The sequence below is a fragment of the Haemophilus sp. C1 genome (genome assembly GCF_001276515.1).
Classification (GTDB): domain Bacteria; phylum Pseudomonadota; class Gammaproteobacteria; order Enterobacterales; family Pasteurellaceae; genus Haemophilus.
This window is the reverse complement of the sequence record NZ_LDVZ01000014.1, coordinates 1-50,466: the sequence shown is the minus strand read 5'-3', so window position 1 is coordinate 50,466 and position 50,466 is coordinate 1. Positions and strand designations below refer to the sequence as shown.

The window sequence follows — 50,466 nt, the reverse complement described above, 5'->3', positions numbered from 1 at the left end:
TAGAGCAGCGGACTTTTAATCCGTTGGTCGAAGGTTCGAATCCTTCACGACCCACCACTCAAAAATAAAGTAAGTGCTGAAAGGTATTTTTTATTGCCTAAACTTGGTACTACTTTTCAAATTACTGACTTATTGAAAAATAGCTATTCTCTCTATCCAATCTAAGATAATTAATATATTATCGCTACGTTATATTTTCTAAAATAAAATAGCGCCTGAAAATCAAGCGCTATCAAAATACAATAAAAATTTACCGCACTTTATTACTTCAATAAGTAAGCCCGTAGCTGTGCAAAATCATTATCCATTTCATCAGAAAGCAATGGCAGCTGATTATGTTTATCCAGTGCTTCAGGTAATGGAAGCTGAATACCAAGAATACGTTCTACGGATTCTTTAAATTTCGCAGGATGTGCAGTACACAGGAAAATTCCTGTTTCACCCGCTTTAAGTTGATCTTTCAACACATGATAAGCAATCGCACCGTGAGGTTCACATAAATAACCTTTTGCCTGCATCGCTTTTAAAGTATCTTCTGTTTCGCTATCACTTAGCATTCCCGAGCCTAAATCAGTTAAATTCCAACCATTTCGTTTAAACAATTCCTCCACTCTCGGCCAATTATTTGGGCGACTTACATCCATTGCGTTAGAAAGGGTTGCAACTGTCGTTTTAGGATCCCAATTACCCGATTTCAAATAACGTGGAACTGTATCATTTGCATTTGTTGAGGCAACAAAGCGTTTTATCGGCAAGCCTAATGTTTTTGCAATTAATCCCGCCGTTAAGTTACCAAAATTACCGCTTGGTACAGAAACCACGACATTATCACGTTTTTCTTTTGGTAATTGTGCGACAGCCTCAAAATAATAACAAACTTGAGCTAATAAACGGCTGATATTAATAGAATTTGCGGAGTTAAGTCCGATAGCTTGGCGCAATTCAGCGTCATCAAAGGCTTGCTTAACCAAAGCTTGACACGCATCGAAATCAGCGTTAATCGCAACAGTACGAATATTCCCACCTAAAGTACAGAATAGCTTTTCTTGTAATGGACTGATTTTACCTTTTGGATAAAGGATAACTACATTAATATTTTCTAATCCATAAAACGCATGTGCTACAGCAGCTCCAGTATCGCCAGACGTTGCCGTTAAAATGGTGATTTTTCCATTACCACGTACCGCCGCAAGTGCCTGTGCCATAAAACGCCCACCAAAGTCTTTAAATGCCAATGTGGGACCATGAAATAATTCAAGCGCATAAATATTATCTTCAACTTTTTCTAACGGTGCAGTGAAAGTGAATGCATTTTTCACCATCTCATCTAACGTTGCTTTCGGTAATTCTTCACCAATTAATGCACCTAGAATTTTTTGGCTACGCTCAACAAGGGGTAATTCAAGTAATTCATCAATGTTATTAAGTTGAGGAATAACTTCAGGAAAGAATAAACCTTGATCCCGACCAAGTCCTTGACGCACAGCCTGAGAAAAAGTGACTTGTTCTTCGGGGTGTTTGATATTGTATAAATTCATATTTAATCCGTTTTTAATTTAATTTTATCTATTTAAATTATGGTTATTTAATTTCTCTTGCGCCTTCGTTATCGACCTTACATACATGCACAAAACCTTCATTATTTTGTAAATAATGATTCTCTAAATAAGTTGAAAGTTTAATTGCGGTTTGTAAGTCTGGAGCAATAGAGAAAATAGTTGGCCCAGAGCCTGAAATACCTGTGGCAAGTGCGCCTAAGTCTCGCGTAGCTTGTTTTACTTCAGCAAAATTAGGTAACAGAGATTCACGATAAGGCTCGGCAATGACATCTTTCATCATAATCGCCGCAAGGTTTTCCTGATGGGTATGGCAAGCATGCACAAAACCACCTAAATGACGACCATGGGCAATCACGTCTTGTCGAGTATAGCTTTTCGGTAAAATTGCACGAGCTTCAGCAGTAGAAACTTCAATTCCTGGATACGCCAACACCCAATACCAATTATCAAAAAATGGCAGTTTTTGACAAATATTGCCGAGCGATTGAACCATAAATTGCACACCGCCAAGATAGCAAGGTGCAACATTATCATAATGGATTGAACCAGAAATACGACCTTCCAATTCGCCCATCATTTCAAGCAACTCCATTTTCGAAAAAGGTTCATCATGAAACTGATTTAATGCCACTAATGCAGCAACAATAGAACAAGCACTAGAGCCTAAACCAGAGCCAATAGGCATATTTTTTTCGAGCGTTAAACGCAAAGACTTCAGATTTCCTCCGCGTAATTTTAATTGCTCACGAAATAGCACATAAGCTTGGTAAACAATATTTTTTTGCGGTTCTTTCGGTAATTTACGAACAAAATAGCCCGCACTTTCTAACTCAAAACCAGTTGAAATAGATTCTATTTGAACCACATCGCCTAACAAAGAACCATCAATTGGAGAGATCGCAGCACCTAAAGTATCGAATCCTACACTAATATTTGCGCTAGATGCTGGAGCATAAATTCTTAACATCTGAAATCCTTAATGTTGTAATGTTCTTAAAATATCTGCAAAGATACCTGCCGCAGTAACTGCATTGCCTGCACCATAACCACGTAATAAAAGTGGGATAGGTTGGTAATAACGAGTGTAAAATGCTAAGGCATTTTCGCCATCTTTTACTTTATAAAGTGGGTTATTCTGATCGACAGCTACAATGGATACTTTGCATTTTCCTTCACAAATTTTCCCAACATAGCGCAATACTTTACCTTCAGCTTTAGCGGTGGAAACACGAGTTTTAAACTCTTCATCAAGCTGTGGCAACATTGCCATAAATTCATCTGCAGATTTTCCTTCAGAGAAGCCTTTCGGCAATACACCTTCAACTTCAACATCTGAAAGTTCAAGCTCAATTCCTGCTTCACGAGCAAGAATTAATAATTTGCGCGCTACATCTTGTCCAGAAAGGTCATCTCGAGGATCAGGCTCAGTAAAGCCTTTTTCACGCGCAAGTGCGGTGACTTCTGAAAGAGAAAGTCCTTCTTCTAATTTACCAAAAATAAAGGAAAGCGAGCCAGATAAAATACCTTCAAAATATTCAAGTTCATCGCCTGCGGCAAGTAAGTTTTGAAGATTTTCAATAACTGGTAAACCTGCGCCCACATTGGTTTCATATAAGAATTTATGTTGGCTTGCTTGAGCGTTTTGGCGTAACTCATTGTAATAAGCTAATTCTCGTGTATTCGCTTTTTTATTTGGCGTAACCACATGGAAACCTTCTTTTAACGCACGAGCATAAAGCCCTGCTACAGATTCGGCTGAGGTACAATCTACAAATACTGGATTCACCACATGATGTAATTTAATGAAAGAAAGCAATACATCAAAATCTGATGGCTGAGTCGCATTTTCTAAATCGGTTTTCCAATCGTCTAAACATAATCCATTTTCATCGAGCAACATTCGGTTAGAATTCGCAATAGCACAAACTCGGATTTCAACATTCTTCTTTGCTAGATACTCCTTTTGGCGCTTTACCTGCTCAATTAATTCTCCGCCTACTCCACCAACGCCCACTAAAAACATATCCACGACTTTTTTATTATTGAAAAGCGCTTGATGGGTAGCTTTCACGGCTTCAATAGCTTTATTTTGCGGCACAACCGCAGAAATTGAACGTTCGCTAGATCCTTGTGCAATCGCTACAATGCTAATATTTGCCTGTGCTAACGCAGAAAAGAAACGAGCAGCAATGCCTTTCGCTTGCTTCATTCCATCGCCCACCACAGAAATAATGGATAAATCTTTAATCACTTCAATTGGTTCTAATTGATGTTCATTTAATTCGTTCGCAAACTCAGTTTCTAGTACGGTTTTCGCTACTTCTGCAGATTTCACAGGCACACAGAAACTAATACTATATTCAGACGAAGACTGAGTAATTAAAATGACTGAAATACCTGCACCTGACATGGCTGAAAATACACGAGATGCCATGCCTACCATGCCTTGCATACCAGGGCCTGACACATTAAACATCGCCAAGTTATCTAAATTAGTTATACCTTTGACTTGTAAACCTTCTGATTTCACATTGCCATCAATAATCGAACCCGGCGCAGAAGGATTTCCTGTATTTTTAATGACACAAGGAATATTTTGTGGCAACAATGGGCCAATCGTACGAGGATGAATCACTTTTGCACCGAAATAAGAAAGTTCCATCGCTTCACGATAAGAAAGAGTTGGTAATAAACGTGCATCAGGCACTAAACGCGGATCACAAGTATAAACGCCATCCACATCGGTCCAAATTTCGCATACGCTTGCGCCTAAACAAGCGGCTAAACAGGCTGCAGAATAGTCTGAACCATTACGACCGAGCAAAACCAACTCACCTTTTTCATTACCCGCAGTAAAGCCTGCCATCAGTACCACTTTATCTTTTGCAATACTTCCCGCATCAACACGTTTTGTTGATTCTTCAATTTCAACAGAAGACTCAAGATAACCGCCTTTTGCTAATAATTGCTTGACCGGATCCACAATATGTACGCTATAGCCACGCGCTTCAAACCAAGCTTTCATCATTGCGATAGAAAGTTTTTCACCACGGCAATCAATCGTCGCTTTAACTGCATCTTCTACTTTTCCTGCTTGACGAATTTCTTCTAATAATCCTTTAATTTGAGCAAATTCAGCATCAATAAGCGCTTTGGTGCCATTTAAGTCGAATTGATTATTTTCGGCATGTAATCCATTGATGATGTTATAGAAAATTTCGATTGCTTCGTTGAAATGCGTATCGGTTGGTTGATTTAATGCAGCTTTTTCAGAAAGGGCGACGAGATGATTAGTTATTTTGGCTGGTGCTGATAAAACACCTGCTGCCTGCTCTTCTAAATGAGCTTGCTCGATCAATTTCGCTGCTTGGTAAAAACGTTCCGGATTTGCAAGCGAAGTGCCACCAAATTTAAGTACGCGCATGATTGGTTCTCCTAGAGATATTGTGTTTTTGAATTTATAAAAAAACCCGCTATTCAGTTGAATCGCGGGTTTTCTGTATCCTGTTTTTTGGTGCACTAACCCGCGCCATTAATCATAGTAATGGTCATCATAATAGTGGTAATCGTGCTAATGATTACGGATAAAGTGCGATTATTTTTCATTGTGTTTTATCTTGAAAAACGAATGCGTAAAGAAATACCGAAATTTCCCGAACTTGTCAAACAGAAAGTAACAAATTTTTCAGAAATTTTCTCAGTAAATAAATTTCGTGTAAACTAACCGCACTTTTATAAAGGAGAACCTATGGATATCCAGCATAATCTCAACCTAATTCATCAAAAAATTGAAACGGCTTGCGAAGAATCTAAACGCAATCAAAATACAGTAAAATTACTTGCCGTATCTAAGACCAAACCTATCTCCGCTATTCTTTCGGCTTATCAAGCGGGACAAATAGCCTTTGGGGAAAATTATGTGCAAGAAGGTGTAGAAAAGATCCAATATTTTGAATCGCAAGGTATTAACCTTGAATGGCATTTTATCGGTCCATTACAATCGAATAAAACTCGTCTCGTTGCAGAACATTTTGATTGGATGCAAACGCTTGATCGAGCAAAAATTGCAGATCGTTTAAATGAACAACGACCGACTAACAAAGCACCATTAAATGTCTTGATTCAGATTAATATCAGCGATGAAGAAAGTAAATCTGGTATTCAACCTGAGGAAATGTTAACACTGGCAAAACACATCGAAAATTTACCGCACTTATGCCTACGCGGCTTAATGGCAATACCCGCGCCGACCGATAACATCGCGGAACAAGAAAATGCATTTAGAAAGATGTTGTCTCTATTTGAACAACTTAAACAAGCCTTACCCAATCAACAAATTGATACACTTTCTATGGGAATGACGGATGATATGCCGAGCGCAATAAAATGCGGCTCTACTATGGTACGTATTGGTACTGCAATTTTCGGTGCAAGAGATTATTCAAAATAAATCTAAACAACCCTAGTGAAAAAATTATCGTAAGAAAAAGCGAACCGCACATAAAAGAGCGGTTCGTTTTTTATATTATTTTTGGCTACATACAGCAATAAAATGTAATTTATGTTCAGGATCATTAAAGGTTTTAAACATTCTTTTAAATTGCTCACGATTTTCCGCTTTCATAGCATTACGGATGATTTTTAACGTCCCAAGAATGCCCTCATCATAAATCATTCCTTTTGGTGAAAGTAAGGTCATCTCACCAGAAAAAGTATCGACATTTCTAAAGCCACTTTCTTGGAATATTTCTTTCCATCCATCTTTCGTTAATGGCGTTACCGTCACGTTAATCGCTTTGCGCATATTTTCTAGAATAGTTTGATGATCATTCCCCACCAGCATAACATCGTGAGTAAGCAATAAACCATTGGGTTTTAACACTCGAAAATATTCTGCAATGGCTTTTTTCTTAGCTTCCACGGGTAACATTGTGAGCATCGCTTCATTGATGACAATATCAAAACTTTCATCCTCAAAAGGCAACTTCATCGCATTCGCTCGCTGCACATGAATTTTTTCTTGCAAGCCATTTGCTTCGATATTTGCTTGTGCTTTTTCTAACGCATGTTCGTCTAAATCAACACCTTCAATATGGCAACCAAATTGCTTCGCCAATCCAATGGCTGTCGTTCCCATATTACAGGCAACCTCTAACACTTTTTTATCTTGGCTAAAATCACCATTGGCAATTAACCAATCTGTTGCTTTTTTACCGCCTGGACGCAAACGAGTTTTACCTAAACGTGCAAGAAAATTATGCCCTACTTCATCTTTTGCCATACCTATCTCCTAGTAATTAACTTGGTTTTTATATTATAGATGAAAATTATTCTTATTAAAGTAGTTAAAGAAAAAAATAACCCAACCGATTGGTTGGGCTATAAAAGATCAGGAAAATTTACCGCACTTTAAATCAATTAGGTTTCCATTCACCATTGAGCACGGTTGCTGTCACTTTATAATCTGACGTAAACACGGCTAAATTTGCGATTTTTCCTTTTTCTACCGAACCTAAACGATCATCCACACCAATTGCTCGTGCAGGATAAAGGTTACTCATTCGAATTGCTTCAGCAAGCGGAATTTCTACAAACTCCACTGCATTTTTAATAGATTCTATCATGGTAATTGATGCACCAGCGATCGTACCGTTCGCATCAAAACAGCGGCCATCTCGGATATAAATAGTTTTTCCTACGAAGGTGAAGGTTTCCAATTCAGGTGGGGCACCTGCTGCAGCGAGAGAGTCAGTCACAATACAAAGTTTGTCACCTTTGATTTTTTTATCAATGCGAACATTGCCGTAATTGATATGCACACCATCCACGATAATCCCCGTATAAACATCTGAATCGAGTACCGCACCCACTACGCCCATTGCACGTCCAGAACTAATTGGTGACATTGCATTATGCAAGTGAGTCGCAAAAGTTGCGCCTTTGTGGAATGCGGCTTTAGCGACTTCATAAGTCGCATTAGAATGGCCTACAGAGACAATAATGCCCGCTTTCACAAAATCAGGAGTATAGTTAATGGTTGGGTTTTCTGCGGCAATGGTAATTTTTGTAATGACATCACCATTTTCACAGAGGAAATCCTTCATTTCAGGCGTAATTTCACGAATATATTCGGGACGGTGTACACCTTTTTTCTCAACACTAATAAACGGCCCTTCAATATGTAAACCTAGTGCTTGGTTTTTATGCTTGTTTAAATATTCACGCATAATTTTCACCGCACTTTTTATGTTTTCATCTGGTGCCGTGATAAAAGTTGGAAGGAAACTTGTACAACCTGATTTCAAGTTAGTTTCCTGCATAATTTCCAAGGTTTCAACGCTAGTTTGGTCATTAAACATCACGCCACCACAGCCATTTAATTGCAGATCAATAAAACCAGCGGTTAAATTATTATCTTGTAAATCAATGGTTTTGATACCTGTTTCTAATTCAGCTTGTGGAACTACCGCTTCAATAATTTCACCATTAATAATTACAGCAAAATCACGTAAAACATCATATTTTGTGTAAATCACACAATTCGTTAATGCATATCTCATTTTTTGTCCTTAAATAAAATAATCAGAAAAATTACCGCTCTTTTAAGCGGTATGATCTTATAACACGCTATGAATGGCGCGTTGTTCTAATTCAGTAAAATATTTAACAGTTTTTACTTTCAATTCTTGTTGTGCCGGTTCATCACAAACTAACACAAAATGGCGATGTAGTTGAAGTGCACTCACTGTCCACATATGGTTCACACCACCTTCTACGGCAGCTTGAACTGCAAGCGCCTTATGATGGCCAGTTGCAAGGATCATCACTTCTTCTGCGTCTAATAATGTGCCTACGCCAATAGTCAAAGCATATTTCGGCACTTTATTCACATCATTATCAAAGAAGCGTGAATTTGCGATTAATGTGTCTTGAGTTAAGGTTTTAATACGAGTACGGGAACTTAATGATGAGGCTGGTTCATTAAAGGCAATATGACCATCATTGCCTACTCCGCCCATAAATAAATTAATTTTTCCATAAGATTTAATTTTTTCTTCATAACGGCGACATTCCGCATCATGATCATCCGTGTTGCCATTAAGAATATTGATATTTTCTGGCTGAATATCGATATGATTGAAAAAATTGTTATACATAAAACTATGATAACTTTCAGGATGTTCCTCTGGTAAACCCACATATTCATCCATATTGAATGTTACCACATGCTTAAAGCTCACCTCTCCCGCTTTACAAAGTGCGATTAATTCTTGGTAAGTTTTTAATGGTGTGCCACCAGTTGGTAAACCTAGAACGAATGGACGTTCAGCCGTAGGATTAAAATGATTGATACGATCAACAATATGGCGTGCAGCCCAACGACTCACCTGTTGTTCGTTGTGTAGAGGGATAAGACGCATACTATACTTCCTTTATTTTCAATACCGTGGATAAACAAACCAACGGTTAAACATAATGGTTCCCCACTACGAAATAGAAAAACTGAGAAGCAGGAAACGAGAATTGCTACCCCAAGAGGGATAAATTATGAGTAACCTAGGGAAATCACTCCCCTAGGTTCTCACGATATTCCATTAATTATAAAAATTTCGCTTTCAACTCTTTTGCTTTAGTAAGCTGAGCATCTGTTGCTTTTGCTGTCATTGGCTCACGGCAATAACCCGCATCCACACCTTCTAATTTAAGCAATTCTTTGATGGTTAAATATAAACCGTTCGCTAAAATGCCTTCGATTAAATCGTTGGTTACATGTTGAATTGCTAACGCTTCGGCTAATTTACCCGCTTTAGTTAATTCAAAAATTTGACGAGCACGAACGCCGTTTACGTTGAAAGTTGAACCAATTGCGCCATCCACACCAAGTGCGGCTGCAGGTAACATCATTTCATCGAAACCAGCCCAAATTAAGTGGTTTGGATAAGCTTTTTTCAAACGTTCTAATAAGTAGAAATCACCTGCTGTGAATTTTACCCCTAATACTTTCGGGTTTTTGTAAAGTTCACCAAATTGTTCAATTCCCATATTCACGCCAGTTAAGAACGGGATAGAATACACGATCATATTATTGCCCGTTTCTGCAATAATGGTGTCGTAATAATGTTTGATTTCAGGGAAACTAAATTTGTAGTAGAACGGAGTAACTGCAGATAAGCTATCGTAGCCTAATTCTGTTGCATATTTACCTAATTCAACTGCTTCTTTTAAGTTTACGCTACCCACTTGAGCAATTAGTGCGATTTGATCTTTTGCTTCATCTTTTGCAATACGGAAGATTTCTTTTTTCTCTTCAGTTGAAAGCATAAAGTTTTCGCCTGTTGAACCACCTACATATAAACCATCAACTTTCATCTTGTCGATATTGTGGCGGATAATTTGACGTAAACCTTTTTCATTAATTGTGCCATCTTCATTAAATGACACTAATAATGCACTGAAAATACCTTTTAAATCACGCATAAGTTTTCTCCTATTTTATACGTTGTTCAAGAATCACATTGAGGGTTTTTTGCTTGGTTTGAGCTGCAAGTTCTTCTTCTCCCTGCACTAACAAAGCATAAATTAAATCTAATACAAAAAGCTGTGCAATTTTGGTACCAATGGAGTCACCTTGTAGCTTCCCTTGTTTATTACCATTTACCAAAACATAATCAGCATATTCTGTAACGGGTGAACGCAAACTGTGAGTTAATGCCACTGTCGTTGCGCCATTTTGTTTAGCAATTTTGAGTGTGTGGGCTGTTTCGGCGGAATATCCTGAATGACTTAAACCAATTGCCACATCAGAAGACGTAAGTAATGCCGCCTGCATATACATAAAATGATTATTACCTGTTGCATCCACTTGGAAACCGATACGCATCAACTTATTTTTTGCATCTTCAGCTGTCACGCCAGATGATCCCACACCAAATAAAAAGATACGACGTGCTTTTTTAATGGCTTTAACCACTTGTTCAAGCTGTTTTAAATCTAATAAATTAACCGTTTCTTCCATTACATTAGAAACTGCCGCTTGCAACTTTTGCGCAATCGTTAAAGAATCATCACTCGGCATAATTTCTGTTTCGAGCACAGTTTCATCATTGTTATCCTTCGTGGCAAGCTCAATGGAAAGTTCTAATTTAAAATCGCTGAAACCTTTAAAACCAATGGTTCGACAAAAACGGACGAGCGTAGCTTCTCCAACTTCCAAATGCTTAGCGATTTCTGAAAGGGGGCACTGAGACACCAAATCAGGCGAACGCAAAATCGTATCAGCAATTTTTTTCTCTGACTTAGTTAGACTATGGTAAAGCAAACTAATGGTGTTTAACACATTTCCGGATTTAGCCATAAATTGTTCCTTTTGGTTTATCAAGCAGAACATCTTTCACCCAATAAGCTGCGCCGATTAATCCTGCATCTTGACCAAATTTAGCAGATTCAATGTCACAGCTATATACAGCAGGCATAGCCTGTAAGAAACGTTTGACTAATGGTAAATAACCTTCAGCCAACCCGACACTACCACCTATAACGACTTTTTGCACATCCAATCCAATCACTAAATCCGCCACTAAATTGGCAATGGCTTGGGCTGAACGTTCTATAAGTGCGGTAGCTTTTTCATCATTTTTTCTAAAACGTTCAAAAACTTCTTTTGGTTCACAAGGATCATCCCATTGGGAAGATACCGCTTCAATAGCACGACCAGCAGCAACGGCTTCTACACAACCTCGACGACCACAACCACACATTGGGCCATTTGGATCCGCTAATGTATGCCCGATATGTCCTGCGATTCCCTTTGGGCCAGTTTGTAATTGTTGGTTCAATATGACACCACCACCCACGCCAGTAGAAACTGTAATAAAAACAAAGTTTGATACTTTCTCTGGATCTTGAAGTTGATATTCAGCATAAGTCGCGGCTTGTGCATCATTTAATAAACCAATTGGTTTATCCGTGTGTTTAGCAATACTTTCTTTTAGTGGAAATTGATTCAAACCACCCAAATTTTTAGGATTAAGTGCGGTTAAAATACCGTCATTTATAATGCCTGTTGAAGCCACCGCCACATAATCAAATTGCCCCGCATAATGAGTAAGAAGTTGTTCCAATGCTTGATGCATTCCTTCTACCACATTTTCACGCGGCGTATGAATTTGTTGGCGTTGTTCAACTTCGCCATTTTTTACGATAGCCGCTGCGATTTTTGTACCGCCAATGTCTAGAGCTAAACAACGCATAACTTATCCTTATAGTATGAAGTATTTTCTCACACGTCTTACGACTATCTTGCAGATTTCACAGAATTAGCAAACCAACTCACGATATGCTCAAGGCGAGTTAAGGCTGAACCAACAGTGACGCAATCTGCGCCAATTTCAATGGCTACTTTTGCCAATTCAGGCGTGTTATAGCGACCTTCTGCCATCACAAAACAACCTGCAGCTTTTAAATCTTTCACTAATTGATAATCTGGCTCTTCCGGAACTGGTCCACCTGTATAACCAGACATTGTGCTACCCACAATATCAAAACTGAGTTTTTGACAATACAAGCCTTCTTCTAAATTAGAGCAATCTGCCATAGCCAAGCAGCCCATTTCATGAATTTTTTTCACCGCACTTTCAATATCAACTGGGCGAGGACGGTTAGTGCCATCTACCGCAATAATATCTGCCCCAGCATTGGCAAGATCTTCAATATCTTGCAGAAATGGCGTAATGCGAATCGGACTATCAGGTAAGTCACATTTTACAATACCGATAATTGGAATGTTTACAAAAGGACGTGTCGCTTTAAGGTTATCTACACCTTCAATACGTAAGCCTGATGCGCCACCAGCAACAGAAGCTTGAGCCATAGCAGAAACAATTTCTGGTTTATCCATTGGACCATCATCAACGGGTTGGCAAGAAGCAATGAGACCATATTGAATTTGAGAAAGCACATCTTGATGAGATAATTTCGACATAATATCACTCCTAATATATTGAGGCCGATAATGCTTAAATGCTTTATTACAAGCCATCTAGGCGTTAGCATTATTTAGGCTCAATCATCCTCAAAAATATAACTGAGCCCGCATTTTCGTCAGTGCTTGGCATTATATAAAAACATAACTCCATTTTAAAAGTTTTTTTTGAAGTATTTTTTTGCAAATGTGATCTACCTCTCAATTTTGAAATAAAACTTCAAAGATCAGTTCAAAAAGTATTTTTTTACTTTAGAATAACGTCCGAGTCGTTTTTTGATGTCATAAACATCAAGTATTCACTTTTAAGCTGAGCCAATAATGGCTTATATCAACATAGGTTCACACAGGAGCGAACATTATGAAATTTACTAAACTTTTCCTTGCAACTGCTATCACATTAGGCGTTTCTTCAGCCGTTTTTGCCGCAGATTATGACTTAAAATTTGGTATGAATGCGGGTACTTCATCTAATGAGTACAAAGCAGCAGAAATGTTTGCAAAAGAAGTAAAAGAAAAATCACATGGTAAAATTGAAGTTTCACTTTATCCAAGTTCACAACTTGGTGATGACCGTGCAATGTTAAAACAATTAAAAGATGGTTCTCTTGACTTCACTTTTGCTGAATCAGCTCGTTTTCAATTATTCTATCCTGAAGCCGCAGTATTCGCTTTACCATATGTCATCACCGACTACAACGTTGCGCAAAAAGCCTTATTTGACACCGCATTTGGTAAAGATTTAATTAAGAAAATGGATAAAGATCTTGGTGTTACTCTACTTTCTCAAGCCTATAATGGTACTCGCCAAACAACTTCAAATAGAGCAATCAACAGCATTGCAGATATGAAAGGTTTAAAACTTCGTGTACCAAATGCGGCAACTAACTTAGCGTACGCAAAATATGTAGGCGCATCTCCAACACCTATGGCATTCTCTGAAGTATATCTTGCACTTCAAACTAACTCTGTAGATGGTCAAGAAAACCCATTAGCAACAGTACAAGCACAAAAATTCTATGAAGTGCAAAAATTCTTAGCGATGACTAACCACATTTTGAATGACCAACTTTATTTAGTGAGTAACGAAACTTATAAAGAATTACCTGAAGATCTTCAAAAAGTAGTCAAAGACGCCGCTGAAAATGCAGCAAAATACCATACTAAATTATTCGTAGATGGCGAAAAAGATTTAGTGACATTCTTTGAAAAACAAGGGGTGAAAGTAACTCGTCCTGATTTAACGCCATTCAAAGACGCGATGAAACCATTCTATGCTGAGTTTGTAAAACAAACTGGTGAGAAAGGTGAAAAAGCATTAAAAGAAATCCAAGCTATTAAATAATCTCTATCACGTGCGCCAGCAATTTGGTTGGCGCACTCATTTTCGTTCTCCACAATCTCTCGGAGTGAAGTATGAAATTTTTTAACAAACTTGAAGAATGGATTGGTGGCGCACTGTTCCTTGTCATCTTCGGTATTCTTGTAGCCCAAATTCTATTCCGTCAAGCTTTCCACTCGCCGTTAATTTGGAGTGAAGAACTCGCTAAACTATTGTTTGTTTATGTAGGAATGCTCGGTATTAGCGTGGCAATTCGCAAACAAGAACACGTTTACATTGATTTCTTAACCAATTTAATGCCACCTTCAGTTAAAAAAGTCGCAAACTCTTTTGTACAGTTAGTGATTTTCCTTGGTATTATTTTCTTTATTCATTTTGGTATCAAAACTTTTCTAGGTTCTAGTTTTCCGATTGATGCATTAGGTGGAATTTCAGAAAAATGGATTTACGCTTCTTTACCGATCATTTCTATTCTAATGTTAGTGCGCTTCTTCCAAGCACAAGCAGACAATTTTAAAGAAGATAAAAGCTATTTACCTGCAACCTTCTTTATTGTAAGTGCGGTCATTTTATTAGGCATTTTATTTACTTTCCCAGAGTGGTACAAAGTATTACGCATTACAGAATATGTGAAGTTTGGCTCAAACGCAGTATACATTGCCCTAATATTCTGGCTGGTTATTATGTTCCTCGGCGTGCCAGTAGGTTGGTCATTATTTATCACCACATTACTTTATTTCTCAATGACCAGATGGAACGTGGTAAACGCAGCAGCCGAAAAACTGACCATGAGTTTAGACAGTTTCTCACTACTTGCTGTTCCATTCTATATCCTAACGGGTATTTTAATGAATACTGGCGGTATCACAGAACGTATCTTTAATTTTGCGAAAGCCTTACTCGGTCACTACACTGGTGGTATGGGTCATGTAAATATTGGTGCAAGTTTATTGTTCTCAGGTATGTCAGGTTCTGCACTGGCTGATGCAGGTGGCTTAGGTCAATTAGAAATTAAGGCTATGCGCGATGCAGGTTATGATGATGATATTTGTGGTGGTATCACTGCAGCATCTTGTATCATCGGTCCATTAGTTCCACCAAGTATCGCCATGATTATTTACGGTGTAATCGCCAACGAATCCATTGCGAAACTCTTCGTTGCAGGTTTTGTACCTGGCGTACTCGTTACGATTGCCTTGATGATCATGAACTACTACGTATCTAAAAAACGTGGTTATCCAAGAACACCAAAAGCAACTCGCGAAGAACTTTGCACATCATTCAAAAAAGCGTTCTGGGCAATTTTAACCCCATTACTCATCATCGGTGGTATCTTCTCTGGCTTATTTAGCCCAACAGAATCTGCTGTTGTTGCCGCAACTTATTCCGTAATCATCGGTAAATTCGTTTATAAAGAATTAACCATGAAAATGCTCTTTAATAGCTGTGTTGAAGCTATGGCAATTACTGGTGTGGTTGCATTAATGATTATGACTGTAACCTTCTTCGGAGATATGATCGCGCGTGAACAAGTTGCAATGCGTATAGCAGATGTATTCGTTGCCGTAGCTGATTCTCCACTTATGGTATTAGTCATGATCAATGCGCTCTTGCTCTTCTTAGGTATGTTCATTGATGCATTAGCATTGCAATTCTTAGTGTTACCAATGTTAATTCCAATCGCAATGCAATTTAATATCGACTTAGTATTCTTCGGTGTAATGACTACTTTGAATATGATGATCGGTATCTTAACACCGCCAATGGGAATGGCTCTTTTTGTGGTGGCGCGTGTGGGTAATATGTCTGTATCTACTGTGGCTAAAGGTATATTGCCGTTCTTAATCCCAATATTCTTGACATTAGTATTAATTACGATTTTCCCACAAATCATTACTTTTGTGCCAAATCTATTGATGTCTTAACACTAAAGTGCGGTTAAAAAAAGCAAGGCTTTTATAACCGCACTTTTTTTATAAAATAAATCCTATTCAATGCGGTTTTATGAATAGCAATCCATAAACATAACTTAATAAATGAGGTTTATTATGAAATTGACAAAAACAGCATTATGCGCCGCACTTTTTGCAACTGTTGCATTTTCAGCTAGCGCACAAGCCTATCCAGATTTACCAGTAGGTATCAAAAGCGGAACGGGCGCACTCATCGGAGATACCGTATATGTAGGCTTAGGTTCTGGTGGCGATAAATTCTATTCTTTAGACTTAAAAGATCCTGCCGCACAATGGAAAGAAATTGCAGCATTCCCTGGTGGTGAACGTAATCAACCTGTTGCTGCAGCCGTAGATGGAAAACTTTATGTATTCGGTGGTTTGCAAAAAAATGAAAAAGGCGAACTCCAACTTGTTAATGATGCTTACAGCTACAACCCAGCTGATAATACTTGGGTGAAACTTCCTACTCGCTCTCCGCGTGGTTTAGTGGGATCAAGCAGCGCATCTCACGGTGATAAAGTTTATATTTTAGGTGGTTCTAACCTCTCTATATTTAATGGTTTCTTCCAAGACACCGTGGCAGCAGGTGAAGATAAAGCGAAAAAAGATGAAATCGCAGCAGCTTATTTCGATCAACGTCCAGAAGATTATTTCTTCACAACAGAATTATTAAGCTATGAACCATCAACCAATAAATGGCGCAATGAAGGTCGTATTCCATTCTCGGGACGTGCAGGTGCAGCATTCACCATCCAAGGTAATGACTTAGTGGTGGTCAATGGTGAAGTTAAACCAGGTCTTCGTACCGCAGAAACTCATCAAGGCAAATTCACTGCTAAAGGTGTGCAATGGAAAAACTTACCTGACTTACCTGCGCCAAAAGGTAAATCACAAGATGGTTTAGCCGGTGCACTCGCAGGCTATAGCCATGGCCATTATTTAGTCACGGGTGGAGCAAACTTCCCTGGTTCAATTAAACAATTCAAAGAAGGCAAACTTCATGCGCATAAAGGTTTAACCAAAACATGGCATAACGAAGTTTATACTTTAAATAACGGTAAATGGAGTATCGTTGGTGAATTACCAATGAATATTGGCTATGGTTTCTCTGTGTCTTACAACAATAAAGTATTGCTCATCGGTGGTGAAACTGACGGTGGTAAAGCGTTAACCAGCGTCAAAGCCATTAGCTACGATGGTAAAAAATTGACCGTTGAATAATTTGGCATAGAATAATGTATAAGACTTGTGACAATTAATATAGGGCTTGTGGGCATTTCAAAAAGCTATTTTTGACACATCCACAAGCCCTTTCTCCAAGTCTTGTAATTTCAGCAAAATCTAAAAATTAAGGAGATTGTATGAGCGTACTTAGTTATGCACAAAAAATCGGTCAAGCCTTAATGGTACCTGTGGCAGCCTTACCTGCTGCGGCATTATTAATGGGTATTGGCTATTGGATTGACCCAGATGGTTGGGGTGCAAACAGTCAATTAGCGGCATTATTAATTAAATCTGGTGCAGCAATTATTGACAATATGGGCTTACTCTTCGCTGTGGGTGTTGCTTTTGGCCTAGCAAAAGACAAACACGGTTCCGCCGCACTTTCAGGCCTTGTTGGTTTCTACGTAGTAACCACCCTGCTTTCCCCTGCAGGTGTAGCACAATTACAACACATTGATATTAGTGAAGTGCCAGCAGCATTCAAAAAAATCAATAACCAATTTATCGGGATTTTAATTGGTGTGATTTCAGCTGAACTTTACAACCGTTTCTATCAAGTTGAATTACCAAAAGCACTTTCGTTCTTTAGCGGAAAACGACTCGTCCCAATTTTGGTTTCTTTTGTGATGATCGCCGTATCATTTGCCTTACTCTATATTTGGCCTCATATTTTTAACGCGCTCGTTTCATTTGGTGAATCCATCAAAGATTTAGGTGCAGTAGGTGCGGGCATCTACGGTTTCTTCAACCGCTTATTAATTCCTGTTGGCTTACACCATGCCTTAAACTCTGTATTCTGGTTTGATGTAGCGGGTATCAACGATATTCCAAACTTCTTGGGCGGCGCTAAATCCATTGCTGAAGGCACTGCAACTGTGGGTGTAACTGGTATGTATCAAGCTGGTTTCTTCCCTGTGATGATGTTTGGTTTACCGGGTGCTGCTCTTGCGATTTATCACTGCGCAAAACCAAATCAAAAAGTACAAGTGGCCTCAATTATGCTTGCGGGTGCATTAGCTTCTTTCTTTACAGGGATCACCGAACCGCTTGAATTCTCATTCATGTTCGTTGCGCCTGTACTTTATGTATTGCATGCATTATTAACAGGTATCTCTGTATTCATTGCAGCCACAATGCACTGGATTGCAGGATTCGGCTTTAGTGCTGGTTTAGTCGATATGGTTCTTTCTAGCCGTAACCCACTTGCTGTTAGCTGGTATATGTTGCTTGTACAAGGTATTGTATTCTTTGCCATCTATTATTTTGTGTTCCGTTTTGCAATTAATGCCTTTAATCTCAAAACGCTGGGACGTGAAGATAAAGCAGATACAGCTGCAGCCCCAACACAAAGCAACCAATCTCGCGAAGAAAGAGCGGTAAAATTTATCGCTGCTTTAGGTGGTTCAGAAAACTTCAAAACTGTGGATGCTTGCATCACTCGTTTACGCTTAACTTTAGTTGACCATCACAATATTAATGAAGATCAACTTAAAGCGCTTGGTTCAAAAGGTAATGTAAAATTAGGCAATGATGGATTACAAGTCATTTTAGGTCCTGAAGCTGAACTTGTGGCAGAAGCGATTAAAGCAAAATTAAAATAAATTTTGACCGCACTTTACATGCCGTCTATCACTAGGCGGCATTTTTATTAATGAGATTTAGCGATGTTGTTTATTCCACCACCACTACTCTGTTTATTAATTGGCACAGCAATGTATTTTTTGCCAAAAGTTGCTAGTTATTCTGTCCATTTTGCAGTTATTGCCTTTGTCATTACTCTTTCATTTTTGATTGCTGGGGGCAGTGTGCTTCAATTTTTTATACGCAAAACGACCATCAATCCTCATGATTTTAAACACACAACACAACTAGTTTCTACAGGCATATTTCGATTTAGCCGTAATCCAATGTATTTAAGTTTGCTACTAATATTAATTGCATGGGCACTTTGGTTGGGTAATAGTTTGGCTTGGTTAGGCGTAATTGTCTTTATACTAGTTATGAATCGCTTTCAAATAGCCCGAGAAGAAGCCTATTTGGAAAGTAAATTTGGCAATGAATATCGTCGTTACAAACAAAAAGTAAGACGCTGGCTATAAAAAAACACCTTCACAAGGAAGGTGTTTTTATCAATTTTAAATCTATTTCTTCGGTGCCTGCATAAAGCGGAAGAAATCACTATCTGGTTTTAAAATCATCATATTGTCAGAATTTGCAAAACTCGCTTCATAGGCTTTTAAGCTACGTACAAAAGTAAAGAATTGAGGCTCTTGTGCAAAAGCATCTGAATATAATTTTGCAGCCGCAGCATCGCCTGAACCTCGTAATTCTTGTGCAGTTTTATTTGCATTAGCAAGAATCAAGGTCACTTTACGATCTACATCAGCTTGAATAAATGCAGCTTTTTCTTTACCTTGAGAACGGTGTTCACGCGCGACTGCGTCACGTTCTGCACGCATACGTTGATAAATTGAAGAAGATACTTCGTCCGGTAAATTGATTTGTTTTACACGCACATCAATTACTTCAATACCCAATTCTGCCGTACTATCTTGCCCTGAATTTAAAGCTTTTTTTGCCCCTTCCATTAATTCACCACGCGTACCAGAAACGATATCTTTAATGGTTCTTGTACCAATTTCAGAACGCAAACGGTCATTTACTTTACGGCTTAACAAGCTTGAAGCTTGAGTATAATCGCCACCACCAGTAGATGTGTAGAATCGACCAAAATCACTAATTTTCCATTTCACATAAGAATCTACTAGCAAGTCTTTTTTCTCAACAGTAACAAAACGTGTTGCCGATCCATCTAAGGTGCGAATACGCGCATCTAAAGCTTTAATACTATCAATCAAAGGCACTTTAAAATGCAAGCCAGGTTCATATACAACCACTTTGTTATCTGCATCACGTTGTACTTTGTTGAATCGCAACATAATACCGCGAGTACCTTCCGTCACGACTACGACACTGGAATACACCACTGCCGCAATGACAAAAATAGCTGGTAATAAAAATTTACGCATTAGTTAAATCTCCCTTGGCGAATCGGCTCAACAGTGCTTGGTAGTTGGCTTGAAGAATGATTAATACGCTCTGGCTGTGATAAAACAGGCGCAGATTCTACCGCTCTTTCTGTTACGGCTGGCGCTTTAGCTGATAGTTTTTTACCCATGATTTGTTCTAACGGTAACACAGTTAAATTGTTACCATTATTGCCATCAAGCATCACTTTTGGCGTATTTGCCATGACTTTTTCCATGGTTTGAATATATAAACGCTCACGCAGTAAATCTGGTGCAGCTTTAAATTCAGGCAACAAACGCTGTAAACGTTCCACTTCGCCTCGTGCATCTAACACGATACGATCTTTATAAGCTGTCGCTTCTTCAATAATACGTTGTGCATCACCACGCGCAATCGGCTCTTTCTCTCGGGCATAGGCTTCCGCTTCACGAATGAAACGCTGTTCATCTTCCTGCGCTTTAATCGCATCATCAAACGCATCTTTTACTTCTTCAGGTGGGCGCGCAGATTGGAAGTTCACATCAATCACCTCAAGTCCCATATCATAGGATTTGATAATATCATTTAACGCTTTCCACGTATCTTCACGAACAACCGCACGACCTGTTGTTAAAATATCATTCATTGACATATGGCCGATCACGTAACGCAATGCGCTGTCAGTCGCTTGACCTAAACTATCATCCGCATTCGTCACGCTAAAACGATATTTTGCAGGATCTTGCACACGATATTGCACGGTCATTTCTACACGAACCATATTTTCATCTTTAGTCAGCATTGAACCTTGCGTACGAAGCTCTTTAACTTGCTCTACATTCACTGGCAATACTTTATCTACAAATGTTGGTTTCCAGTTTAAACCTGGTTGAACAATAGAATGCAATTCACCAAAACGAAGCACCACACCACGCTCAGCCTCTTTAATGGTGTAAAAACCACTTACGCCCCAAATAATCGTACCAATCGCCACAGCAAGCGGCACCACTTTTCCAAAATTAAATGGCGTACTGTTTTGAGAACTACCATTGTTTTGACCGCTCTTTTTATTTCCACCACCTAATTTTCTGAGAAGATTATTAAAAATCTCCTCAATATCTGGCGGAGACTGTTCTTGATTCCCACGATTTTGATTGTTATTCCATCCATTATTATTGGGTGAATTTCCCGGCTGTTGGTCGTTGCTTTGCCCTGGTTTACTCCAAGGATCGCGATCTGAACCGTTCTGTGACATTTCATTCTCCATTTGTCAAAAAATTGTTAAGAGTTTAGCTAAATAAATGGGGCGCGTCTATGAAAATGCAAGAGGGGATAACCATTAATTTCGCCGCACTTTCAAGTTATGCCCCTTAGGAGCGGAGATTTTTTGCCGTTAGTGTTAGATAACTTTTACTATTTGCTATCGTAGCAGTTACTGCCTTAACAGATTTTTAAATTAAGATTGCCTTTAATAGCAATACGCACATTTTCAGAAAAAGCGATGTTAATTCTCATCGCAGCTTAGGTGTCTTGCTCTCTCGTGATATTTCCGTAGAAAATCGGATATGCTTACGCTAGATTGGATGTAAAATTATAAGGTTTGATTAACACAAGCATCGTTTAAAATACAAAAGTGCGGTCAATTTTTGAGAAGTTTTAAAACTCTTTGAAAATTGACCGCACTTTGTACTTCAGTATTTTAAATTGTAGTCTATTTAAATATCAAACAGACTACAAATTTCTAATAACTTAACATCAGAAATTAAACACTTTCTATACTATCCACCTCTTAGTTTTTTAGATATAAGAATTGATAATACTATTAATGGCGATAATCTGGAAAAACCATATAAGTTAAATGACAATACGTCAAGAATATCTTTCATAGAGATATTTCCAAAACTCACAATAAATTTAAATAATATAATAAGAGAAGAAATACCAGCAAAACAAAATATAAACACGAACAAAGAATAACCAGTAAAATAAACTAAAAAACTCATTAATCTACTTAGCATATAAACGCTCTCTGGAAAAATTTCTAATATCTTGCTCATTGCTTTCTAAAAATTTATTTAATGACTCACCTGTAAACGAGTCAGCTGCAACCCCCACGATGACGCTCGTCTCCTGACGCGTGCCAAAAACATCAATTTCGTTTAATGATGATTTTACTATTTTCATTAACAACTTCATTTTGTTTATTTTTAGTTAGATATAAGCACTCGTCAGGAGACGCGCACTATCTAGGGTTTTACAGATAAAATTTTTATTCACTCACCCAATCACCCTATTGCTAATAATCTTTATGTCGAATATATGTAATAAAGAAAATAATTGAAAACATAAGAAAAAAGAACCCTGAATCCTTTATGTTAAAGTTTTTGAAAAATGACAATAAATTAATTTGATAAAGTACAATTCCATTATCAAAGTTATAAAACACCCTCCCCATAACAAATGACACAAATAAACAAAACAAGGCAGACCCAAAAGAAAATAATGTAATATAAAAAATTTTCTTCATTACTTATTCCCCTTCTGAATTTTCCCGTAATAATATTGTGAAGCTCTATTAATAGATTCACCTATAACACTACCAGAAACATCAGGCACAATATTTCTTCTATATACATCAACATAAGGAACTTTATCATTTAAAGGCTGAGAGTTATATTTAGCCCACGTGCGATCCAGGTTAATCTTCTTATCTAACCGTACTTTAATGGCTTTCCCCATACCGTAACCAATAGCAGAACCAATACCGCTAGAGATTGCACCATTGAATACAGATTGATCGGTGACATAAGAATTAATTGCCCCTTCTGCTGTATTTCCCCTACAGTAAGAATAGCTCCTTTCCCTTTTAATAAGTAAGCCGTAGTTAAATCTATTCCTAGCATTTTATATCAACAGTGCAAATTGCTTATAGTTAAAATCTTTAGTTATTCTGGATTATATTATATTTCACAATACTTGTTTAGGACTTATTTCTCCATCTACTATCTCTTTGCAAAAATGATCATCATATGAATACTTTAATAATGTATTTTTATTCACATATAATACTTTTATTGAATTACCATCTTTACAAAAAGTTAAATTATCCATTTTCAGATAACCATGCTTAATAATAAAACTCTCATATTTATCTTTTTCTCCAGATAAAGCTATATTAATTTCATAAAATCTAAAATTATCTATGTTCAATATATCCCTAGATAAATTTTCTTTATATAAAAAATTTAGTAATCTTTCTCCAGCTTGTGACCTATATGTAACTAACTTCCCCTTATCACTACATGAATAAATAGATGTTATTGTAAAAAATAAAATAAGAAATATCACGACAGCTATACTTTTTACTCTCCCCATCTTTTCATACCCTCTCCGCCTAAAGAATATCCCCACCTAATCCAAAACCTATCGTTTGGTGAGGTTTTAAATATAATAATAGTCCCTCTAGTTCACACGATAAAAGCTGAATTCTTGTAGTATTTTAAGTTGCAATTGTTCTCCACTCCATTCATAAAAGTGCGGTAATTTTTCTTGATGATTGACAAAAGCGGCTAAATAAACAGGGAGTTCATCAGTAAACCACAACTGCCCCTGCGGACAATAATCTGAAAAAATTTTTTGTTGTTCAGGTAAATGACGAACATTGGATAATTTTACGATTCCAAATCCTTGAGATTTCAATACGGCTTCTCGCAAACACCAACAACGATAAAAAGCCTTCAAAGAATCCTGCTGATGATGAAACCAATCAATTTCTTCTTTTGGTGCAATATGTTCCATCAACGCTGTAAAATTTCTTATTTTAGGAAATTCAATATCAATTCCCACCGCACTTTTTTCTTCATTTCTAATATCTAATATTACCGCCACCCAATCACCAGAATGGCTAATATTAAAATCTATTCGCTCATCAAGAAAATAAGGTCTGCCACTTTCGGTACGATGAATTTGAGATAAAAGTGCGGTGGATTTTCCTGATATTTTTAGAAGTTGGAAAAGTAATAAGTGAGCAAGCCGACGGCACTGATGACGCTGAAAAACACGCGAGCTATCCGTTTCAATTTGATATAGATTTTCTGGAATCAGTGCATCGGGTAAGGATTCCAAAGAAAAAGGTTGATTTATATTGCCGTAGGCGATGTAGGTTGTCATAAAAATAAAAGCACCATTCAAAGGTGCTTTTATATTAAAAGGATTTAGTTTATGTGTAAATTAGCGAATCACTAATTCCGCCACAGAAACACCGACCAAGCAAGCAACAACAACCCCAATTAAACCTGGCACCATGAAACTGTGGTTAAAATAATATTTACCAATTTTCGTTGTACCTGTTACGTCAAAGTTTACAGTGGCAATGTCTGACGGATAATTTGGGATGAAGAAATATGCATAAGTTGCAGGCATTAAACCAACCAAGATTGGTGCGGGAATACCTAAACCAATACCAACAGGTAATAACATGACTGCGGTCGCAGCTTGGCTGTTAATTACGACAGAAACTGCAAATAATGCTAACGCGAATGTCCAAGGATAAGTTTGAACCATATCAGTAATCGCGGCTTTAAATTCTGGCATTGCATATTGGAAGTAAGTATCGCTCATCCAAGCAATACCATAAATCGCAATCGCTGCCACCATACCAGACTTAAATACCACGCCATTTGGCACGATTTGAGGATTTGTTTTCGTTGCGAGTAAAATCACACCACCAAAGCAAAGCATCATCATTTGGATGATTAGCGACATGGAAATTGCTTTTCCGCTACCGATAGTACGAATTTCAGGAATCATCGCAATCGCAACAATCACCACCAATGCTAATAAGAACAAATACACTGATTTTTTAGCACCTTGTGGAAGGGTTTCATTCAATGTTGTGCTTGTGGTATTTAAAATACGTTCGCTCCATACAGGATCTTGTAAACGACGTTGATATTCAGGATCTTGTTCCAACTCTTTACCACGACGCATACTGTATAAGGAAAGCGCAATCGTACCCGCTAAGGTTGCAGGAACTGTCACACAAATAATATCTAACAAACTAATATGCTCAAAACCTGGCATAGCAGTAATTTTACCTAGATAGAAGACAACTGCAGCAGAAAGTGGGCTAGATGTGATGGCTAATTGAGATGCCACTGAAGACGCCGCCATTGGACGTTCTGGACGGATTTTGTTTTTCAATGCAACATCACCAATGATTGGCATAATTGTGTAAACAGAGTGGCCAGTACCAAGCATAAACGTTAATAAATACACGACCAATGGGCCTAGTAAAGTGACACGCTTTGGATTTTTACGAAGAATGCGTTCAGCAATTTGTAACATAAATTTCAAACCGCCAGCTGCTTCAAGTATGGATGCACAAGTTACCACTGCAAGGATGATGAGCATTACATCAATTGGTGCTTTCCCTACTGGCATACGGAATACGAAAACTTCGATAGCAAGACCGATACCAGAAACGACACCTAATCCAATACCGCCGTAACGGCTTCCCATATAAAGCATTAATAATAAGAATAAAAATTCTAAATAAAGCATAAGTACCTCAAAAATAAAAAAACTGTAAAAATAATACCCTTTTTGAGGAATAAAACTAGATATTTTTTAAATTTTAGAGCAAGAATTGAATTAAAAGGTAATTCAGATCAATTTTACAATGCAGGAATAAGAGAAAAGTGCGGCGATTTGAGAAAGAAATTTTTGAAAAAAATTAGGCGACTTAAAAAGTCGCCCAACTTGAAATTATTGATTGTTTTGCACGTAGTCAATCGCAGATTGAACAGTTGTGATTTTTTCAGCTTCTTCATCTGGAATTTCGATATCGAATTCTTCTTCTAAAGCCATTACTAATTCAACTGTGTCTAAAGAGTCCGCACCTAAATCTTCAACGAAAGAAGCTTCAGACTTAACATCTTCTTCTTTAACACCTAATTGTTCAACGATGATTTTTTTCACGCGTTCTTCAATACTCATTTGTTTTTCCTATTTTGTTGGTTTTAACTCATAAAAGAGCGGTTAGTGTATGTATTTTTTATCAACTTGCAACTATTTTATAGGCTGGTCGCACCACAAAATGGGCAATCTGAATACACACATTAAAAATAGTTACGTACCTTTGCATACGCTCAAGGCGTAACCAAGCTACACTGCGAATGGGATTCTAACATTATCTAAAATCTTTGGCTATGATTTTGTGTTTAGAACTCCACTCAAGTCCAAATAAAGAGAAATGCTGATTTTCAGCATTAGCTCATATATAAACCACCATTTACATGCAACGTTGTGCCTGTAATGTAAGCCGCATCATCAGAAGCCAAGAAAGCCACGGCTTTAGCGATATCTTTGGCTTCACCTAAACGACCAGCTGGAACATTAGATAAAATACCCGCCTTTTGTTCATCAGTAAGCACTTCTGTCATATCCGTTGCAATAAAACCAGGTGCAACCACATTTACAGTAATACCACGTGCAGCCACTTCTTTCGCTAAAGATTTAGAAAAACCAATCACACCTGCTTTTGCCGCACAATAGTTGGCTTGTCCTGGATTACCCATTGAACCCACCACAGAACCAATATTGATGATACGACCAAAACGTTTTTTCATCATTGAACGTAACATGGCTTTAGAAAGATGATACACCGAAGTTAAGTTAGTTTGCATAATATCAAACCACTCATCATCTTTCATACGCATCAATAAGTTATCGCGAGTAATACCTGCGTTATTCACGAGTATATCAATATCGCCAAAATCATTTTTAATTTGCTCAAGTAAAGTTTCGATAGATTCTTTATCTGTGACGTTTAAAACTAAACCTTTACCTTTATCTCCTAAATATGCAGAAATTGCCTCTGCACCTTTTTCAGATGTTGCAGTACCAATTACAAACGCACCTTTTGAGCTAAGTTCTTCTGCAATCGCACGGCCAATACCACGAGTAGCCCCTGTCACTAAAGCAATTTTACCTTGCATGTTTTCTTCCTTTTACGCTAAAAATTCTTCTACGGCATTGAATGAGGCAACATCATTTACAGATATTGCTTGTAAATCACCCACAATGCGTTTGGTTAAACCATTTAATACTTTACCAGGTCCCACTTCAACAAGTGCTTGAACGCCATCTTGCGCCATTTTTTCAACTGTTTCAGTCCAACGAACTGGGCTATATAACTGACGAACAAGTGCGGTACGAATTTCTGCACCTTCAGTTTCCGCTTTCACATCAACGTTATTTAATACCGATGTTGTTGGTGTATTAATTTGAATATTCTCAAGTGTTACCGCTAATTGCTCGGCTGCTGGTTTCATCAATGCACAATGAGAAGGTACGCTAACGGCTAATGGCAATGCACGTTTTGCGCCTGCTTCTTTACATAATGCAGCCGCACGCTCAACTGCAGCTTTCGCGCCAGCGATAACTACTTGGCCTGGTGAGTTAAAGTTCACAGCAGATACGACTTCGCCTTCCTCTGCTTGTTTACAAGCATTAATAATCGCTTCATTATCCAAACCAATAATTGCATACATTGCGCCAGTGCCTTCAGGCACGGCTTGTTGCATTAATTTCCCACGCAATTCCACTAATTTAATCGCATCTTGGAAATCCAACACGCCAGCACAAACCAAGGCAGAATACTCACCTAAGCTATGGCCTGCCATTACTTCTGGTTTTAATTGAGGAAATTTTTCTTGCCATACGCGATAAATAGCGACTGAAGCAGCCAAAAGTGCGGGCTGAGTTTGCCAAGTTTTATTGAGTTCTTCAGCAGGGCCTTGTTGAACAAGATGCCATAAATCATAACCAAGCGCATCAGATGCTTGTTTAAATGTTTCAGTAACGATTGGATATTCAGTTGCAAGATCAGCAAGCATACCGACAGTTTGGGAGCCTTGGCCTGGGAAGACCATTGCGAATTTTTTCATTATGTTTTGTCCTATTGTTTTTTAATTAAGAATTCTTCTTCGATAATTAAAATCGGGTTTCGCCGATGGCGACTTACTTTTTCTTTGCCTCGCCAAAGAAAAAGTAAGCAAAAAGAAAAGCGACCCTGCTTTTCCTTATTTCCTTTGTTCCATTGAATTTGCTTAACGGAAATTTTCTGAACTCGCTACGCTCAAACAGACGAAAATTTCCTACAAATTCAATTCCACAAAGGTGGAAAAGAAGGGAACCCAATTTGTTCTTTCTCCGATTTAAAGTGCGGTCAAAACTCAAAATATTTTTTGTTCTTAAAATGAATTTAAAATTAACCGCACTTTTTAAATAATGCTCCGATAAATTCGGGCCCCATATAAATCTCCTTTGCGACTTTCAATTTTTAGGCAATTTGCGTCTGTTTGAGCGTAGCGAGTTCAGCAAATTGTCGTTAAGAAAATTGAAACAAAGCAAAGAACAGCGATTTAACTGGGGCGTGTTTTCTTTGCCTACTTTCTTTTACACGAGTAAAAGAAAGTAGGTCGCCGTCAGGCGAAACCTGACAACAAAATACTAAAAGTGCGGTCAAATTTTACCGCACTTTAAAATCATCAATAATTATATCAAATCAACTAAAATCTCACTAATGCTGAACCCCAAGTCCAACCACCGCCAAAGGCCTCTAATAATAGTAACTGCCCACGTTGAATACGGCCATCTCGAACAGCCTCATCTAAAGCAACAGGCACAGTTGCTGCACTGTTGTTAGCGTATTTATCTAACGTGACCACCACTTGCGACATATCCATTTCTAATTTTTTAGCTGTCGCTGTAATAATACGTAAATTTGCTTGATGTGGCACAAGCCAGTCTAAATCTTTTTTATCTAAATTATTTGCTAAAAGTGTTTCTTCCACCACATCTGAAAGTTCACGAACTGCCAGTTTGAACGTTTCGTTACCTTGCATTTCGATATAACCTGATTTTTCTACACCACGTTCAGGTTGAGCTAAAACAAGGGCATTATGTTTATCTGCTGAAGCATGTAAATGGGTGGAGATAATTCCTTCTTGTTCACTCGCTTCAAGAATGACCGCTCCCGCACCATCACCAAATAGCACAACAGTGCTGCGATCAGTTTCATCTAATTTACGAGAATTGAGATCTGAGCCTATCACTAAGGCTTTTTTCACCTTGCCGGCACGAATAAATTGATCGGCTACGCTCAAGGCATAGACAAAACCAGTACAAGCTGCGGCTAAATCAAAAGAAATCGCATCATCAATATTTAATAAACCTTGCACTTGGCACGCCGCACTTGGATAAGCGTGTGAGTGACTTGTAGTTGCAACAATAATCAGTTCAATATCTTGAGGATTAATCTGGGCAGCTTCGATCGCATTTTTTGCCGCTTCAAATCCCATTGTTGCAACAGTTTCATCTGCCGTTGCGATACGACGTTCACGAATACCGGAACGAGTGACAATCCATTCATCTGATGTATCAACCATTTTTTCTAATTCCGCATTTGTGCGGATGTAGCTTGGTAAATAACTACCAGTAGATAAAATTCTGCTATTCATAATAAATAAAAATTAAGTCATTAATAACGAGCAAGCCCTGCCAAAATTTTTTCTGGAAGTTGCAGGCGGGCTTGTAAGGCAGCATCGGCAATGGCGTGCGCAAAAGCATTCACATTTGCGCTACCGTGACTTTTTACCACCACAGCTTTTAAGCCAATAAGTGATGCGCCATTATATTCATCAGGGTTAATGCGTTTCAAGCGTTGATAACTTTGTTTGAAAAAATAACGCATTATCCACGCCAAAATCGGTTTTAAATGCGATACCTTAGATTGATTTTTAAATAAAGACAACAAATTTTTTGCCGCCCCCTCAAGGGTTTTTAACGCGATATTGCCAGCAAATCCCTCACTAACAATAACATCTACGCGACCATTCAACAAAGCATCACCCTCAATAAAACCAACATAATTAAGTGCAGTAGATTTTTCTAACAAATTTGCGGCTTCGCGAATAGATTGATGTCCCTTAATGGCTTCTACACCAATATTTAATAAACCAATGCGCGGATAAACAAGATGAAGATGATTTTCTGCAAAAATCGCGCCCATTTGTGCAAATTGATAAAGATTTTGCGCATCACATTCTACATTTGCGCCTAAATCTAACATCACCGATTTTTCACCATTTATCGTAGGAATAAATGAAATTAATGCAGGTCGATCAATCCCTTGTAAAGGTTGTAACAAAATTTTTGATAATCCCATTAACGCCCCTGTATTGCCAGCACTCACACAACCTTGCGCCTCACCACGTTGCACGCTTTCTAGTGCTAAACGCATAGACGTTCCCTTGCTATGGCGCAATGCATAAGAAATAGCTTGGTTATTATCAATTTTGTGAGAACAATGTTGAATATGAAGACGATCTAAAAGTGATTGAGGGCAATTTTCAAGTAAAGGGGAAATTTGTTGCTTATCGCCAAACAGAATAAGAAAAAGCATTGGATCTCGTTCCAACGCTAAAAGGGATGCGGGGATAGTAATACGGGGACCAACGTCCCCGCCCATCACATCTAACGCCAAGGTTAGACGGTTCAAGTGAACACCTATAAGTAAAAATTACTTATTGATCACTTTACGACCACGATAGTAACCGTCTGCAGTTACGTGGTGGCGTAAGTGAGTTTCACCGCTTGCTTTATCTACTGATACAGCAGCAGTTGTTAAAGCATCGTGTGAACGACGCATATCACGACGTGAACGAGATTTTTTGTTTTGTTGAACAGCCATTGGCTATACTCCTAAATTTAATTTACTTTTGCTTTAAATTAGCTAATACAGCGAACGGGTTCGGTTTTTTTGCCAATTCTTCCGGCAATTCGCCAAAAACCTGTTCCTGCGCGGACACTTCACAGTGTTCAGATGAATGCATTGGGACAAGCGGTAGAGCTAAAATAAGTTCGTCTTCCACTGTACCAATTAAATCTATTTCGCCAAACGCATTAAATTCGATTGGTTCATAAATTTCGGGCAAGTCATCAGCCTGATCCCAATTAGCCACTGGACTATAAATAAACTCACATTCCAATGTTTGTTTGTAAGGCAAATTACAACGCTGACATTCAAGCTCGACATCAACCTGTACTTTACCTTTCATCACCACTAATTTTTGTGGATCAACATAAAACGATAATGTTACCTGTGCATCGCTAAGCACATTTACTACTGATTCCGCCAAACGCTCAAGCTGATTAGCAGCATAATAGCCAACATAATCAAGCCGTCTTTGAGCATCTTTTATGGGATCAACAGTGAGGGGTAGTTTTACCTTTTGCATAGGGCGTGAATATTACCTGTTGTTTCGAAGATAGTCAAAGAGAAATCGTGGATTTTCTAAAATTTACGCTGTAGCAACCGCACTTTTGATTCAATTTTATAATTTTCATCTTAGTTCACGTCGATTTCATTTACAGGAACGTCCAGAAGCAACGCAATTAACGCGATTAAAAAAACACCGCAAACAGCTCAAAAAAAAAACAATCAAACTAAAATAGGATAAAAAACATACACCGCAAACATAAAAATGATCTAACATAACAAAACTTTTTTTAGCGCATAAAATAATACCCCAAAAAATATCCTACTGAGAACGGTTATCAATGAATAGCCTATCAATACATCTCAAGTAAGAAAATCAAAAGGAACAAAATAACTATGAAATATAAAAAATCGTCGTTTCTCTTTGTTATTTTACTTCTCGTTCAAGCGACAACTGGTGAATCTGCTACTGCGGATGGACTAGTTCTTGAAAAACAAAGGTTCACAGCGGTAGTAGCCACAAAAAATCAAGAAAATAAAGGAAAAGTATTAGATTATAGTGCAAAGGATGAACCGATTAATGCCTTGGTTGTTGCGGCTTATGAAGGGAAAAATGAAGTCACTGTTAAGGGAAATGGTACAGTCAGCGATACTATTGCAAACCAAACTGATGTAGCAGCATCAAAATGGAAAAATTTTGATGGAACGGAAGTGAAAGCACCAGAACACTGGACGATAGTCAAAGAAAAACCTATAGGATATGTGAACGCAAATAGATATAAGTTAGAAAGTAGTGTTGAAAATGCAGGTTTTCTATTAGCCGATAAAAGCTATAAGGGGCATAATGATATTACCTTAGAAAATGTATCGATTAAAACCATAAATTCTAGGCATTCTATCTTTGGAAACCAAACGTTGACCACAGATGGTAAGGGAATGTCTGACACGACAATTACTTTTAAAGGGACGAACTATCTCTTTACAGATGCATCTAAGGTGACTAATAAGGACGAAATAAATGGTATTGAGTTTTTAAAAAACGATAACACTCTGTTTAATGGAAAACAATATAGCCATACCCATATCAAATTAGAGAAGGATTCTACCCTTAATATTTATACAGTATCTGGTACGACAAAAGCGCGTGGGATTGGTACCACCCATTATAAAAATGTAAATATAAAAAATACGGGGACTAGGACAACTGTTATTAATCAAACGGAAATGGATTTTTATGGGGCTGTAAATATCAAGGTAGACCGTGGTAACATGATGAATGCAGAAAATTACGGTGTTTATACAGGGGGGTTACCGGAAAGAGCTGCTAGTAGTGATGAGGAGCCTGAGGAATCTTATGATCGTGTTACTTTCTATGGTGATGTGAAAATAGATGTGCAACCTGTACTTGATGAAAACGGAAAACAAAAATCTATCGGGGATGCGATAAATATAGATAGTAAAAACAGTAAAGTTGAAATTAAAGGAGATGGAAAGGTACAAATCGACGGAGATATTCACGCCCTAAATGGTGGTGAAATGGAGTTAAACTTAAAAAATAAAGATTCTTACTTCCACGGAGAAGCTCATATTGGTAAACAAAAATATAGTGGAGATCCTGATAATCCTAATAATCCGCCTCATGGACAACCTCTGTTTCTAGAAAACCGTGATGGTCCAGATCCTGATAAAGCTAATACTAAATTTAATTTTACCATGACCAATGGTTCACGTTGGGATGCGACGAACACATCGAAAATTAATAATTTTAATATTTCCAATGGTGCAACGGTCAACTTCGTCAATCCTAAGCGGAATATTAATATCTCCGTGGAAAATTTGAAAGGTGATGGTGGTACTTTCAATATGCATGGAAAGATTGCTGATTTTACTAGTGAGAATAAAGGTCAAGGTATAGCTGATAAATTAATCGTTCGTAAATCTAGCGAGGGCGATCATAAAATAATCTATAAAGATGATGGAACTGCGCCTACGAAAGGAAATGAATATATAAAGCTCGTAGAATATGTCACAAAAAATAAAGACGATATTAAAGGGCATTTCAAGTTAATTAATGGCACCACTGATCAAGGGGCCTATGAATTTACATTGACGCGTCCAAATGATTCTAAACTTGTTAAAATTGAAGGTAAAGATGAAAACGAAGTAGTTCGTGATGACTTTTACCTAAATCCTACAGGTCGTTTAAGCACTGGTGCACAAGGTGCGGTAATTTTAGGCGATATTATTTATCAATCTAATTTGACTTTAACTGAAAGTTTACATCAACGCTTAGGCGAAATTCATTTCAATAAAAATATCACCAAACAAAGTCAGATTTGGGCAAAAAATATTGATGGCCAATACGTTAGTAAAGGAAGTATTAAAGTTAGCGGATATACCAATAACTACCTAGGCTTAAAAATTGGCTATGATTGGATAAACGCAAGAGGAAATTGGATAAATTATAATGGTCTCTCATTTGGATATATCAGTTCCGCTGCAAAATCACAAACATATCCAGGCAAAATTAAACTTAATGGCACAGAATTAGGCTTATATTCTTCTTGGTTAAACAAGGAAAACGACTGGTATTTTGATTTCTTTACGAAAGCAATAAGTTATAGTGGCGGTTATGACTTAGTTAGCCCGTCAAAAAAATCGGTTAAATCCCCGACAATACGCACTTTTACTTATATACTTTCCGCAGAAACAGGGAAACGGATTAACTTAAGTGAAACAGCTGAACGTGTAATCTATTTACAACCAGAGGCTCAATTATCCTATCATGCTACAAAAGGATATGATTTCACAGTATCAAACAAGCTAATGGTTGAAACGGAAAAAGTAAGAAGTTTAGTAGGACGAATTGGCTTTAGAGCCGGATTAGATTATTTCAACGAAAAAGAGATTCACCCTTATATTAAACTCATGTATAGACGAGAATTTCTTGGTGAAATGAAATATACGTTTAATAAAGTGGCCGTTGAGAAAATATTAAATAAAGGTAATTGGCTAGAATATGGATTAGGCGTGTCTTATATGAATAAAGCTAAAAATACCCAAGTTTATTTTGAAGCACAAAGCTCAACAATTCACTGCTTCAAACAAAATTGGCAAGCTCATATTGGCATAAGATACTTGTTCTAACTAATATTTTACTGTGGCACACGCTTTCAACGTGTGCCAATTTTTTTACCTAGGCTATTAAAATAACTCCCCCAAAACCACCAAAAAAGTTGGCACATTGATAAAAATTGCTATAATCACGCCTCTTTTTTTAACAAGGAAAGATAATGATGACTTCAAATTCTTATTGGCAACGCTTGAAAGTGGCATTTCAATATGTCATGCCGCAAATTTATTTAACTCAAATTGCAGGCTGGTTTGCTAAACAAAAATGGGGTGTGCTAACCCATGTTGTAATTAAAGCTTTTGTGAAAAAATACAACATTGATATGAGCATTGCGCAAAAAGAACAATTTTCTGATTACGCAAGTTTTAATGAATTTTTTATTCGTCCGTTAAAAGAAAACGCGCGTCCAATTAATCAAAATCCTACCGCACTTTGTTTACCAGCAGACGGTCGCATTAGCGAGTGCGGTCATATTGACGATAATCTTTTATTGCAAGCTAAAGGCCATTTTTTCAGCCTAGAAGACTTACTGGCAGAAGATAAAGAATTAGTGGAAACCTTTAAAAATGGTGAATTTGCCACTACTTATCTTTCTCCTCGTGATTACCACCGAGTGCATATGCCGTGCGATGGCACGCTACGCAAGATGATTTATGTGCCGGGTGATTTATTCTCTGTGAATCCATTTTTAGCCCAACATGTACCCAATTTATTTGCGCGTAATGAACGTGTGATTTGTGTATTTGATACTGAATTTGGCACAATGGTACAAATTTTAGTCGGCGCAACCATCACGGCAAGTATTGGCACCACTTGGGCGGGCGTAATTAATCCACCGCGCCACAACGAAGTAAAAACTTGGACTTATGAAGGCGAAAGTGCGGTCAAATTATTGAAAGGTCAAGAAATGGGTTGGTTCCAACTTGGTTCGACAGTGATTAATTTATTCCAAGCCAATCAAGTGCGTTTGGCTGATCATTTAAGCGTTAATGAACCTGTTCGTATGGGCGAAATCTTGGCATATAAAAAATAATTTTTTAACGAAAGGAAAACATCAAATGAATTTTGAACAAGTAAAATTAGAAAGCGTTTCTGAAAAAGGCAGCTACGGTATTGGTTTGCAAATTGGCCAACAATTAGCCGATAGCCAAATGGAGATCACCGTTGAAGCGGTGGCGAAAGGTATTTTTGACGCATTAAACCATAATCAACCTGCATTAGACATCAATGAGTTAATGCATTCTGTTCAAGCTCTTCAACAACAAGCTGCTGAAGCACAACAAGCACAATTTAAAGCCATTGAAGAAGAAGGCAAAAAATTCTTAGAAGAAAATGCGAAAAAAGCGGGCGTAAACGTAACCGATAGCGGTTTGCAATACGAAATCATGACTGAAGGCAATGGCGCAAAACCAGCTGCAACAGATAAAGTGCGTGTACACTACACTGGTACATTACCAGATGGTACCGTATTCGACAGCTCTGTTGCTCGTGGCACACCAGCTGAATTTCCAGTAAATGGCGTCATCCGTGGTTGGGTTGAAGCATTACAAATGATGCCGGTAGGTTCTAAATGGAAACTCACTATTCCACACGAACTTGCTTATGGTGAACGTGGCGCTGGCGCATCAATTCCGCCATTCTCAACACTCGTATTTGAAGTAGAATTATTAGATATTCTTTAATCTAAAAATAAAAAAGGAGGATATTTTTATCCTCCTAAACCAACAATCTGCAAGTTCTCACTCTATTCCGCAATCGCCACCGCACAAGCATAAGCCGAGCTCCACGCCCACTGGAAGTTATAGCCGCCGAGCCAGCCTGCCACATCCAATACTTCACCAATAAAATACAAACCGCTCACTTGACTGCTTTCCATTGTTTTAGAAGAAATTACTTTAGTATCCACACCGCCCATTGTCACTTCAGCCGTACGATAGCCCTCTGTGCCATTTGGGGTAAATTCCCAGTGATGAATAAAATCCACTAGATTTTTTACCCGCACTTTGCTGATGTTAGCGATAACTTCATCTTGCATAAGGCCTTGTTCAATCCAAAGCTCGAGCAATTTTTTCGGCAATAATCGAACCAAGATGGTTTTCAACATTTGTTTTGGCGAAGATTGTTTTGCTTGATTAATTTCCTCTTCCAAATTGTGGTTCGGTAATAAATCAATTTCTACAGACTCAGTTGGCTGCCAATAATTGGAAATTTGCAATACCGCAGGGCCTGAAATACCACGATGAGTAAATAAAAGCTGGTTGTGAAAAGATTTTCCGCTCTGCGCCGTGATCGTGACTGGCAAGCTAATGCCTGAAAGTGCGGTTAAAAATTTATCTGTTTCTCGATACGTAAAAGGCACTAAACTCGCACGAGGCGGAATAACAGGAATACCAAATTGTTCCGCGATTTGATAGCCAAATGGCGTTGCGCCAAGTCCGGGCATAGAAAGCCCACCTGTGGCAACAATCAAATTTTTACACTGCCATTGGGTTGAATTTACCTGTAAAACAAACCGCTCTTTTTCATCATTTTGAATCCGTTCAACTTGAGAAACTTCGCTACGCAATAAAATCTTAGCACCATATTTATCGCATTCAGATTTCAGCATTTCAACGATTTGTTCTGCGCCATCATCACAAAATAATTGCCCTAATTCCTTTTCGTGATAAGCAATCCCCTGCTCCGCTACTAAAGAAATAAAATCCCAATTGGTATAACGAGCAAGGGCTGATTTGACGAAATGAGGATTTTGTGAAAGGTAATGAGCAGACGTAACCTCTAAATTGGTGAAATTACAAAAGCCACCACCCGACATCAAAATCTTACGTCCGATTTTTTTGCCGTTATCGAAAACTGTCACCGACTTGCCTAACTTAGCCAACTGTGCCGCACAAAATAATCCTGCCGCACCTGCACCAATAATAATATTTTCAGAATATTGGCTCACGGATTTTGCCCTTTTTCACCACGTTGTAAAAAATCCAACATCTTCATTCGTTGAATAACGGAACGACGATCCACTGCCGCATTACCAGAATCTAATAATTGCTGTAAATAGGCACTGGCTTGTTGATATTGGCGATTTTCTAAGGCAATCGTCGCTAACAAAGAAAGACTAGATACTTCATTTTTATCTTTTGCCAAAGCTTCATTTAAAAGTTGCTCGACTTTTGAGGTCACTTGCTGGCCTGCTTGATAATAAAGTGCGGTGGCTGCCAAGCCTAAAATATTAGGTTTACTGCCTAATATTTTTTCCGCGTTAGAATAAGCAATAAGCGCACTATCAAATTCATTATTCTGCACATAGGCTTCCCCAAGTTGAAGCCAAGTTTCCGCATTGTTTGGATCAGTACGCAGTTTATTTTGGATCTTCTCAATCACATTTTCATTTTTGTGTTCATCATTCATTTCAACATTTTGATTATGTTGCTCAATCATTGATTGCTCGCCTTGTTGAACACGACTAAAACGATCAAGAGAAAAATAATAAACAGTTGGAATAGCGATGAGTAAAGTAAAAAGCACAAAATAAATTTTGCTATTTACTTTTCCCTTAGAAAGTTTACTTGGCTCCCCTTGCTTGCGGGGGGAGCTGCCAAAGGCTGAGGGGGGGGGAATTATTTCATCATTCTCTAGTTGTTGTGCAACCACTTTTTCTGAAAACTGTTTTTTTCTATTTGATAAATAAAGCAATGTGGCAGCTAAAATTAAAAGCGCGATTGGCAATAACCATAACAAGGCTGTATTCCATTTGAATGGCGGTTTGTAATTCACAAAATCGCCAAATCTAGCGGTCATTTGATCGATAATTTGCTGATCGGTTTTGCCCTCATCTACCATTTTGTACACTTCAAGACGCAAGTCATAAGCAATTGGAGAATTAGATTCCACCAAATTTTGGTTTTGACATTGTGGGCAGCGTAAAGATTTTGCCAACTCTACGGCGCGAGTACGATCATTTTGATTTTGGAATTGATAGGTATCCACCATTTCCGCTTGGGCGAATAAGGAAAATGCAAATAAAAGTGCGGTTGCAAAAACAAACGTTTTTTGAACTCGAGTAAAAATATCTAATAGGCTTTTCATTTGTTCTTCAATGCTTCAATTTTTGGCAAAAATACCGTTTGCCAAGTTTCTTTATCCAGTAAACCAGAATGACGATAACGAATCACACCATTTTCATCCACAAGATAAGTTTCTGGCGCGCCATCCACGCCCAATTTTAATCCCAATTCACCATGACTATCATCAATGGTCAAGACGAACGGATTGCCCATTCGCTTAAGCATTTCAATGCCATTTTGAGGATTATCGCGATAATCCACGCCCACCATAGGCAAGTTTTTTGCAATCTCAATCAACAGCGGATGCTCTTCCTTGCAATAACCACACCAACTGCCCCACACATTTAATAAAAATAGCTGTTTAGGAAAATCTTTCGGGCTTACGATTTGCGATGGCTCATGTAAATTAGCCTGATAAAACTCTGGAACAGGTTTATCAATTAAAGCCGACGCAATTTTTTTCGGATCTTGATTTAACCCTGCGATTAATAATACACACACGCCTAAAAGCACAAAGAGCGGTGCAAAAAAGAGAAGTTTTTTGTTCATTATTTTTCCTGTTTTCTGCGTAATCCGAAGAAGCTAAAAAGTGCGCCAAAGGCCATTAAAATACCGCCAGCCCAAAGCCAACGAATCAGTGGTTTGTAGTGTAAGCGGAAAGTAAATTCCCCTTTGCCGAGAGAATCGCCCATCACAATATATAAATCGCCCCAGAAACCACCATCAAGCCCCACTTCACTCATTGTCATTGTACGAACATCGTAATAACGGCGTTCGGGGATAATTTCTGCATAAGGTTTACCATTTTCAGTTACGTCAAAAAAAGCAACTTCTGCCGTAAAGTTTGGCCCGATTTCATTAGAAAATTGACGATAGTGAAATTCATATTGCCCCAACGTTTGGCTTTGTTGCGGGGCTAAACGCACACCAATTTCACTGCCAAAATAACCGCTCATCACCGCACTGATAGTCACAATCGCCACACCACAGTGTGCTAAAATCATACCAAATTGAGACAAACGAATTTGTCGCCAATTTTGCCATAAAGTGACTAACAAAAGCCAAATTGCAAGAGTTAATAACACAAAGGCGAAAGTGTGAAAATTCAACGCCGAATTATGGCGTAGCTGTTGCCAAATAATCAAGCCAGCAAGAATTAAAGATGGAATAAGCAACCATACACAACGTATCAATAATGCGCGATCAAATTGCCCCTTACGTATGCTAAGTGCAATTACCATTAAGATTAAAATCGCCGTAATAATAGGAAAGAAAATACTATTAAAATAAGGACCTCCCACCGAAATTGAGCCCCAATTCATCGCTTGGAATAACATGGGGTAAAAGGTGCCTAAAAAGGTAGAAACCGTCGCAATGGTCAGCAAAATATTCAACAATAAAATGCCACCAGATTTAGAAACGAACTGAAATTTCACCACACTTTCTGATGAACTGCCCGCTCGTAAGGCGAATAATCCAAAGGCTAACACCGTCAAAACAAAGAAAATTAATAACAACACATAACCGCGCGTGTTATCCAATGCAAAAGCATGCACAGAAGTGAGTGCGCCAGAACGAACAATAAACGTGCCTAATACGCTAAAGGCAAAAGCAAGCAGAGAAAAAAGCGTTGTCCAATAACTAAATACGCCTTGTTTTTCCGTTGCCATTAAACTGTGTAATAACGCCAAACCAAGCAACCAAGGCATTAAAGACGCATTTTCTACGGGATCCCAGAACCACCAACCGCCCCAGCCGAGCTCGTAATATGCCCACCAAGCACCAAGCACAATGCCAATGGTTAAAAATAACCAAGAAAACAACACCCAGCCACGCATTGAACGTGCAATTTTCCGCGCTGACTGGTTATAAATCAACGCACTCAAACTCATTGCAAAATTCACCGCAAAGCCCACATAGCCAACATATAACAATGGTGGATGGAAAATTAATCCCACATCTTGCAACATTGGATTAAGATCGCGCCCTTCTGCTGGTGCAGGGAAAATACGTCCAAATGGATTGGAATAAAATAAGATAAATGCTGCAAAACCGAAGCAAATCAATCCCAATAAAGATAAAGATTGAGCGGAAAAAGTGCGGTCATTTTTTCGATTAAAAAAAGCAAAAGCAGCAAGCCATAAACTCAATGAAAATAACCAAAACAACATTGAACCTTCATGCCCGCCCCAAGTGGCAGCCACTTTAAAAAATGTAGGTAATTGGGAATTAGAATGTGCCGCTACATATTCAAGGGTAAAGTCATCTACCGCAAAAGAATAAGCAAGCAAACCAATTGAGAATGTCGTCGCAAGGGTAAAAATATAACTAAGCGGCCAGGCGGCATTAATTAAAGTAGGATTTTTTTTGAATAACCCAAATTGAGGCACTAACGCAAGAAAAAACGCGCTAGCTGTTGCGAGTAAAAGAAGGAAAAAGCCAAGTTCTGGAAGCATAATATCGTCGTTTTTTTCGTTGATGCGCAGATAAAGTCGCTAATCAAGTATGTTTCATTAATAAAATTAAAAATAGCACCTTAAATAGGTGCTATTGTGCTTATAAAAATTAATGATTAAATTCAGCACCTAAACAAGGACGAATTTTATTTAACATTTCTTTTATTACGCGTGATGGGGCTGCGATGATATTACCGCTGCGTAAGTAGCCGTTACCTGCATCAAAATCACAGACTAAACCACCCGCTTCACGCACGATTAAATCGCCTGCTGCGCAATCCCAGGCTTTTAAGCCCATTTCAAAATAGCCATCAATACGGTTTGACGCCACATAGCATAAATCCAATGCTGCAGAACCAGTGCGACGGAAATCCGCAGCATCTTCAATTAAGGCATTCATCATTGCAAATTGAGTTGGCATTAATTTTGGTTGTTTGAATGGGAAACCAGTCGCTAAAATTGAACCTTGAATTTCGCGTTTACTATCTACACGCAAACGTACTTCGTTTAATTTTGCGCCTTCACCACGCACAGCGGTAAATAATTCATTACGGATTGGATCGTAAACAACCCCGACTTCAGTGCGATTTTTTACACGAATTGCGATAGACACGGCAAAATGAGGAAGGCCCGTCATAAAATTGCGGGTACCATCTAGTGGATCAATCACCCATTGTACATCGCTATCTTTGCCTTCAAGCGCACCTGTTTCTTCGCTAATGATGGTGTGGTCAGGATAAGATTTACGAATAATTTCAATGATTTCTGCTTCTGCCGCTTTATCAACGTTTGTCACATAATCATTAATACCTTTTTGTGTGCTTTCGATAGCATCACGGCGTTCATAATTTTTAGCAATCACATTGCCCGCTTTTCGTGCCGCGCGAATGGCGATATTTAACATTGGATTCATATTTCCACCAGATTTTAAAGAACAGAAAAATTCCGCGCCATTATAGCGAGATTTGCCAAAATAACCAGTTGAAAATTATAAAACAATGGTTTTTATAGGTTTTCAGGAAAAGTTTGCGATACAGATCGCAAAAATAGCATGAAGTGATTTTTCCATTAATTATTTACCATTAAAGTGCGGTAGAAAATTGGAGAGTTTTATGCAGAAAGGTGTGACATTAGTGGAATTATTGATTGGGTTAGCAATCATCAGCATTGCGCTGAATTTTGCCGTGCCATTATGGCAAACAGATTCACCTAAAACGATTTTAGCCAAAGAGCAACATCACCTATATTTATTTCTACGCCAAATTCAAGCACGGGCTGAAAATTCATCGGAAGTGTGGTTTTTACTTATCAATCGTAACCTTGCGACACAACAATGGTGCTTAACGGCACAAGTAAAAAATGATCAAACTTGCGATTGTTTAAACCCAACAAACTGCCCGAAAGAGGTTTATGCTCATTTTTACTATCCTTATTTCCCTAAAAAAACGATGATTCAAAGCCAGTACCTTTATCCTAAAGAAATTACAAGATTTTATGGGGCTCGTAATACGAGTGTTACTCGTTGTTTTATTCTACAAGCGGAAAATGAACGTACATTATTTTCATTTTTCAATGTTGGCAGTATTCGTTTGAAAACCAATCAAGCGGCTAGTGCATGCAATCAATCATGAAAACATTATTAAAAGGGCAAACCCTATTAGCACTGATGATTTCTATGGCGTTATCGTCTTTATTATTGCTGAGCATTTCGCATTTTTATGTGCAAATACAAACGCAAAATCAACAGATGTTATTGCATTTAAAACTACAAGCAGAATTACAACGAACATTACAGCTTATTGGTAAAGATCTTCGTCGATTAGGATTTAGAGCATTAAATACAAAAGGAAAAGAAAGCAATTTATCTTTATTTGAATTAGATGAACAAGGCACGTCCATTTTCATTAGCCAAGAAGATAACGCCCCACTTAATAGTTGCGTGTTGTTCTTTTATGATTTAAATAAAAATGGCTGTATTGGCAAAGATTCACCGAAAACCTGTATGAAAAATGGGAAAAATACATCTAAAAACAGTACAGAAGAATTATTCGGTTATAAAGTGAGTAACAAAATGATAAAAACCAAACTGACTTATCAAAGTGTTATTCCAACTAATTGCACAGCAGAAACTTGTAAACGAGCTTTTCAACAATCGGCTTGCAACGCTGGGGGAGGTTGGACGGATTTATTAGACAATAATGAATACGAAGTCACTACCCTACAATTTAATTGGTTAATCGAAGGAAAAGGATTAGAAATTAAGCTGAAAGGAAATTTAAAACAAACCCCAAACATCAGTTATGAAACCTCCCTTGTCGTTGCGCTCTGGAATCAAAAACAATGAGAATACAAAAAGGCATTATTACGCTGACTATTCTGATTTTTATTTCAGGTTTATTAACCGTAATCTTATTGTTGGATGACAGTCATTTAAGTTTTTTTCGTGTACAACAAAATCAACGAAAACACTATGTGGAAAGAACATTACAACTGCAAAAAATGACAGAGGAGAAAAAACAAACTGCCTGCCTTGATTTACCGTTAAGTAATAATGAAAGTGTAAAGCAAATCAGCATCACGCTTGATGGTGCCACCGATGCAATTCAATATTTTCTTTGGTGTGAAAGAATGAGCCTATTTAAAAAATCACCTACACGAGGCGATAATCAAGGTGCATTGAAAGATTTTATTCACACAGAAAAACTAACGGATTTTCGACCGCACTTTTCTTCTCCGCCCAAAAGTTTAAACTCTAATAAAACACCTAAACTTTATTGGTTTTCAGATTCTCAAGTGGAAGTTGAAATTAATGGCACTGTGTCTGCTGTATTAATTGCAGAGGGAGATTTAAAACTAACGGGCAAAGGGAGGATTAGTGGCGCGGTGATCACCAACGGAAATTTAACTTTAGATGGCGTGACTTTAGCCTATGGCAAACCGGTTGTAACAACCTTAGTGCAACAATATAGTCAATGGCAGTTGGCAGAAAAAAGTTGGAGTGATTTTAATGTTCCAGATGAATAAAGGCATGTCGCTCACTACCCTATTATTTTCTTTGGCTTTATTTAGCGTTTTATTTATTGCTTTCAATCAATGGACGGCAAGCCAAAGAAAAAGTGCGGTGAAAACTTATCAAGATTTTCAGGCGATACAAGTTGCGGAGAATCAAGCTCAACGCCAATTTTTAGGGTTACCTTGTGAACAATTAATACAACAAAATGGCTTAACTTTTCGTGTTCAATGTCAAAACGAACGCGTGATTGTGCGTTATCCTATGGGTGAAATTTCGATAAAAACTAAGTAAAATGGGGCTTGTCTTTTTCTAAATCAAATCCTCAAAAGGTCGCCATTGTGTTCATTGTTTACTACTCTAATCAACTCGAAAAACAAAAAGAAATTCTTTCTTCCTTATTCAAATCTTTACCGCCGGAAGATCCTTTTCAACAAGATATTATCTTGGTTCAAAGCCCGGGTATGGCGCAATGGCTGCAAATTGAATTAGCGAAAGAAACAGGCATTTCAGCGAACCTAAAATTTCCTATGCCAGCAAGTTTTATTTGGCAACTTTATGCTCAAAACTTACCTGCAACGGCATTGGAAAACCCTTTTGATAAAGATTCAATGACATGGCGCTTAATGCGATTAATCCCGACTTTTCTCGAGAAAGAAAGTTTTTCACCTTTACGCAATTATTTAGCGTCCTCGCCACATTCTGAACAATACAAACTTTATCAACTCAGCAGCAAAATTGCTGATTTATTTGACCAATATTTGGTTTATCGACCTGAATGGATTTTTGCTTGGGAAAAAGGCGAAGATGAACAAATCACTGCTCAAATACAAAAACAACAACCTAACCTCAACAATACGTTGTTTGAGCAAATTCAAGGCAATACAAAATGGCAAGGTGAGTTATGGCGTGCATTGGTCGTTGATGTTAAATCAGATGTTGGTGATGCCACCCATCGGGCAGCTTTGCATAATCAGTTCTTAGCCTTGCTTGCGGATAAAAAAGCACCGAAAAAATTACCTTCACGCATATTTATTTTTGGTATTCCTGCGCTTCCAACTGCTTATCTCAATATTTTGCAAGCCATGTCATCAGAAGTGGATATTCATTTATTTTTTAATAATCCATGCCAAGAATATTGGGGAGATATTAGCGATTTACGCCTCGATTATTTGCGTTCTCGTCAGCGTTATCAATTCAATAAACAAGATGAAAATCAACCGCTCTTTTCCGAAGATCAACTTTCTCAACTAGAAAACGCTCAGTTTGATGTCACTTATCAAAATGAAAACCTTCAAGTAGGCAATCCGTTACTGGCGGCTTGGGGAAAAATGGGGCGAGATTTTCTTTACACATTAGTGCGAGATGAAGAACATATTCCAACTTATCCCGTCAATGCCTATCAAGAAATTAATACAAAGGGTTTACTTGGACAATTGCAATCTCAAATTCTGCATTTAGAAAATAAACCGCTAAATATCGCAAAAAATGACCGCACTTTAACCCTACATTCTTGCCACAGTGCTATGCGGGAAGTGGAAGTATTGCACGATTATTTACTGGATTTATTCAATCAAGATCCTAACCTTACGCCAAAAGATGTGGTTGTTATGGTGGCTGATATTAACCAATACACACCTTATATTCAGGCAGTTTTCGGGCAAAAAAATGGAGATGCCCCACAAATTCCATTTTCACTTTCGGATAATAAACTTTCAGAAAGCGATGTGTTGGTATCAAGTTACTTAACTTTATTACGATTAAAAGAAAGCAATTTTAGTGCAGAGGATGTCTTAGCGTTGTTGGATATTCCTGCGATGCGAGAACGATTTAATATTTCTCTTGCTGATTTGCCATTAGTGCGAGAATGGGTGGCGGATTCTGGGATTCGTTTCGGTTTGCAAAAAAATCAAGATGGCATCAATTTCAATTCTTGGCAGGCTGGATTAGAAAGAATGATGTTAGGCTATGCGATGCGTGAAGAGCAGGGTATTTGGCAAGATAGTCTGGGCTTAAACAGCAGCTATGGCTTAAAGGGTGAACTTGCTGGAAATTTATCTCACTTTTTCACCGCACTTTCCGCACTACATGAAACGCTGCAACAAGCACATTCCATCGAAAAATGGCAAGAAATTTTAACCGCACTTTTATCAGATTTCTTCATACAAAATGAAGACACTAGCGACACGATTTTCTATATTCAAGAGAAAATTAATGAATTAGCTGAGCATCTAAAAATGCTCCATTTTACTGAAGAATTACAAGCAGATGTGATTGCCGATGTCATCACAATGAAATTGGAAGATGCGCCAAATAGCCTCAAATTCCTTGCAGGAAAAGTAAACTTCTGCACCTTATTACCAATGCGTTCTGTACCATTCAAAGTAGTTTGTTTACTTGGAATGAATGATGCGGATTACCCTAGAACACAAACACCAAACAGTTTTGATTTAATGCAATATCATCATCAAAAAGGCGACCGTGTTCGTCGTGATGATGATCGTTATTTGTTCTTAGAGGCCTTATTAGCCGCACGTAATTATTGCTATATCAGCTATGTTGGGCGTTCCATTACAGATAATCAACCGAAAGAACCATCTGTATTGGTAAGCCAACTCGTGGATTATATTAATCAAGGTCAAAGTGAAAATGTCCTTACTGTCATTGAACATCCAATGACCGCATTTAGCCCAGATAATTTCAAATATAACGAAAAATTTATCCGCTCTTTTGCGACAAAATGGTTGCCAATAGCGCAATTTGACGCGACAGCTAGCAATTCAGAATTTGCCGTCACGATGACAGAAAACCCAGAAAAAATCGAAGAAATTGAACTGGATCGTTTAGTCAGCTTTGTTGAAAACCCTGTGAAATTTTTCTTTGAAAAACAACTCGGTGTCTATTTCCGTGATGAAGATGATCGTATTGCCGACAGTGAAAACTTTACCTTAAGCGGATTAGATAATTACGCGCTCAATAATGACTTAATCTATCTTGATGAACAAAATTTTGCTGATTATTTTAGACAAGCAGAAGTTAAAGGCGTATTACCTCGAGCCGAATTTGGAAAAGTTTATGCTGAAAATATTCGCAACAATGTTCTAGAATTTAAAGAGAAAATAGCGGATCTTGGCGAGCCTAAACAGGCTTCTATAGATTTTAATATTGCCGTAGATTGGCAAAATAAAAATCAAGAAATTCGTCTATTTGGTTATATGGAGCCTTTATTTGGCGATGATTCACAGGTAATTCAGTGGCATTTTGCGAAATACAAAGATCGCTATTGTATCCGTCCTTGGATTTATTATTTGATTCAATGTGTCACACAAGAAAATGCGATACCACCACAATTAATTACGCAAGATCAAGTTATCGAATTACCGCCTATAGAGCGTGAAACCGCTCTCGCTCAATTACAAACTTACGTAAAAGATTATTTACAAAGCCAAATAGAAATCCAATTGGTACCAACAGTAAGAAATATAAGTGATTTTATTGTGAGTGATGAAAATTCTGTTTCTGAAAAACTTCAGGAATTAACTGAAAGTAATAGTTTCGGGTCAAAAGCCGATCTATATTGGTCACGCATATTGGCGCAGACCTCAAGATTTAAACAACCTGAAAATATTGAAAAATTATTAAAACAAACAAAAGATTGGTTTGGCTTATTATTCGTACAAAAGAAGACAAGAAAGGCATAAAGCTAATCGTCAAAGAACCGATTTTTTGCTAAGATAACTGCCCTTTTTACGGAGAATTGTCTATGCGCTGTCCATTTTGTTTTACAGAAGAAACCAAGGTAATTGATAGCCGTTTGGTATCGGATGGCTATCAGGTTCGCCGTCGTCGTGAGTGTGGCCATTGTCATGAGCGTTTTACCACCTTTGAAACAGCCGAATTAATCGTACCAAAAATTATTAAAACTGACGGCACTCGAGAACCGTTCAATGAAGATAAATTACGCAGTGGTATTCAGCATGCGTTGGAAAAACGCCCTGTAAGTGCGGATGATGTTGAACAAGCAATTAACCATATAATTTTTCAATTACGCGCGACGGGTGAACGTGAAGTACCAAGTAAACTGGTTGGAAAACTCGCGATGAATGAGTTAAAAAAACTCGATAAAGTGGCTTATATTCGTTTTGCATCGGTCTATTTGAGTTTCGATAACATTAATCAATTCACCAAAGAAATTGAGAGCTTAAAGGATTAACCATGAGCGAATTTTCCGCACAAGATCACAAATTTATGCAACGTGCCTTGGATTTAGCCGCCAAAGGGCAATATACCACCACACCAAATCCATCGGTAGGATGCGTATTGGTAAAAAATGGTGAAATTGTGGGGGAAGGCTTTCATTTTAAAGCAGGGCAACCTCATGCTGAACGTGTTGCCTTAGCTCAAGCGGGTGAAAATGCCAAAGGAGCAACCGCTTACGTCACCTTAGAGCCCTGCTCTCATTATGGTCGCACACCGCCTTGTGCATTAGGATTAATCGAGGCTGGTATAGTGAAAGTCATTGCAGCTATGCAAGATCCGAATCCTCAAGTCGCAGGAAAAGGTTTGAAAATGTTGTCTGATGCTGGCATCGAAAGTTCGGTGAATTTATTGAACGATCAAGCGGAAAAAATAAATAAAGGCTTTTTAAAACGAATGCGTCAAAGTATGCCTTTTGTTCAACTCAAACTCGCGATGAGTTTAGATGGGCGAACTGCAATGGCAAGTGGAGAAAGTAAATGGATTACGGGCCCAGATGCTCGTTCGGACGTACAAAAAATGCGTGCAAAATCATCCGCACTTTTATCCACTTCTGCGACAGTACTTGCAGATGATCCAAGCCTTAATGTACGCTGGGATGAATTTCCTGAAAATCTTAAAACAGAATATAAAAAAGAAGATCTTCGCCAGCCTGTACGAGTCATTTTAGATTCACAACATCGCATTCAACCGACTCATAAACTTTTTTTAACGCATTCTCCCGTTTGGTTAGTTTCAAGTGAGGCGCGTGATTTAACAGATTTTCCTGATTTTTGTGAACAAATTATTCTTCCTAAAGAAAATTTACTAAAAGAATTAATGCGAGAACTGGGAAAACGACAAATAAATACCCTTTGGGTAGAAGCTGGAGCAAATTTAGCGGGTAGTTTAATTGATGCGAAATTAGTGGATGAATTGATTATTTACGTTGCGCCCAAATTACTTGGCGACAATGCTCGTGGTCTATGCCAATTACCGAATTTAACTAAACTTGCCGATGCACCACTATGGCAACTTAATGAATTAGAACAAATCGGTGACGATATAAAATTAACTTACATACCGAAAGGAACCTAAATGCTTAAAAAACTTTTCCATTCCGCACTTTGGGGCTTGGCTGCTGCGGGCGTGATTTTGTTTGCGGTTCCAAGACTGAATAACAGCAACATCTTCACTACTGATGATATTGTATCATTCAAAAATGCGGTGCGTATTGCTTCTCCAGCAGTAGTAAATGTTTATAACCGCTCTTTTTCTTCCGCCAGCATTAATGATAATGATCAGCTACAAGTGAATAACTTAGGTTCTGGCGTGATTATGAGTAAAGATGGCTATATTCTGACTAATAAACACGTTATCCAAAATGCGGATCAAATTGTAGTAGCGTTGCAAAACGGAAATATTTTTGAGGCCAGTCTTGTTGGTTCAGATAACCTCACTGATCTCGCTGTTCTCAAAATTCGTGCAAATAATCTTTCAACCATACCACAAAATTCAAATCGTCAAGCTCATGTCGGTGATGTGGTATTAGCAATTGGTAATCCCTACAACTTAGGACAAAGTGTGTCTCAAGGTATTATTAGCGCAGTGGGACGTAATGCTGTAGGTGATTCTGTTGGCAGACAAAACTTTATCCAAACCGATGCTTCAATTAACCGCGGCAACTCAGGCGGCGCATTAATTAATTCTGCAGGGGAATTAGTTGGAATCAGCACCCTTAGTATTGGCAAAACCGCCAATGAAATAGCAGAAGGACTAAATTTTGCCATTCCAATGGATATTGCAAATGATGTTTTACAGAAAATTATACGAGATGGGCGTGTGATTCGAGGTTATTTTGGTGTGCAAAGTGATATTAGTTCAAGTAATGAAGAAGGCATAGTGATTACAGGTGTAAGCCCGAACAGTCCTGCAGCGAAATCAGGTATTCATGTTGGCGATGTGATTTTGAAATTAAATAATCAAGAAGGCATTTCAGCCCGAGAAATGATGCAAATTATCGCAAATACAAAACCTAATTCAAAAGTTCTCGTCACCATTCTACGATTAGGCAAAATTTTACAACTTCCTGTTGTCATTGAAGAATTTCCGGTAAATTAAAGGTGGATAAAAATCCACCTTTTCAAACAATTCAATAATATAAATTAGAAGCGATAAGATACGCCTAAATTATATCGAATATCACGATAATT

At 38.1% G+C, this 50,466-nt stretch carries 46 protein-coding genes and 1 other annotated feature; of the genes, 17 read left to right on the top strand and 29 right to left on the bottom strand.

Going from position 1 to position 50,466, the window contains the following annotated elements; translation table 11 throughout:
• Positions 1–263: 263 nt before the first annotated feature.
• Genes thrC through thrA form a run of 3 tightly spaced genes read right to left on the bottom strand, consistent with a single transcriptional unit; the run spans position 264 to position 4,983 of the window.
• Positions 264–1,538: a threonine synthase gene (gene thrC / locus ABW51_RS06565; RefSeq protein ID WP_053466075.1), complete on the bottom strand. Its 1,275-nt coding sequence runs from the start codon at positions 1,536–1,538 to the stop codon at positions 264–266.
• Positions 1,539–1,581: 43 nt separating this feature from the next.
• On the bottom strand, positions 1,582–2,526 hold the full coding sequence (thrB, locus tag ABW51_RS06560) for a homoserine kinase (protein ID WP_053466074.1): 945 nt from the start codon (positions 2,524–2,526) through the stop codon (positions 1,582–1,584).
• Between the two features lie 9 nt (positions 2,527–2,535).
• Positions 2,536–4,983 carry a bifunctional aspartate kinase/homoserine dehydrogenase I gene (gene thrA, locus ABW51_RS06555; RefSeq protein ID WP_053466073.1) on the bottom strand — a complete coding sequence of 816 codons (2,448 nt, stop codon included), beginning with the start codon at positions 4,981–4,983 and terminating at the stop codon, positions 2,536–2,538.
• Positions 4,984–5,018: 35 nt separating this feature from the next.
• Positions 5,019–5,137: a sequence feature (Thr leader region), on the bottom strand.
• A gap of 170 nt (positions 5,138–5,307) precedes the next feature.
• Here thrA and ABW51_RS06550 point away from each other — a divergent pair.
• A complete protein-coding gene (locus ABW51_RS06550; protein WP_053466072.1) occupies positions 5,308–6,009 on the top strand; it encodes a YggS family pyridoxal phosphate-dependent enzyme in 702 nt (233 codons plus the stop codon).
• Between the two features lie 75 nt (positions 6,010–6,084).
• Here the strand turns inward: ABW51_RS06550 and ABW51_RS06545 are convergent, their stop codons facing one another.
• The 7 genes from ABW51_RS06545 to ABW51_RS06515 all read right to left on the bottom strand — a co-directional run bounded on the left by ABW51_RS06545 (position 6,085) and on the right by ABW51_RS06515 (position 12,540).
• Positions 6,085–6,840 carry a class I SAM-dependent methyltransferase gene (locus ABW51_RS06545; protein WP_053466071.1) on the bottom strand — a complete coding sequence of 252 codons (756 nt, stop codon included), beginning with the start codon at positions 6,838–6,840 and terminating at the stop codon, positions 6,085–6,087.
• Between the two features lie 133 nt (positions 6,841–6,973).
• The gene (nagA, locus tag ABW51_RS06540; RefSeq protein ID WP_053466070.1) at positions 6,974–8,119 is read right to left on the bottom strand and encodes an N-acetylglucosamine-6-phosphate deacetylase; all 1,146 of its coding nucleotides are present in this window, start codon (positions 8,117–8,119) and stop codon (positions 6,974–6,976) included.
• Between the two features lie 57 nt (positions 8,120–8,176).
• On the bottom strand, positions 8,177–8,980 hold the full coding sequence (gene nagB, locus ABW51_RS06535) for a glucosamine-6-phosphate deaminase (RefSeq protein WP_009500377.1): 804 nt from the start codon (positions 8,978–8,980) through the stop codon (positions 8,177–8,179).
• A gap of 178 nt (positions 8,981–9,158) precedes the next feature.
• The gene (nanA, locus tag ABW51_RS06530; RefSeq protein ID WP_053466069.1) at positions 9,159–10,037 is read right to left on the bottom strand and encodes an N-acetylneuraminate lyase; all 879 of its coding nucleotides are present in this window, start codon (positions 10,035–10,037) and stop codon (positions 9,159–9,161) included.
• Between the two features lie 10 nt (positions 10,038–10,047).
• Complete coding sequence (locus ABW51_RS06525) at positions 10,048–10,914, bottom strand: MurR/RpiR family transcriptional regulator (protein ID WP_053466068.1); 867 nt, start codon at positions 10,912–10,914, stop codon at positions 10,048–10,050.
• Complete coding sequence (locus ABW51_RS06520; protein ID WP_053466067.1) at positions 10,907–11,809, bottom strand: N-acetylmannosamine kinase; 903 nt, start codon at positions 11,807–11,809, stop codon at positions 10,907–10,909. Before ABW51_RS06520 ends, ABW51_RS06525 begins: the two co-directional genes overlap by 8 nt.
• A 44-nt stretch (positions 11,810–11,853) precedes the next feature.
• Entirely contained in the window at positions 11,854–12,540 is a 687-nt protein-coding gene (locus tag ABW51_RS06515) for a putative N-acetylmannosamine-6-phosphate 2-epimerase (RefSeq protein WP_053466066.1), read from the bottom strand.
• A 358-nt stretch (positions 12,541–12,898) separates the two neighbouring features.
• On the opposite strand from ABW51_RS06515, the gene ABW51_RS06510 reads away from it, so the two are divergent.
• The 5 genes from ABW51_RS06510 (at position 12,899) to ABW51_RS06490 (ending at position 19,160) form a co-directional block, all read left to right on the top strand.
• Entirely contained in the window at positions 12,899–13,885 is a 987-nt protein-coding gene (locus tag ABW51_RS06510; RefSeq protein WP_082318407.1) for a sialic acid TRAP transporter substrate-binding protein SiaP, read from the top strand.
• Between the two features lie 71 nt (positions 13,886–13,956).
• Positions 13,957–15,807, top strand: a complete 1,851-nt coding sequence (locus ABW51_RS06505; protein WP_053466064.1) for a TRAP transporter large permease subunit — start codon at positions 13,957–13,959, stop codon at positions 15,805–15,807.
• 123 nt (positions 15,808–15,930) lie between these two features.
• A complete protein-coding gene (locus tag ABW51_RS06500) occupies positions 15,931–17,058 on the top strand; it encodes an N-acetylneuraminate epimerase (protein WP_053466063.1) in 1,128 nt (375 codons plus the stop codon).
• Positions 17,059–17,198: 140 nt separating this feature from the next.
• Positions 17,199–18,662, top strand: a complete 1,464-nt coding sequence (gene nagE / locus ABW51_RS06495) for an N-acetylglucosamine-specific PTS transporter subunit IIBC (protein ID WP_053466062.1) — start codon at positions 17,199–17,201, stop codon at positions 18,660–18,662.
• 63 nt (positions 18,663–18,725) lie between these two features.
• Complete coding sequence (locus ABW51_RS06490; protein WP_053466061.1) at positions 18,726–19,160, top strand: methyltransferase family protein; 435 nt, start codon at positions 18,726–18,728, stop codon at positions 19,158–19,160.
• A 42-nt stretch (positions 19,161–19,202) separates the two neighbouring features.
• On the opposite strand, the gene hflC is transcribed toward ABW51_RS06490, so the two are convergent.
• From hflC to yceD, 14 genes are all read right to left on the bottom strand, one after another.
• Positions 19,203–20,090 carry a protease modulator HflC gene (gene hflC, locus ABW51_RS06485; RefSeq protein WP_053466060.1) on the bottom strand — a complete coding sequence of 296 codons (888 nt, stop codon included), beginning with the start codon at positions 20,088–20,090 and terminating at the stop codon, positions 19,203–19,205.
• Positions 20,090–21,325 (bottom strand): FtsH protease activity modulator HflK, encoded by a 1,236-nt coding sequence (gene hflK / locus ABW51_RS06480; protein WP_053466059.1) that lies wholly within the window; start codon positions 21,323–21,325, stop codon positions 20,090–20,092. The genes hflC and hflK overlap by 1 nt, the downstream gene beginning before the upstream one ends.
• 752 nt (positions 21,326–22,077) lie before the next feature.
• A complete protein-coding gene (locus ABW51_RS10055; protein ID WP_156262551.1) occupies positions 22,078–22,254 on the bottom strand; it encodes a hypothetical protein in 177 nt (58 codons plus the stop codon).
• Between the two features lie 342 nt (positions 22,255–22,596).
• On the bottom strand, positions 22,597–22,809 hold the full coding sequence (locus ABW51_RS06470) for a hypothetical protein (protein ID WP_053466057.1): 213 nt from the start codon (positions 22,807–22,809) through the stop codon (positions 22,597–22,599).
• 228 nt (positions 22,810–23,037) lie between these two features.
• A complete protein-coding gene (locus ABW51_RS06460) occupies positions 23,038–23,445 on the bottom strand; it encodes a hypothetical protein (protein WP_053466055.1) in 408 nt (135 codons plus the stop codon).
• 87 nt (positions 23,446–23,532) lie between these two features.
• On the bottom strand, positions 23,533–24,240 hold the full coding sequence (locus ABW51_RS06455) for a 4'-phosphopantetheinyl transferase family protein (protein ID WP_053466054.1): 708 nt from the start codon (positions 24,238–24,240) through the stop codon (positions 23,533–23,535).
• Positions 24,241–24,300: 60 nt separating this feature from the next.
• Positions 24,301–25,632 carry an anaerobic C4-dicarboxylate transporter gene (locus tag ABW51_RS06450; RefSeq protein ID WP_053466053.1) on the bottom strand — a complete coding sequence of 444 codons (1,332 nt, stop codon included), beginning with the start codon at positions 25,630–25,632 and terminating at the stop codon, positions 24,301–24,303.
• A 204-nt stretch (positions 25,633–25,836) separates the two neighbouring features.
• Complete coding sequence (gene acpP, locus ABW51_RS06445; RefSeq protein ID WP_005627318.1) at positions 25,837–26,067, bottom strand: acyl carrier protein; 231 nt, start codon at positions 26,065–26,067, stop codon at positions 25,837–25,839.
• 272 nt (positions 26,068–26,339) lie between these two features.
• Positions 26,340–27,068: a 3-oxoacyl-ACP reductase FabG gene (gene fabG / locus ABW51_RS06440; RefSeq protein ID WP_005627320.1), complete on the bottom strand. Its 729-nt coding sequence runs from the start codon at positions 27,066–27,068 to the stop codon at positions 26,340–26,342.
• Positions 27,069–27,080: 12 nt separating this feature from the next.
• The gene (gene fabD, locus ABW51_RS06435) at positions 27,081–28,019 is read right to left on the bottom strand and encodes an ACP S-malonyltransferase (protein ID WP_053466052.1); all 939 of its coding nucleotides are present in this window, start codon (positions 28,017–28,019) and stop codon (positions 27,081–27,083) included.
• Between the two features lie 624 nt (positions 28,020–28,643).
• Positions 28,644–29,594, bottom strand: a complete 951-nt coding sequence (locus ABW51_RS06430) for a beta-ketoacyl-ACP synthase III (RefSeq protein ID WP_053466051.1) — start codon at positions 29,592–29,594, stop codon at positions 28,644–28,646.
• A 20-nt stretch (positions 29,595–29,614) separates the two neighbouring features.
• A complete protein-coding gene (gene plsX / locus ABW51_RS06425; RefSeq protein ID WP_053466050.1) occupies positions 29,615–30,634 on the bottom strand; it encodes a phosphate acyltransferase PlsX in 1,020 nt (339 codons plus the stop codon).
• Positions 30,635–30,655: 21 nt separating this feature from the next.
• A complete protein-coding gene (gene rpmF, locus ABW51_RS06420) occupies positions 30,656–30,826 on the bottom strand; it encodes a 50S ribosomal protein L32 (RefSeq protein ID WP_005544470.1) in 171 nt (56 codons plus the stop codon).
• A gap of 22 nt (positions 30,827–30,848) precedes the next feature.
• Entirely contained in the window at positions 30,849–31,373 is a 525-nt protein-coding gene (gene yceD / locus ABW51_RS06415; RefSeq protein WP_046942523.1) for a 23S rRNA accumulation protein YceD, read from the bottom strand.
• A gap of 377 nt (positions 31,374–31,750) precedes the next feature.
• Here yceD and ABW51_RS09850 point away from each other — a divergent pair, with 377 nt between their 5' ends.
• From ABW51_RS09850 to ABW51_RS06400, 3 genes are all read left to right on the top strand, one after another.
• Positions 31,751–34,501 (top strand): autotransporter outer membrane beta-barrel domain-containing protein, encoded by a 2,751-nt coding sequence (locus tag ABW51_RS09850; RefSeq protein WP_082318404.1) that lies wholly within the window; start codon positions 31,751–31,753, stop codon positions 34,499–34,501.
• Positions 34,502–34,650: 149 nt separating this feature from the next.
• Entirely contained in the window at positions 34,651–35,520 is an 870-nt protein-coding gene (gene asd, locus ABW51_RS06405; protein ID WP_053466077.1) for an archaetidylserine decarboxylase, read from the top strand.
• A gap of 25 nt (positions 35,521–35,545) precedes the next feature.
• Entirely contained in the window at positions 35,546–36,169 is a 624-nt protein-coding gene (locus tag ABW51_RS06400; RefSeq protein WP_053466049.1) for an FKBP-type peptidyl-prolyl cis-trans isomerase, read from the top strand.
• Between the two features lie 62 nt (positions 36,170–36,231).
• Here ABW51_RS06400 and ABW51_RS06395 read toward each other — a convergent pair whose 3' ends face one another.
• From ABW51_RS06395 to suhB, 5 genes are all read right to left on the bottom strand, one after another.
• Positions 36,232–37,434 (bottom strand): NAD(P)/FAD-dependent oxidoreductase, encoded by a 1,203-nt coding sequence (locus tag ABW51_RS06395; RefSeq protein WP_053466048.1) that lies wholly within the window; start codon positions 37,432–37,434, stop codon positions 36,232–36,234.
• Positions 37,431–38,573 carry a heme lyase NrfEFG subunit NrfF gene (nrfF, locus tag ABW51_RS06390; RefSeq protein ID WP_053466047.1) on the bottom strand — a complete coding sequence of 381 codons (1,143 nt, stop codon included), beginning with the start codon at positions 38,571–38,573 and terminating at the stop codon, positions 37,431–37,433. Before nrfF ends, ABW51_RS06395 begins: the two co-directional genes overlap by 4 nt.
• On the bottom strand, positions 38,570–39,100 hold the full coding sequence (locus ABW51_RS06385; protein WP_053466046.1) for a DsbE family thiol:disulfide interchange protein: 531 nt from the start codon (positions 39,098–39,100) through the stop codon (positions 38,570–38,572). Before ABW51_RS06385 ends, nrfF begins: the two co-directional genes overlap by 4 nt.
• A complete protein-coding gene (nrfE, locus tag ABW51_RS06380; protein ID WP_053466045.1) occupies positions 39,100–41,007 on the bottom strand; it encodes a heme lyase NrfEFG subunit NrfE in 1,908 nt (635 codons plus the stop codon). Before nrfE ends, ABW51_RS06385 begins: the two co-directional genes overlap by 1 nt.
• 109 nt (positions 41,008–41,116) lie before the next feature.
• Positions 41,117–41,920, bottom strand: coding sequence for an inositol-1-monophosphatase (gene suhB / locus ABW51_RS06375; RefSeq protein ID WP_046941986.1), 804 nt, complete (start codon positions 41,918–41,920; stop codon positions 41,117–41,119).
• A gap of 199 nt (positions 41,921–42,119) precedes the next feature.
• On the opposite strand from suhB, the gene ABW51_RS06370 reads away from it, so the two are divergent.
• From ABW51_RS06370 to degS, 8 genes are all read left to right on the top strand, one after another.
• Positions 42,120–42,638: a type II secretion system protein gene (locus ABW51_RS06370; RefSeq protein ID WP_053466044.1), complete on the top strand. Its 519-nt coding sequence runs from the start codon at positions 42,120–42,122 to the stop codon at positions 42,636–42,638.
• A complete protein-coding gene (locus ABW51_RS06365) occupies positions 42,632–43,351 on the top strand; it encodes a PulJ/GspJ family protein (RefSeq protein WP_053466076.1) in 720 nt (239 codons plus the stop codon). Before ABW51_RS06370 ends, ABW51_RS06365 begins: the two co-directional genes overlap by 7 nt.
• Positions 43,348–44,031 (top strand): DUF2572 family protein, encoded by a 684-nt coding sequence (locus ABW51_RS06360; RefSeq protein WP_053466043.1) that lies wholly within the window; start codon positions 43,348–43,350, stop codon positions 44,029–44,031. Before ABW51_RS06365 ends, ABW51_RS06360 begins: the two co-directional genes overlap by 4 nt.
• Positions 44,024–44,311 carry a DUF5374 domain-containing protein gene (locus ABW51_RS06355; RefSeq protein WP_032825578.1) on the top strand — a complete coding sequence of 96 codons (288 nt, stop codon included), beginning with the start codon at positions 44,024–44,026 and terminating at the stop codon, positions 44,309–44,311. The genes ABW51_RS06360 and ABW51_RS06355 overlap by 8 nt, the downstream gene beginning before the upstream one ends.
• 47 nt (positions 44,312–44,358) lie before the next feature.
• Positions 44,359–47,718, top strand: coding sequence for an exodeoxyribonuclease V subunit gamma (recC, locus tag ABW51_RS06350; protein ID WP_053466042.1), 3,360 nt, complete (start codon positions 44,359–44,361; stop codon positions 47,716–47,718).
• A gap of 62 nt (positions 47,719–47,780) precedes the next feature.
• Positions 47,781–48,230: a transcriptional regulator NrdR gene (gene nrdR / locus ABW51_RS06345; RefSeq protein WP_005627362.1), complete on the top strand. Its 450-nt coding sequence runs from the start codon at positions 47,781–47,783 to the stop codon at positions 48,228–48,230.
• Between the two features lie 2 nt (positions 48,231–48,232).
• Complete coding sequence (ribD, locus tag ABW51_RS06340) at positions 48,233–49,351, top strand: bifunctional diaminohydroxyphosphoribosylaminopyrimidine deaminase/5-amino-6-(5-phosphoribosylamino)uracil reductase RibD (RefSeq protein ID WP_053466041.1); 1,119 nt, start codon at positions 48,233–48,235, stop codon at positions 49,349–49,351.
• On the top strand, positions 49,352–50,374 hold the full coding sequence (degS, locus tag ABW51_RS06335; protein ID WP_053466040.1) for an outer membrane-stress sensor serine endopeptidase DegS: 1,023 nt from the start codon (positions 49,352–49,354) through the stop codon (positions 50,372–50,374).
• Positions 50,375–50,466 lie beyond the last annotated feature (92 nt).

Coding starts and splice junctions, on each gene's coding strand:
- acpP (WP_005627318.1), bottom strand. CDS start 26,067: ATGAGTATTGAAGAACGCGTGAAAAAAATCATCGTTGAACAATTAGGT.
- ABW51_RS06370 (WP_053466044.1), top strand. CDS start 42,120: ATGCAGAAAGGTGTGACATTAGTGGAATTATTGATTGGGTTAGCAATC.
- fabD (WP_053466052.1), bottom strand. CDS start 28,019: ATGAAAAAATTCGCAATGGTCTTCCCAGGCCAAGGCTCCCAAACTGTC.
- rpmF (WP_005544470.1), bottom strand. CDS start 30,826: ATGGCTGTTCAACAAAACAAAAAATCTCGTTCACGTCGTGATATGCGT.
- ABW51_RS06385 (WP_053466046.1), bottom strand. CDS start 39,100: ATGAACAAAAAACTTCTCTTTTTTGCACCGCTCTTTGTGCTTTTAGGC.
- ABW51_RS06525 (WP_053466068.1), bottom strand. CDS start 10,914: ATGGCTAAATCCGGAAATGTGTTAAACACCATTAGTTTGCTTTACCAT.
- ABW51_RS06455 (WP_053466054.1), bottom strand. CDS start 24,240: ATGACAACCTACATCGCCTACGGCAATATAAATCAACCTTTTTCTTTG.
- ABW51_RS10055 (WP_156262551.1), bottom strand. CDS start 22,254: ATGAAAATAGTAAAATCATCATTAAACGAAATTGATGTTTTTGGCACG.
- ABW51_RS06450 (WP_053466053.1), bottom strand. CDS start 25,632: ATGCTTTATTTAGAATTTTTATTCTTATTATTAATGCTTTATATGGGA.
- hflC (WP_053466060.1), bottom strand. CDS start 20,090: ATGCGTAAATTTTTATTACCAGCTATTTTTGTCATTGCGGCAGTGGTG.
- ABW51_RS06470 (WP_053466057.1), bottom strand. CDS start 22,809: ATGGGGAAAGCCATTAAAGTACGGTTAGATAAGAAGATTAACCTGGAT.
- ribD (WP_053466041.1), top strand. CDS start 48,233: ATGAGCGAATTTTCCGCACAAGATCACAAATTTATGCAACGTGCCTTG.
- nagA (WP_053466070.1), bottom strand. CDS start 8,119: ATGAGATATGCATTAACGAATTGTGTGATTTACACAAAATATGATGTT.
- ABW51_RS06515 (WP_053466066.1), bottom strand. CDS start 12,540: ATGTCGAAATTATCTCATCAAGATGTGCTTTCTCAAATTCAATATGGT.
- thrB (WP_053466074.1), bottom strand. CDS start 2,526: ATGTTAAGAATTTATGCTCCAGCATCTAGCGCAAATATTAGTGTAGGA.
- nrfE (WP_053466045.1), bottom strand. CDS start 41,007: ATGCTTCCAGAACTTGGCTTTTTCCTTCTTTTACTCGCAACAGCTAGC.
- nagE (WP_053466062.1), top strand. CDS start 17,199: ATGAGCGTACTTAGTTATGCACAAAAAATCGGTCAAGCCTTAATGGTA.
- ABW51_RS06490 (WP_053466061.1), top strand. CDS start 18,726: ATGTTGTTTATTCCACCACCACTACTCTGTTTATTAATTGGCACAGCA.
- ABW51_RS06430 (WP_053466051.1), bottom strand. CDS start 29,594: ATGAATAGCAGAATTTTATCTACTGGTAGTTATTTACCAAGCTACATC.
- ABW51_RS06505 (WP_053466064.1), top strand. CDS start 13,957: ATGAAATTTTTTAACAAACTTGAAGAATGGATTGGTGGCGCACTGTTC.
- ABW51_RS06550 (WP_053466072.1), top strand. CDS start 5,308: ATGGATATCCAGCATAATCTCAACCTAATTCATCAAAAAATTGAAACG.
- ABW51_RS09850 (WP_082318404.1), top strand. CDS start 31,751: ATGAAATATAAAAAATCGTCGTTTCTCTTTGTTATTTTACTTCTCGTT.
- yceD (WP_046942523.1), bottom strand. CDS start 31,373: ATGCAAAAGGTAAAACTACCCCTCACTGTTGATCCCATAAAAGATGCT.
- nrdR (WP_005627362.1), top strand. CDS start 47,781: ATGCGCTGTCCATTTTGTTTTACAGAAGAAACCAAGGTAATTGATAGC.
- ABW51_RS06355 (WP_032825578.1), top strand. CDS start 44,024: ATGAATAAAGGCATGTCGCTCACTACCCTATTATTTTCTTTGGCTTTA.
- ABW51_RS06460 (WP_053466055.1), bottom strand. CDS start 23,445: ATGGGGAGAGTAAAAAGTATAGCTGTCGTGATATTTCTTATTTTATTT.
- ABW51_RS06500 (WP_053466063.1), top strand. CDS start 15,931: ATGAAATTGACAAAAACAGCATTATGCGCCGCACTTTTTGCAACTGTT.
- asd (WP_053466077.1), top strand. CDS start 34,651: ATGACTTCAAATTCTTATTGGCAACGCTTGAAAGTGGCATTTCAATAT.
- nanA (WP_053466069.1), bottom strand. CDS start 10,037: ATGCGTGATTTAAAAGGTATTTTCAGTGCATTATTAGTGTCATTTAAT.
- nagB (WP_009500377.1), bottom strand. CDS start 8,980: ATGCGTCTTATCCCTCTACACAACGAACAACAGGTGAGTCGTTGGGCT.
- hflK (WP_053466059.1), bottom strand. CDS start 21,325: ATGTCACAGAACGGTTCAGATCGCGATCCTTGGAGTAAACCAGGGCAA.
- ABW51_RS06545 (WP_053466071.1), bottom strand. CDS start 6,840: ATGGCAAAAGATGAAGTAGGGCATAATTTTCTTGCACGTTTAGGTAAA.
- ABW51_RS06520 (WP_053466067.1), bottom strand. CDS start 11,809: ATGCGTTGTTTAGCTCTAGACATTGGCGGTACAAAAATCGCAGCGGCT.
- fabG (WP_005627320.1), bottom strand. CDS start 27,068: ATGCAAGGTAAAATTGCTTTAGTGACAGGGGCTACTCGTGGTATTGGC.
- degS (WP_053466040.1), top strand. CDS start 49,352: ATGCTTAAAAAACTTTTCCATTCCGCACTTTGGGGCTTGGCTGCTGCG.
- thrC (WP_053466075.1), bottom strand. CDS start 1,538: ATGAATTTATACAATATCAAACACCCCGAAGAACAAGTCACTTTTTCT.
- thrA (WP_053466073.1), bottom strand. CDS start 4,983: ATGCGCGTACTTAAATTTGGTGGCACTTCGCTTGCAAATCCGGAACGT.
- ABW51_RS06360 (WP_053466043.1), top strand. CDS start 43,348: ATGAGAATACAAAAAGGCATTATTACGCTGACTATTCTGATTTTTATT.
- nrfF (WP_053466047.1), bottom strand. CDS start 38,573: ATGAAAAGCCTATTAGATATTTTTACTCGAGTTCAAAAAACGTTTGTT.
- suhB (WP_046941986.1), bottom strand. CDS start 41,920: ATGAATCCAATGTTAAATATCGCCATTCGCGCGGCACGAAAAGCGGGC.
- ABW51_RS06400 (WP_053466049.1), top strand. CDS start 35,546: ATGAATTTTGAACAAGTAAAATTAGAAAGCGTTTCTGAAAAAGGCAGC.